The organism is Janthinobacterium sp. Mn2066, assembly GCF_049319705.1.
Taxonomy (GTDB): Bacteria; Pseudomonadota; Gammaproteobacteria; order Burkholderiales; family Burkholderiaceae_D; genus Janthinobacterium.
Window position 1 is genome coordinate 55618 of record NZ_JBMOUF010000016.1, and the last position, 46509, is coordinate 102126.

A 46509-nucleotide genomic window follows, 5' to 3' on the forward strand; every position below is an offset into this window, starting at 1 on the left:
TCACATCGATGCTGTCGATTTCTTCCGGCGAGACCATGAACCAGCGCGGCGAACCGTTGCCATTGTTGTTATTGACCAGCGCCGACAGCATCACGCCATCGGCCATCACCAGGCTGCGCGCGCTGGCATTGATGCCGGTGGTGCGCGTGGCCAGCGGGGCTTGCGTATCGCCGTCAAAGCGCTTGCGCACCAGGATGCTGGGCAGGTATTTCAGCCCATCCTCGACATTCATGACGTTGCTGGTCTGTTCCAGCTGGCGCGCGGTGACGGTAGCTATCGTCGCCGGCGAGCGGACGTCGGTCGGATCCGGCGTGCTGCCGCTGACTTGCACGACCGGTATCGGGTCGTCGGCCCAGGCTTGTTGTACGGACAGGGCCATGCAGCTTGCCAGCAGCAAGTTGGTATGAGAAGAAAATTTCATCGGTATTCCAGGAGCAAATAGAGCAAGGATTGCCGTCTCGGCGAGCAGGCATGGCCACCATCGATATCGACGGCGGCAGCGGCAGCTCAGGCGCGGGCAGGCAAGGTAAAGTGACGTGGCTTGGCTAGCTGAGTCGGCTAGCTTGATTGACTGGTCAGGCGGCGGGTGGCGCGCGCGATTGATGGCGCGACCAGGTAAACAGCGGTTCTGGCGCGAGGTAAAACAGGGCAGGAAATAGCGCCATGCCGGCTTTCATGGGCAAGGGCATGGCAAAGGTCGTGGGCAAGGGCGGCGTGGCCGCGTCGCTGACACAGTAGGGGCAATGCTCGACGTGGTGCAGCACGGAATCGAGCGGCGACTTGACCGCGATCGATCCATCGGCATTCAGGTATTTGACGCCATCGACGGTACAGATCTCGATCTGCGTGATCTGCGGTCCGTGCGGCTGCATGGCATTGAGGGCGTGGGAAATCGACGGCACGAGCGCATTCATCAGTATCGCGAAACACGCGATCCAGATATGCAGGCGCTGCCGTCTTGTCCATTTTCCCATGGGCGGGAGTATAGCAAGAATGCCGGTAGCGGCACGGGAATTTATCCGTGCCGCTACGGTGCAGTATCAGGCAGCCTTGCTCTTGCCAGCAGCTATGCGGTTCCAGCCATAGCCAGCCACGACGATCGCCAGGATGGCCGCCTGCGCCGCCAGGGTTTCCAGGGTCGGCAGGATGCCCAGGATATCGACGCGGATGAAGTCGACGGGGCTCACGCCCACCCAGCCCGCTTCCTGCAGCGCGGCCACGCCTTTGCCCATCAGTATCACGGCCAGCACGGCCACGAAGGCGGAGGTCAGCGAGAAGAATTTTCCGATCGGCATGCGGGCGCTGCTGCGCAGCAAGGCCCAGGCGATCAGGGCAAGCAGCACGATCGCCACCAGGAAACCGCCCAGCAGGGCGCCGCCATTGCCATCGGCTGCCAGCGCCGAGTAGAACAGCACCGTTTCAAATACTTCCCGGTAGACGGCGATGAAGGCCAGGGCGAACAGGCCCCAGGCAGAACGGCGCGACATGGCCGCCGACAATTTGGCGTGCAGGTATTCCTGCCAGCGCCCGGCGCTGCTCTTCTGGTGCATCCACAAGCCCACGCTCAGCAAGACCAGCGCCGCAAACACGGAACCGAGTCCTTCGCTCACTTCCCGGCTGGCGCCGCTGATCGTCACCAGGTAGGTTGCCGCCACCCAGGTCAAACCGCCAGCTGCCAAGGCGCTGATCCAGCCTGCATGCACATAAGGCAGCACGTCGTTGCGCTTGGCCTTGCGCAAGAAGGCGATGATGCCGATCACGATCAGCAGCGCTTCCACGCCTTCGCGCAGCAGGATCGTCAGGGCGCCGACAAAGGTCGTCATCGGGTCCGCCTTGGCATCGCCCAGTTCCGCTTCCACGTGGGTAAACAATTGATGCAGCTTGTCGCCGGCCGCGTCGGCCTCGGCCACCGTGCCCTTGGCCACGGCCGAGCGATACGCCAGCATGGCGTTTTCCACCGCCAGCAGCAGCGATTTATTGCGCGCGCCGACCATCGGTTCGATCGGCTCGAAGCCGTCCAGATAGGCCGACAGGCCCAGGCGCGTGGCGGCAGCGCGGTCGCCCGCATGCATGGCGGCCAGGCTTTCGGCCAGGCGCAGGCGCGACAGGGCCAGGCCGGACGGCTTGTGCGCCTCGGCCTGGCCCGGATTGCTGCGCAGATACGCTGTCAGCGCCTGGGCTTCTTCTTCGCCCAGCTTGGCCGCCGCTGCTTCCTGCGTCAGGGTCGTCACGGCGGCCAGGTCCGTGTACAGGCTCTTGGCGCGGGCGTCATCTTTCCATAATTTTTCGCCATGCGCGCGCGCCGCAGCGTCATGCGACATGCCGCCCACGAAGAAGGCCAGGTCCCAGCGCTCGCTCTCGGACAGATGGCCGAAACTGGCCATCGAAGTACCGCCCACGCCTTGCGAAATCACCTGGTACAGCGCCATCAGGCTACGCGACTGCGCCCGCTCGGGGTCTGTAAAGGCAATCGGTTTTGGTTCCAGGCTGGCCGCCAGCGGGCCGTCGCCGGCACCGGCCGCGCCATGGCAGGAAGCGCACTGGGCCGCATACAGGGCCGCGCCGCGCGCCAGGTTCGGCAGCGCTTTGGGCGCCACGGGTATCGGATACGCGCTAATTAACAAGGCATTTGCGTGGTGCGCCAGGCGCTTGACCTCGGCCGCGTCCGCCTTGGCCATCACGGCAGCGCGCAAGTCGGCGATGGCGGCGGCAACGCCCGCCTTGGCAGCATGGGCGGGCAGGGCAGTGATCTGCGTGCCCGCGTTCTCGGTGAAATCGAGCATCTCCGCGTATTCCGCCTCGCTGACCACTTTGCCATGCTCGACGGCGCCGCTGTAATCGACGGCCACATAATCAATCAGTTGCCACAACTGCCTGGCTTCGGCCCCTTGATCCGCGCCTTGCGCCTGCGCGCCGCCCGCCAGCAAGCTGGCCGATAAGACGGCTGCGGCCACCAGCGGATTGCAGATGAGCCATTTTTTCATCTTCACGAACATGATTCTCATTCTCATTCATTATCAAGCCGACCACTATAGGACAGGCACTGCAGGGTGTCAACGGCGTGCAAGGCCAAGGAGCGTCAACCGCCTCGGACCAGTTTGCTGCAAAACGGTGTGCGTGAACGTAACCGCCGGCCTGCAGCGCCAAGAATCTTGCTAGAATAATCAGCAGATGGCTTGAGATCGATTAATATTCATTGCGACATTAAGTTTTCTCTGGAAGCACTGGAAGTATGCGAGACTTAGAGAACCTATCTTTTGCAAAGACTAAACGTTCTCTTGATGTGGCAAAGATGCCGAGACTAAAGCGCTTGGCTTTGGATTGGCATCCTGGCGCGGTTATGAATAGAAGGTTTTATGGATGAGATAAGAAACTATGCTCTTTTTCCAGATGATGTTAGCGGAGACGCGCTTTGGCGTATGCATACAAGCGGAGATGATCTGACCAAGAAGCGAGAATTCGACTTTTGGGTTGTTCCTAAAGAGCAGCACGCTATTGATTTTGCCGTAAATGGCTTGCGAAAAGGATGGAAAGTTTCGACATCAAAAAATGATGATAAAAATTTTACTTGGCAAGTAGGCATCCATGTGATGATGTTGCCAACTTACAAAGAAGTGACTGATTTCGAAGATGAACTTCAGCTATTGGCGACTCCATCCGGCGGTCATAATGATGGTTGGGGCTGTTTTGAAGCGTAATGCATCAACATCTGCTGAAACTCCCTGAAATTTTCGTGTAATCCAAGGCTATGACAGGCCGCACGTCCGTACTGGTGCTTACGTAATCATTCGGACGAGACGTAAAGAGCGCAAAATGTCGATTCGTCCGGAGCATTACATAGGTAGAGTCTCAAGTTTTAGGAACGAGCGCGGCCCCTGCCGATGAATCGCCACGACAATCGTAGACACTCCTGAGCCATAATTAGAGGCACAAGGAGAAGGTATGAGCGGAAAGCGGCACACAGACGTCCGTTGAAGTAAATCTGCAACTTCCCTTCATACGATTCTCCTGCCAAAATCACCGTGTTGAGCGCGGAGAGCTGCATTTTTAGTTCATAAATTCTTGAAGTAAAAGTGATACATGCCGAAGATTTGCAATAAATCTAGAACTTCCCGTAGGTACTCCAACCATTCCCTTTGTCCTAAAAGAACCTGGGATGCACTGATCGGACATTTCCTCCTTGACATCACGATAACTTGAACTATTTTCTATTGGTCAGATTGTGAAAACGAAAGGCGGTACGGAATGCAAATCCGGTTCGACCTCCCGATGGAAACTCGTCGCCCCACTGGCAAGTCACAGCGCTTCGACGTTTTCGGTCTCAAGATCGGCCGTCCCCTGACCCTGTTTCACCGTAATACTGTTAACGCGTGGATCGGGTTGGAGTGTGATCCGGCCGTTACCTATTATTGCGAACGGCCTCTACTAATCAACGATGCACCATTCAAGCGGCTCATCGACTTTTATGCGATCCGAAATGGAGAGGAGGAAGTACTGTTTGTCCTCACCGAAGCGGAGACGCAAGATATGCCTGTCGATGACGCTTTCGGGCCAGGCTTTGTGAACTGGTGCCGGCAGAGCGAAATAGCGATCAAAACCGTCAGCCCCCAAGCGACTTTTGGCGATCCTTGGGCCACTGAAAATTGGGCTCAGCTTCTACGTGACCTGGCAGCTTTCGGCAGATATGTTCCTGTCCAACTGGTCGATGCGATCCGCCACGAGCTCACCGTACCTCAGACCCTAACGCAACTTGAACTGCTGTTCCCGTCAGTTGACCCGCTATTGTTGAAAGTCGCGTTGTTCAGCTTGCTCCATAAGGGGGTGGCCACGTGTCCAAGCTTGGCCTCACAGCCCTTTTCATCGGCCTTGCCATTTGTGGTGATATGAAGATTGAACTGGAATTCGGTCGTAACCGATTTGATCGAGCTTCGATCCCAGATACTTTTCGCCTTATGGAGGCATGGCCGAGCGTTGACGTCTCCGCGCTCTCCGAAGACCAGCGCCAGGTGTTCGATCGGCGGGTAAAAGCGCTCACTCTCTACCTTACTGTGCCCGAAAAGTCGGTCGCAGCGATCAGCTCGGAAACAGGCATAGACCGTGCAACGCTGCTCCGCATCTTTCGTCGTTGCACGTCCATGCACGAGGACGGCAGAATATATGGATACCGCGGCGCATTGCGCTACGCGCGAATAAAGGAATACGAGCGGTACGCTCCGGTTAGCTTTAACGGCCGGGGCAAGGCAGGCGCGTTCAGGCAGTTGCTGCAGCGTTACCCTAGTATCGAAGCCTCGCTCAAGCGTGCGTTCCTGGAGCGAGGTCGTCAGATTACCACGGAACGTGAGATACGTAAGTCCATGAGGTCAATCCACATGGCGTTCCGGAAGCACTGCCGAGAGGCGGGGGTTAAAGCGAACGAATACCCGTTCACCGAGGCAAGGCTGGGCATTCGATCCTTGTACGCCTACTTTGATTCCCTCGCAAAGGAGTCATTTGAGATGTCAGTTAAACACTCTGGCGGTTCGTCCGCTCGTGCTGTTCCCACCATCATGCCGCATGTGCCGGCAGCGACTCGTGCGTTTGAAGTTGTGGAATTCGATGGCCACAAGATCGATCTCCGCCTGACTGTGAAGCTGCGCGGCAGTACGGGAATCGAGCAGCTTGTGGAAATGCACCGGATTTGGATCCTGGTAATTCTCGACATCGCGACACGGTGCGTCGTCGGCTACCACCTGGCGCTCAGTCGAGAATACTCCAAGCATGATGTTGCTTGCGCACTTCAAGCGGCGCTCACACCTTTTAGGCCGCGGCAATATGGCATCCCAACGCTTGCGATACGCGAGGGCGGCGGATTCCCGTCTGCAGTGATCGAAGAAGCGCAATTTGCTTGCTGGGACTGGTTCAGATGCGATAATGCGAAGTCGCATCTTGCGGCCGACACCATCAGTCGATTAACTCGCACTATTGGCTGCTGGCCTCACTTTGGCCCACCAGGCCAGCCGAATGACCGTCCCCATATCGAACGTTTCTTTCACTTGGTTTCGCGCCATTTCGCGCACAAGTTGCCAGGCAATCTAGGTAGCAATCCCCAAGCTATTGAGCGAGAACTCAGTGACCCGAAAGGCAATACTCGCTTGCTAGTTACGCTCGACGAACTCGAAGACATGATCGAGGTGCTTTTAGCCGACTATAACGGCGAGCCCCATCCCGGCCTAGACGGACACACACCGCTTGAGGCCATGGCTATCTCGGTGGCACGAAACAAAGACCGAATACGTGTGATGCCAAACGTCGCACGTACAAACCTATGCTTGTTACAAGAAGCAAAGCTGGTCACGGTGAAAGGCACGCCTCTCAAAGGCTTACGGCCACATATAAATTTTTGCAATGTTCGCTATACCAATCCAATTTTAGCGAGTAGTCCGGCATTGATCGGGAAAAAGTTGCGAATGTACTTCGATCCTCGCGATATCCGTACAGTGAAAGTGTTTTTCGAGGACGGTACCGAACTTGGCATTCTTACTGCTGCGCGGCCGTGGGGTATCCCACCACACTCGCTTAAAGTGCGACAGGAAATTTTCCGCCTGCTCGCCGAACGCAAACTTGAAATCCGCGAAGGCGACAACCCCGTCGAAGCGTGGGTTCGCCTCCGAATGGGGCAGCGCGATCGTAAGCTGGTTGCCGGCCAACTCGCTAAACAACAAAGACTTGAGGATGCTAATGGAAAGTTGAGTCCTGCCGATGCCGATCAGACGGAACCCTACATATCCTTGCGACCGGCGCCGCTTGGCGAACGTCCGCCCACCGACAACACGAGAAAAGCGGCGAAGGCTGGCGAAGCATTGCCTAAGGACAAAGCGGTGCCTCTCAATCTTACGCTGCGCAAGACGTTCACATTCTAGGAGGCAGTATGGATATGACATATCAGCGGCCTATCAGTATTGATGATCACCCGATTATCGGCAAACGCTACCTCGTACCGACACCGACCATTGACGAAGTCACAAAGCGCGTTGTCAAGCAAATCCGCCTTCGCAGTCCTGGTGCGATCCTGTACGGTTATCCCCGGTTTGGGAAAACCTCAGCAATCAGATACATCATTCGTTATTTGATGGAAATTTTTCCGGATGCAGTTTGTATCAATTTCCGGTGCGAAACACACAAATCAGGTTCGGAAGATGCGTTTCTCTCTGCGCTGCTGGCAGCTGCCGGACATACTGAACCCTTAGCCGGCCGAGTCTCACGTAAGCGCATGCGTTTGATTGAACAAATCTGCGAGCTCGCAGACCGCGCGGGTAAGGACTGGATCGTGTTTTTTGCCGATGAAGCGCAGAAGCTGCAAGTATTGGAATACGAGTGGTTGCGAGATGTGCACGATCAGCTTGAACTCAAAGGTATTCGGATGATCACAATCTTGGTCGGTCAACCGCAGATTCTCGATCAAAAATCAGCGTTGCGCCAATCACTTGACACCCAGATTGTCTTGCGGTTCATGGTCACCGAGATGAGATTCGGCGGTATAAGATCGGCAGAGGAAGTGGCCACATGTCTTCTCGCGTATGATCAGTCTTGCTTCCCAGCCGATAGTGCCTGGCAATTTACCCGCTTCTTTTACCCGCGAGCTTACGCGGCTGGGTTGCGGCTCGCGGATCAGGCCGATGCGGTTTGGTCCGCGTTCGAGCGAGCTCATCTAGGAGCTGGTTTTAGTGGGCCAATCGAAATTCCAATGGCCTACTTTGCGAGGGCCGTTGAGTGTGCTCTCTCGGAGTATCATGAATATGATAGCGACGACTTCAGCTTTTCGTCAGTAATTTGGGATTCGGCAGTGCTGGACTCTACCTATGTGCTTGCTTGCGAAGAGATCAGGCTTGGTCTCCCGCTGCCCAAATGGGTGTAGCGGTGAAGATTCTTCTGGATACATTCGCACGCAAGACCCCGCAGTGGTGTTGGAGGCCAGAATGGTCTACTGGATACGATTCAGCGTTTGGCCTACTCATGAAATTTGCATATCTTAATGCGCTAACAGCAAAGGAGATTGCGAACGTATTCGTGAGCAGGACGTGCAAGCGCCGAACTGTGCTGCTACGAACTGTTAATATCGATCTGCGTGACGACGCTGTTTTCGACTTATCCGCCATTGGTGCTGCGATGAGCACCAGCCCGGTCAAACTCGCCGACGCATTTCTCTTCAGCCAGTTCCCTGGCCATAGTGCGTCTTCCGAAAATTTAAAATGGTGCGAGCAGTGCATGGCTTGGGGTTTGCATCTACCTCTTACTCAAATGAACGCTGTCAGTCAATGTCCAATCCACAACCAGCCTCTCATTTCCCGCTGCAGGCGATGTAATGAAACCATTCCTTATAAACTCTGTGCTGCTGTTTTTGACAACCCTTTCAAATGCCCACGGTGTTCAGAGGAACTGGGACCCAGGATCATGGCGGCGCGCAGCTGGGTTCCGGAAGTGCGCTCGGAACACATCGCCAGAATTAGCTTAATGCACAAGTATGTGACCGAAATAGACCACCTTCAGGCTGTTTCGCAGACCGTGCCGATGGTCACGGGTCAATGCGGTGACCTGGGCCTGCATGGCAAACGCGAACACCAATCGACTGGATACATCACTTTTGTTGGGCAGGTTCTCGACGAGATGGCGAGCAATCACGGCCAGTACTGTCTGCCCCTGACTTCTTTATCAAAGGCCAGTTGTGGGTGTGGTTCTGCTAGCGAGGACCGGCTGCTTGAGCGACTTGGGCGGAATACTCAGAATACAACGCCGGATAGGTTTCAGACTAGCGAAGAGATGCGCGTTGCTCTGCAAGTCTATCAGGCCTTAAAACGGCGAATGAAACACAAACTCGGCGGACATCGTCATTGCGTTGTTGCTGTATGCCGGCATATCTGGTGGGACATGCGAGGTGCCACTACGGCAAGTTTTTGCCCGAGCGCGGCAGCGTACATTCGTTGGCGCATGCTTTGGGAAGGATGCGGCACGCCAAGATATCTCGACGCTACAAAGCGTAAGGAATACTACGGGATACTGGGATGGCTGCAGGCTCGCCCTGCACCATATCCGGACGAATGGCCAATTGCACGAAAGGAATGGATGCTTGCGCATATCTTTGCCAGCGTTTGCTTAGCGAGCTACAGCGCACTCGAAAGCGAAGTAACTGTAGCGGAAGGCACATCAATGGTCTGGGAAGCGCAGTCGTCCGCGGTACAGGCCGTCACCCACTGGGTTCTTACACGTGCCGATTCTAGGGATGGCATCCCAATCATATTCACACCTTTCAATGGTTTACTTCGCGGATCGTCGCCAGCACGTGTCAGTAAAGCGCATCATCAGTGGCATGCCACTCAACTGAGTCAAATTTGTCGCTGAAATCTCATGGCAAGTTAATCGTCGACCAAGAGCCTCAATTGTGTGGTTGCGTTCGTTTGCTCCCACGCTGTTTGACCCGCCTTCCAGCGCTTGGCAAACGCTGGCACGCGGTCGTATGACCCTGCATAGGCCAGCTCTTTCAGGTTCTCATAGATTTGCTTCAAATTGCGCCGCTGCTAACACGGCTTAGTCGTCTCGGCTTTGATCCACCCGGATAGTTGCAGCGAGTATTTGTCTAATCCGCTAACTGATCGCCGCTCTGCATATAATGACTCAGCGGTTTCCGATCGCAGATAGCGCCGGACGGTGTTTCGTGAGATGCCGAGGCGTTTGGCAATTTCTCTCAACGGAACTTGATCCCGAAGGTGTCCGCCACCGATAGCTCCAGAGATGCTTCATCAAGCTTGAGCAAGATGTCGATCTCGCCGCAGTCAGGCGTATATTTCACAGCGTTGTCGAGCAGATTGGTACATGAACATGATGCTCACGATTCTCCACTCCCTTCAGCAGTAAGCTGTCTTGCTAAGTGCCATTGCAAGAAAACCATCTTGAGAATGAACCACCAGGTGTAGAGACCGATGAAAGTATGGCAGCTGCCTGAATTTGCGAGGCCGTGTGCTATATCATTCCTATAATTCGGCCCAACTTGGGCACACATCAGGGCTCTAATCCCGAATGTTGCGTTAGGACCGAACGTGCTCAGCATTTGCGGGTCAGCAACTAGAGTAGATAGACCGACCTCCATCGAAATGCCATCGATGTCAGTCCTCGCAGTTATAACACCGGCGTTTTTCAGGAGACCCCGAACGATGTTTTCGAACTGTGGCAGTAGGATATGCAGAGATGTAACGAAATCGCGCTGATAGCCAGCATACAGGCCTTGTGCTACGGCATCTGAATGGGACAGCGGTACGATTGGGCATTCGCTTGCGATCACCTGGAAGTCGTACAAGGACAGTGAATGCTCCATATAAATCTGGGACAAGGAGGGGCTGAGTGCCGCCTTGGCTGTAAGTTCAGCATAAAGCACAAATGCCTTTATGGCCTTCATTTCCATGACATCGGCATCCTTATCCTCATCACCAGTCAATGGTCCCACCTTCATTATTTGCCGCCCATCGGCCGCTAGATGAGTGCTGCCCATGATGGAGTCCATAACTCCAACCTTTGCGACTTCTTTTGCTTGCGCTAGATAGCGTGTACGTGAAGGCCACGGATCGAGTTCCACAAACTCCACCAAAGCTTCCAAGGCGCTCTTGCCACGAACGCGGCTGACGGCGCTCTCGACCATCTTGGCGAAGTCAATACTCGGTCCTGAGATCCGCACGATCTGCATTTCACTAATCGCAGCCATCCCGGCTGCCTCGAGTTTCCCAAGCACACGGTCGATTGCCGCGCGCACCTGCAGCGCTCTATGATACTTGCCGTCGATCTCCCGGTAGTAGCGTAGTGCATCCGTATAAAAAGACTGACTCTGCAGTCCCGACATCAAACCGTCGGCGGTAGTTTCCGTCACGACCGCCCGTTCGTTCAACATAGCCGCGGCGCCTTCTGCATTATCTGTACGGCTATACCAATAGGCGGCGGCCTGGTACATATGTACCGCCATAGAATAGCGACTTTGGGATTTATGGCCGTCAGCAAGTTGTCGAAGATGGGAAGCGGTGACTGCAGCATGCGTGTCAATCTCTTCAGCCCGCAAGGGGCGCAAATACCAAAGTGGGGTTGCATCCATTGCACCCTCACACGCCTTCTCAAAGGCGGAAAATAGGGCATTTACTATCAGATCAAGGCGAGCACCAATTCCGGTACGGAAGGACAGCGCCAGGGCTAGTGCTCGATGCCAGTGTTGTTTGCCGCCATCAAACCAGCTGTCGGGATCAAGAGACGTGACCATATAGGCGTCGATCGCTGCGATAACATGGTCGATCCGGCGTTTCCGGATCATCAGACCAACTATGTCCGCTAAATGTGCTCGTCGAGCCGCTGGCTTTATCTGATTGTATGCATCCGCGAGCAGTTGAATATGTTCCTGAGGCAGGTGGTACGGTTTTGCCGAAGTATTCCCATTAGACAGTCTGAGTGAGGGCTGAAACGGTTCAGTCTTGTTACCCGCATCGAGGCGCATTGAGTAACAACTCTTCAACAATTGGGCAACCTCAGCCTGGCCGGCCAAACCGGACGCTTTTTTGGTGACCATCAGAGCATCTAAGGCGGCCAAAAGCGCGAACGACTCTTGGCCTTCGGAATCGTTGATAACATCGAAAGCTCCGCTGTCGAGCGCGTCCTGTAGGGTGATAGGGAGGAATTCCTGAGCGACTGGATCGGGCATGTTAGAGAGGGGTAATTGGAATGATCAGACTACAATGTTATCAAAAACTGACGGACCGCAGGCGGATGGCTCGCAGGGGTGGCCTCAGGTACGCTTAAGAGCCCCTGGGGCATGTTTACAATAGTAAGCGTGGTGCAAAGCCGGCGAAAAAATTGGCATAGATGCGCATCAAGGAAGTCTTGGGATATCAGCTTACCTGCATCGCTTGCAAGTGCGAGGTGTCTATAGGGCACTCAACGGCGATACTATATGCACATCGAAATCATCGGAGAAAGCATCAAGCGTGTCCAGGAGGCTATTGACTTTGACTTACTCTGACTGGATAGCCCTAAACTATCGCTGTATTTTCCGAATAAGGCTGCGGTTTGATATGAGTCATCGGCTCGCCTTTTTTTTGCTGAACCATCTTGAAGTGTTTAAAAGATGGACGCACGCGTTTAAGCCTAACTGGATGCTGTACGTTAGAGTCCTTCCCACCGGTTCAGCATCCGTGTCATTTTTTCCTGCAAGCCGTTGCCTGCCAAGTCAACGACTACAGGGCTTGAGGAGCTTTCGCGCGCATTTGTCACGCTGGCCAGCAGATTGCTTTGCGCGGGCTGTGACAAGGGACAGCACACATAGCAGACTGCCGGCACCTCAAACCGCTCGTGCGTAACCTGGTTGCTGGTCACGACATAGAGGCTAGGCTTGTCGTAGTCGCCGGAGCGATAATTCAGCCATTCCCGTTGGCCCATTTTGGTGGTGGCGTTGACGATATATCCTTCGACAGTTAGCTGCGCCTCAAGTTCGGCGCTGAGGGCTATAGCGCAGGGAATATTGGGCACGATGATTAGCAACAGGGATGGCACAGAATTAGGGCGCTTCGACAAGTTACGCGAAATAAAGCCAGCCACTTCGCTAATCAGGTGATAATTCAGATTACCACGCCGCAGAAACGGCACCGGCATAGTAGGAAGTTCGAAGAGCATGCTGCGATTCGGGCCAGGTTTTTTCGGCATGTTGATCTGCGAGCCGAATTTTTTTAATGTCTCCGAAGGATGATCAGCAAACACGATCGATGTGCTGCTGGGAAATTTTTCCATCAGGTGGCTAGACGGTGCGCGCATCTTGTAAAAGACAACGATACATGTCGCCTCGCACACCTTCAGCAGTTCCATTTGTTCAACTGTCGTGATCAGCACGGTTGAATCAGTTTCGGCGTTAAGCAAGTGTTCCAGTTCCTTTGCGGAATGAGGCGCCAGAGCGGTCAACAATTCACCTCGTGAAAACCTCTGCAGAAGCATATCGGCGAGGTCAGCTTGATCGATGACGATGACGCTGTGCGACAGACGTAATGCCTGGTGGCAGCGTTGCAGATATCCCGTCAAGATCGACATTGAGCCCGAGCCAGCGGGTTGCACCAAGACTCCTGCCTTGCGGTTGCCACGATTACGCGCCTTCCGGGTAGCGGATAAAGCTGCCTCGATCAACTCGTGCTGATAGCTATTCAGTTCGGCAGCCGAGGTAACTGGCGTGTGTACCGTTTCTATCAGCTTCTTCGGCACACCTCCCGAGGCATCGATCAGCTCGCGCCGCGTGCTGGCCGGAATGTACCTATGTGGCGACGCAGCACCAATTAATTCCGCAGACTCGGATTCGGACAGTGGCCCCAATGTCAAGTGCTGGCGCAGCCATGGCGGTACCGGCAACCGCGACAATATTAGTACGGGCCAGCCTTCCAATTCGTGCAGGAAAGCTTGGAGAGCAGCTGCTTGCTCGGCTGTGTTGATGTTATCGATGACCAGCAAACTGCGGCGCTTTTTCAACTCCATGCGCAGGCGCTGGTAGAACACATCTGGCGCATAGTATTTTCCCGTTGCGCGCATCATTTCGAAGCGTAAATCGCCTTCCGTGCCTGCATCGAGCCATTCGACCGGTAGGTCCGGCCGATGGCTGAAATATTCATACGCGATCGCCGTCTTGCCGATTCCTTCCCGACCGCTAATCCAGAATGGCACGCCCGCTTGCACTGCGGAGTCGAGCGCGTCCATTTCCGCGTGCCGTCCGATGAACGGCACCTGCCGTGCTGGTGAGGGCCGTGGGCCGCTGAGCGAATATGGATGCCCCTGTTCATCCCAATACGCGGCTCCCAGGGATTCCCAGCGCCCTTTCTTGAACGACCAGTAGCGCTGCCAGCACCTGCTCGGCAACGCCTGCGACGGCGTGACCATGAAGTCCAGCAGCAGCATATTGCCGCGGTCGTTTGAGCGGCTGGCGGTGCCAGTAACGCGGCTGACCAGCATGGACGAGCCGGCCGCCATGGACCAGCCGCTCTCGTCATCAGTGCGATAGTGACTATGCAGCACTAGGTGCACGCCGCTCTTCTGCAGTAATCGTTCGACACTTTCCGCCCGTGGCATTGCAGACAGCGGTATGTGACTGAGCAAAATGCTGATGCACGCGCTGCTGTCGCGACGCCTTTCATCCAGCAACCCCTGCAGTTGCTCGATAGCAGCGCCTTGGCTGGCAGGGTTCAGCATGGTCCATGAACTGCCCCATTCCAGCACGCGCACGGGAACAAAACCGTGGTTGGCGAAGACAGTACAGTCCGCGTAGGGCGCGTTGGCCTCGTCATAGTTGCGGCCCAAGTAGCTGCTGGCCCAGCGGCGATAGTTGCTAGTTTTCGCAAATATATCCTTAGAATCGGCTGTGTACAGCGGGGTAAACTGCTGCACCGCCATGTCATGGTTACCAGGAATCGCGTATACGCTGCTGTTCGTCAAGCCCAGCACCGATAGGGTGCGATCCAGAAAGACCGAAAGCTGCTCGAAGTGTTCGGGCTCACCATTCCATGTAAGGTCGCCCGAAATACATACCATGTCAACGCCACCATGAGCGTTAAGCGTGCGCAGGTTCTCGTCCCATGCGACGCCGAATTCTTTGCGTTCGTGCCAAGCTTGGCGCTGGTGCTCCCCTGCATGCAAGTCAGATAGATGCAGGATGCGTAGGTTGCCAGTCACCAGCGGTGCGGTCACAGGTACGAGCGCGGGTTCAACGTAGGCCTCAGCCGTCATCGAAGCCGTGAGCTGAACCGCCGCCCCGGCCTGTTCGATCCGGTTCAGCGCGTGCAGTGACACCTGCGCAAACGGCAGGCTCCATTCGCAGAGCATCGGGTGGCCGTTTGGTGCGGGAAAGCTGGCCTTTACCGTGGCGGCGCCGCCCCCCTGCGCGGCGATCAGATTACCGACCGTGCGCAGCTGGTCCTCGATCCGCTGGCCCTCGCTCAGCCGCAGCGCGCCTGCCAGCTCTTGCCGAAGGCCCGGCCGGAAGCGGTACTGGCGCTCGTCACGCGGCGCGTCCGCTGGGCCACTCAGCTCCAGCAGGCCGCCGACGAAGAATTCCGCCAGCACGTCGGTGCCGGTGGACGGGAGCATGGCACGTTGTACCAGGCGCATTACCGGCACCGTCAGCGGATCGATGGCGGACAGGAACACGGCCAAGTCGTAGGCCTGTGCCGACACCATGTGCTGGAAGCTAGCGATGTGCAGCGCGGGATCGATAGCCCCCGGCGCCTCAGCGGTCGCAGTAGCCGCGATTATCTCAGGGTTGGGAACAGGGAGCGGGGCCGGCAGGAGCCAGCCGGGCACACGGGCATCACCTTGCGCGTGCATGGCGCGCGCCCACTGCGCCGTATCGGTCAGATCCAGGCTCAGCGCAGGCAGGCGCAGCGCGTTCACCGCGCCCACGTCGTCCAACCACCACGGCACGTCGGCCGCCATGGCGGCATTGGGTTGGCCGGGCCAGCCGGCCTGCAGCTCGATGCCAGGCGCGCCCAGCGCCGTGTAGCGCCAGGCGTGCCGGGGCAGCAGTTGCAGGACGCTCACCGGGGTTGTAGCCGCCAAACGGGTCAATAGGCTGTGCAGCCGGCCGTCGCGCCAGAGGACGCTGGTGCCGTCGGTGGCGAAAACGATCAGCTGGCGCGCACCGCCCTGACGCAATACCGCCAGAGGATGGCGCGTGCCAGAGCCGATGGATACCAGGTGCTGCGTCGAGCCCATTACCAGCCGATAGGCCGCCACACTGCGCATGCCGCTATGGTTATGCAAGTTTTGCGCCAGCTGCGCAATCGCCTCGTGCCACAGGTCGACGGACGGCGAGTCTTCCACCAGCAGGATGACGTCAAACCACCGCTCCCGCGCGCTCCGGCGGACCGGCATCCAGATTCCCGTCTCCACAGCCTGCGTGGCGGTGGCTTCCTCGTCCAGAGAGCCCGCGTCCGGGGTGACCAGCCGGCGCATGAATGGATACAGGGCGCGGCGGTAGCCGGTAGGCGCGGGTAGCGGTGCCACGCCAGCAACGCGCAGCGTATTGCCACGCACAGTGCCGGTGGTGACAGCCGCGTGCAGGGCTGCCTGTGCCCCTTCCAGCGCCGACGCAGCGGGCGTGGCCGACGCCGCCATGGCGGGCACCTCAGCCCGATCGGACGTATCCTGCCGGGGAGCGGGGGCGCTTGCTGGCGCGGGGCTCTCCAGCACGGCCCTGGTGTCATCGCCGGCCTCGCCATTATGCGCGCGGCGCGAGTCCATGCGGCTGGCCAGAAGCACAATATCCTGCAGCTCGCGCGAGGTAAATACGATGCCAGCCTGGTGCAGGGCATCGAGCAGGGTAGCGATCATGCTCAGGGCTTTCTGCCCAAGCTGACTGTAAGCTGGTCGGCCAAGGCTAGCCTATCCTCATCGCTCATGGCGTAGGCTCCCATGACCAGTTGCACCGTGTTTAGCAACTGGTCCGTGGCCAATATCTCGCCGTCCTGCGCGCGCTGGATGAAATGTTCGATCATGCCAGCCGCGTTGTTCGCCATCGCGTCGCCCAAGTGGGCCTCGACGATGGCGCGCAACCGCTCCGGATTCTCGCAAGGGTCAGGCATGCGCAGCTGCAGGCAACGGCGCAAAAAAGGGGCGGGGAAGTCGCGCTCGCCATTGCTGGTCATAACCACCAGTGGATATTCAAAGCATTCCACGTCGCCGCCGGTGATCGCGGCCGGCTCGCCATCGCGGGTCAGCACGTTGTAGGTCTTTTTGCCCAGCCGACCGAGTTCCGGGATGTGAAAGCGCCCTTCCTCCAACACATTGAGCAGGTCGTTGGGAAGGTCGATGTCCGCTTTGTCGATCTCGTCGATGAGCAGGACACGCGGACGGTCAGCCGGCAGCATGGCTGTGCCCAGCGGCCCCAGCCGGATAAAGTGGCCTATGTCCAGCGGCTGGCCGTCACGCATTTCGGCTTCGCGGTGCTGGGCGCGGCCAATAGCGTCGTAGCTGTACAGCGCATCGTGCAAGGTGCTGCGCGATGTTACCGACCAGCGCAGTGGCTCTCCTAGGTCAAGTTCGTAGGCGATGGCATCGACCAAGGTGGATTTGCCGGTGCCCGGCGCGCCCGTGATCAATAGTGGACGGCGCAGGTGCATGGCGGCGTTGACGATACGAACGATTTCCTCGCTGCTTTTGTAATGGCTTCCGTGGTGACTGGCCGCCTCCGACAGTGGCGGCACGACGACTTTAGCGGCGGCGGCGGAACGGCGAGGGCGCCAAATCGGAGGTTCAGGCGGCTGCCATCCGGTGTGGACTTGGCCGTCGCCGCGGTAAATGCGCCAATCCAGTTCGTTTTCGGTGCTCATATCTGATGTCCTGAGAAAGGAGGTTGAAGTTGTACGGGCGACGGTAAGTGCGACGGCAGGTCCCACACGAGCCGGGCACCGGACAGAATGCTGTCCGTGGTGGACGCGGCCCACAGGTTCCTCAGCACTAGCGGGGTGTCCGCCGCTGGAGCGGCGCCAAGTGAGAGCCCGAGTTCGTCTCGTTCGGCGCGCTTCGTGACATCGTCGACAGTGTTGGAAGTGGCCTGCCTGATCAACAGCAGGCACGGTATGCCTTGCCGCAGACAGCTCGACACGAGTTCATCTAGCGGCCTGGCGTTCGCCGGGTGGCCATCGATGCCGATGCAAGTCAGTCTTGAATGCCCACGGATCAGTTCTAGTCGGGCCACCTCCTCAGGCTTGCGGTGGTTGTGGTCCAGCCAGTACATTAGCGTGCCACCGCCCTGGGCCATGCGCTCTTTGATCTTCTTTACGGCCAGTCCCCAAGGGGACGAGGGAAGTCCCGCACTTGTACTCCAAGCACGTTGGCTCCAGTGGAGCAGCAGCGGGTAACGTTCGTGCAGGGATTGGTCGCTGTAAGCGCCATCCAGCACCACGCCGATGCTGACGTCTTCCAGGCCCGCTGCCAGTAAATTACTGGGCAAGATGAGACCTATCCAAAGCTCGCACTCCGTACCCGTGCGGAGATGTGCTTCACTGAGCACGGTTCCCAGCGCGTCCGCGAAACTCTCGTGCAGGCGGGCAGGTGCCAGAGTCAGAACGGCAGGCTGGGTGCGGAAGTGAGGCTGCGCGGCGCTAAGCCACCAGCACAATTTTTGGGCTTTCTCGTCCAGTTCGATGAACAAGGTAGTCCGCTCGGTGTCACGCTGGCCCTCGTCCTGCAGCTTTAGCTGAAGCTGAACCAACTGTTCCGGCTTGCAGGCGCTTGCAGCCCAGTCCTCCAGCACGGTCGCCCCGGTTTCCTTGGCCAAGCGGATCGCGAACTCCGCCAACGGCGGCGGTCGGTGTGTATCTGCCACGGGCACGTCGTGCAGATGTCGTAGCCAATCCTCCGCTCCGCCTTGCTGCACGGCACGGGTAGGATTGGGCAGGCTGCGCAGATACAGCCGTTCGTACCGCGCCAGCGTGACATCGGGAATATGGGTGCGCACCAGGGCAAGCAAGTCAGCGACCGGATCGTCGGCGGGGGCGGCCCAGCCGTATTCCTGTCGGTCGTTCGCGGTGTCGATCAGCCACCTGCGGGGGCGCTGCTCGCCGAGCGCTGGGTCCTTCAGCGCGCACTCGAAGGCGGCGGCGAATTCCTCTGGTCCGGGCCGTCCGGGGCCGTTCGCCAGCGCATTGAGCAGATGGTGGGAGAACACCCCTCGCCGGGCGGCGCTGTCATTCTTGGCGTACAAGCCATCGGAAGCCGCAAGGAGGATGCACTGCGAGATTGCCTGGTGCGCCAGCGAACCAATGGTGAAATTGGTGTCGTTGAGCGTCAGCTTGGTCTTGATGGCGTCCCTGGGCGTGGCGCAGGTATCGACGATGCACACCTGCCGCCGCAAATGACTGAGCTCTGACCGTTTCAGCACCGACAGCAATTGCTGTAGGTTGACGTAATACGTTTGGTCCTCGGTAGCGTCCGCCAGCACCAAGTATCGCTCTACGCCCTGATGGTCGATCAGACCGTGGCCGCCCCAGTAGACCAACAGTGCCTCGCCGCTTGCCTTGGGTAGTTCGATGTCCACGAAACGCTTGATCACCTCCTGGGTGGCGTGACGGCGCCGCTCAGGTTTCAGCTCGCACTGGTCGGCCCACTGCAGCATCTCGGGTGCTTGCCAGCCAGCCGGCGAAAGGAACATGGTGATCTGGTCCGGCTCCACTCCTTGCGTCATCAGCCAGGCGGCCATGCGCCTGGCGTCCGCCTCGGGGCCATCCAGACGCCAGGCTGGAGCGTAGGCATATTGATCTATACCCACCAATACGACCCGCAGTTGCTTGGGATCTGGATTAAACAAGTGCGACCTTACTACTTACCAAGTGCCAAAACGGTTCGTTGCGCAGGTAGGCGCTGTGCGCGGCAGGGAAGGGCATACCGCTTTTCACCTCATGGTCGCTGACCCGGCTGTCGAACAGCTTGCCAGCCAGGTAGCTGAGCGGGTCGTTGAGGTCATAGAAATTGCTCCACGGTGGAAATTGGTCCGGCAAGGATACGGGCAACTCCGCGCTCCGCCGCAGCTTTGACAGGGCGTCCATCTCGTACAGGAAGGGCGACTGTGATCCAAAGGTGATTAGCTTGGCCACATTGGCGGGCTGGTGCTGAATCAGGGTTTCAAACGACGCAATGCCACCTAGGCTGTGCGCAAACAAGATCACTTGGTCGTCAGGAAACTCGGCGATCTTGTTGAGCAGAAAATCTCGCAACGCATCGCCGCGCGACTGGTAGCACAGAATGTCACCCGCGGCAGCATAGCCTTGGTCGGTCAGCCGTCCCCGTCGGGCGCGGCTGTACCACGTCGCCCCCCAGGATAGCAGGGAAGTGAGTCCGGCGCCGACCGGGCCGCGCACGTTGCTTCCCAGTGCTTGCCCCAGCTGAGTCGCCAGTGCGTTACTGCCATGCGCGTCGTACACGGGCAAGCCCTGTTCTAGCGCCAAATATTGAAGGGTGGCGACCACCGCACGCGCCAGCGCGGCGGCGTGGCTGGGCGTTGCCGCAGCGCCGCACTGTTCGGCCGCGGCGTACGCTGGTGATCCGCTGATGAGGGACAGGATGGACGCGGCCGTATGGTCCGGCGCCAAGTCGGCGACGGCGCGCACCAAATCTGGATGGTGTTGAAGCCCGGCGAATTGCGCGCATAGCTGCACGCCTGGGTGTGGCAGGTTGGGCGGGTAAGCCGCCATCACGCCCCCGCTCGTGGCTAGCATGCCCAGTTCCGCGGTGGGCTCACGGCACAGCAAGTTCCAAAGGGCTAGGTCGTCGTCCTCAGCGGTGTTTCCAATGCTGCGGGTGTTACCGTAGCCCGGCACAGAACGGCATTCGTCGGGCAGGGTGGCGCCGACACTGCCACCCCAGAAGCATCCTTCCAGCCTCACGTTACAATGATACGTCACCAATTGGCGCTTGATTAACTCCATGGAGGAGTCATAACCAGCCTTACGTACACCCGTACCGTGTACAAATAACAAAATTTTGCTCATAGAAAGATAATGTAAGAATTCCAGCTTTGTGGCAAGACTTATTGTGCCATTATCACACCCGAAAAATTCTCACCAAAAGTCACCTTAACTAATCGGTAAGAATTTGAAAATATCACTTTTGAGCCTGGCGCGCGCTCGGCCTGGCATACGCACCCGTTGGGACAGACACTTGTAGTAACTGCCGGCTGCTGCTGGACCCAGTGCGAAGGCGGTCCGATCGTTGAGATCCGGGCTGGCGATGTGATCATTTGCCCACCCGGTCACAAACATTGGCATGGCGCGACGCCAACGACGGCAATGACTCACATAGCGATCGCCGGAGCGCTCGATGGCGTAGCTGTCGTGTGGCTGGCAAAGGTGACAGATGCAAAGTATATGGTGGGTTTGCCAAGCAAAGAATCTGAACATCATTGCGCCTAGGCAATCGTTCATGGAAATTGCGGACTGATTAGCAATCAGTGGCTCACGCAAGAATAGGCGTGTTCAAGAACTGCTGACCGCTTTAACTCAGGAAATGGTAACCGTCAGAACCAAAAATATCGGTTTTCAACAAACGCTTTATACGAGAGTTAGACGACGGAGACCGAATCGATTGCTAATAAGCCGGGCACTATTCGGTTCGTTGATCGTATTAAGTCCAAGGCATCTTGTTCTGTATACACCATAGTGGTACTCAAATCACTGTGGCCAAGCAAGGAGGCAACGTGTCGAATGTCCTGACCAGCAAGCAAAGCTGCCTTGGCAAAGGTATGTCTCAGCCAATGTGGTGATACCTGACGCAATATTGTTGACCGTTCAATGTCGCCAACGGACTCTAGAAAAGCTGCTGCCTCACCAAGGCGTTTCTTAACGATGTGGTATAGGCCATGTCGCGTTGTTACCGGTAGCCAAGCCTGAAAGTAGCGTCGAGACTGCACGTCTTTGATTGCACTTCCACCGGATAGAACAGCGGTCCTATTCGTTCGCGTGGACAGTACTAATTCAACGCTCTCGGCTGCATCAGGGTGCGACGCCATCCCAAAGGCTTCGCGATAAATTTCCAGCGCCTCAAGCACCGAGCGGGGCACTGGTATCTTCCGTTCTTTTTGTCCCTTTGCGGTTTCCTCACGAACCACTATGACCCAGTAGGTTTTTCCATCCTGCGGATCGGATAGGCGATAGAAGGCAGACATCGTTGCCTTGACCAGCTCGCTGGTACGAAGACCAAGCTCCCGCAGTGCAATAAAGATGAATCGGTCTCGGGCATACGCTTGGCGCCGGCTAAAGGTGGGCTTTTCCTCAGCTTCCATTGCCTCGAGCACGATATCATACAAGTCGGGCGCTATGGCCCGATTGGTATTCACTTTCCGGACCGAGCCGGCACCGTGCAATCCCATTGGATTGATGTGGATGTAGCCCATTTCTCTCCACGCTCGAAACATTGCATGAATACATCGTTGGATGTCGGAACGGCTGCTCTTAGAAGGTCTTGTTCGAAAAGGGGTATGCCCATCCTCGTCAAACCTCGCATATCGCAAGGTATCGGCATCCTGCGCGCACAGTGCGCTGTCAGGCAAATCGGTGAGAAAGGCGAAAAATATCTCGACGTCCTGGACCGTCCAACGGGAAGGTGGTACGAAATGCACGTTTTCACAAAACCAACGTAGTTTTGCCAGGTGATAGCCATAGGTCGCAATGGTCTCCGGCGAATTTCGCCGGCTGCGACTGGCAATGGCCCGAAGCCATACTTGCGCGGCCTCCCAGTCGTCAGCCACTGGCCCCAGTCCGTGAGAAACGGACAGGGCGGATGACAATATTATCGAATCCAATACACGAATTTCGTTCACAGTAATTTATCATTGGCGAGCGCAGCTGGAATGGATGCACCTTGACGATAGGCTTGCTGTCGGTAAGTTTCCAGAAGCAGCAAATCCTTTTGCCTTTGTGCCTCGATCGCCGAACATCGCTCTTTCCACGAGCGAGCCTCGCCTCTTGCTTCATCAATCGATTGAAGTGCGAAAGTGCGTATGTCGGACACCTCACTAGTCAGTTTCGCCACGGTCATCAAATGCTGACTCAATACTTTAGCGGAGCCTTCAGTTTCCTCAGTCTGCGCCTGTATAGATTGGTGCGCGACCTCAAGCTCGGCGGTTAACCGCGCGCAGTTGAGGCGCAACTCACGAACTTGTACCTCAGCCTCCCGTAATCTCGATGCATAGAAATTGACTTGCGCCAGGTCTCCCTGCCCGGTACTGCGCGCAACCCTCAACAACGTCGATTCGATCACATCTGCGACAACTGCTCGCAATAAACTGGAATCCTCGAGCGGCCGCAGCGCGGCATTTCCCTCGTCAAGAATGGCTACGGTGGTTGGCATCGAAGCGATTTCATTGGCCAGGGCCTGCTTCTCTGTAGCAAGCGTACTGGTCGACGGTCGCCGATCCTGCGCGTAGGCGCTGAGTAAACGATGATAAATGGAAGGACTATACAACTTTCCCGTAATTTCTTGCACTGCACGCAGAAAGGCACGCACGAAAGGGCGGTGATTGCGTGGGGCGAGAGGGATGAGCGCGAGGAGCTCGGCCGTTCGCAATGTCAGAGCACGGGCTTGGGCGTCGGTAAGGGAGAAGGCGGGCCTGGACATGGCGGCATTTTAAGAAATCTATGAGTACGATAACAGTTATAAATATGACTGTCAAACATGAATACTTACCTTAGCACGCATTAAGGTAAATACAATAAACAAAGGTTCAAGCAATTGTGAGATCAATTTTTTGATGCCATTCCAGTCATAATTTAACAAAAGTAGGCATATAAAGAAAAAGTGCTTGAAAATACAACTAATACTACCTATAGTTAAGTTTTATCCATATGTTCTATATGTAGTTGTATTTAACTTGCGTTCGGGAAAGCCATGGCAAGCAAAAGTACTAGTAGCAAGATTTCATCAACAGCAGGTCAAACGCTTGGCAACTCTGGAGCTTTGGCATAGCAGCGAAGCTTGGCCGGGAGTGCCATAGCACAATCAGGTATACAAAAGGTAACTGGCAAAAGCATGGAAGCAAAGGCATCTGCCACTCTCATGAGTTGGGTAAGTTTACTGGCGTCAGTACACAGATACTGCGTCAATAATGCAGCGAGTTTTTCGGCCAAAGCAATTATGTGAGGAGTGGCAATGTCTAACGCTAGCGATGAATTTTCGAGACATCGAACCAGGATGAAAAAAATATGGGGTGAGGTGATTGCGGCGCAGATCGCTATCATGTGCAGTTTAGTTGGTATTTATCTCACCATACGCTATGGTTCGCACTTAAAAACAGGGTTTTCTCAAAGCGCGAACCAAGCTATTTTAATTTTCACGACGTGTATGGCCATCGTTGCCAAGATGCTTGCTCTGGTGACCTGCCGCATTCAAATGCTCAACAGCGTGCTGGCTTTGAAACTGGACACCTCCAAAGCCTTGAGGGAGAATGATGTAGTATAAATGTGGCAACTTTTAAGTGGTATCACATCTAACGGAGTTGATTGCTAAAAAAGCCAAATATCAAAAGCTACTGCGTTTTTTGTCATAGATTAGACGATTTATTGCGGCTTGAGGGCGGAGGATAGGTGTGGCAACCCACTGTATTTTAATCGTAGGATTTCGTGACCCATTTGTGAAAAGTTCGGACAGAACAAATGTATTGACCTTGCTTCGACCAGTGCCATAAATATGTAAACGAATGCCTGTGGGTAACGCAATCGCCACTTCGCAGGCGCCTCATGCAGCACGGTGTACATCATTCCACCCAATGACTAAGCGGTTCCAGCTGTCCGTGCTGCTGTAGGCATGCATGCGCAATCGCCAGTCCCACGTTAGACGGAACAAATGTCTTCAACTTAGATTTATCCCATATGTCGAATAAGTCGGCAAGATAAGGACGCGCAGTTATGCAGCGCTCCTTGATTGCTGAAACAGACATAGCTGTGCCATGAAAAACATGGTCGAGCATTTCAGATTCTGAATCGGAAATTTTGGTCTGCTTGCAAATCTCGACGAACATGCTGCTGGTGGCTCCCATAACTTTAAGTAGCCTGGGGTTATTGTCGCAGGGGACCAGTAGGCCTCGCGCAACGGCACTCAGGCCTTTGATACGAACGTCCGTATCAGAAACGCCAAGTTGAAAGATGCCTGGATACTGCTGTTGTAGCACACTGCCTAATTTACTTGGGTCTTCCGGAGCGCCACAGCCAGCTTGAATGAGATGCATAATGGAGCCAGGCGAAGTGGGTAAGTCATTAAGAAATGGTTTGAGGTAGATATCCATCACCTTCAAAAAACTGTCAAAGGTGGCTATACCAGAGAAGAAAATGCGCCGGAAAACGACGGCGACGATGAGGACATTAATTTGTCCTGAAGTGATTCGCGGTACAACTTCGATCGCGTCGTTCAAGACCAATTGAGTCAAACTAAGAGAGGGCTGCTGGCTACGTACGACCAAGAGGTCGACCAAAACATTTTGCAAATTCTCACTGCCACTTCGTGCCGCTGCTTTTTGGGCTAAAAATAGTACATAACGAAAATCAGGATCCTGTGCTTGGTGGCGGATATCCAAGTTCAGTGCCTCGACTCGTTCCAGATACTGATTAAGAATGCGTTCCGCGCGTGCTTCCGCTAAGACGCCGGCGTGATCGAGCATACGTACAAAGTCCTCTTTGAAGACCATAGTGGCAATCGTATGCACTTCACTAAAGCTAAGGCCAACATTAACAGTGACGTCGCGGGCAGCTTGCACACCGACGGCACCCTCGCCGAGATTTTGATCTAACTGCTTGGAGAGCATTTGGGTTTAGCCCTTATGGTCGATGTTGCCAACGTGCGCATCGCGTCCAGCTTGAATACCGATACCGCCTTGTTCCACGTTTTGCGCCTGTTGTCCCCGCGTTTTTTGCATCGGAATAAAGGTGGCAGCGAGAGCCGCAAAAGCTGCCAAGACTGCGCACATGCTGTCCCATCCGGGTTTCGCGTATACCCAACCCGCGGCTCCCAACAAAGCTAGGCCGGCGATCAATCGATAAAAAAGCATTAGAAATCCCATTTGAATTGAATCTTAGGATATATCCCACAGTTACACTTAGCTGTCAATCGGGCATTTATTCGATGAGATACGCTGCTCGTGTTTAACAGGGATCGTCATCTAATGCTTCCACTTGAGTGCGGTAGGCCAGCACGACTATTTTTTTGGATCTGTGTTGCTGCTCGGACATGGCGCAGCCAGGCTTCGGGGGCAACACTGCTGAGTTTGGCCGTGCCGATCAGCGAGTAGATCGCCGCAGCCCACTCGCCGCCGCTGTCGGCGCCGGCAAACAGGTAGTTGCACCGACTAATGGCGATGCCACGCAGGACGTGTTAGGCCGCCGAGTTGTCAAGCGCGACACGCAGTTAGCGTTCCATGTCGTACAGCAAGGGGCCAGGGCGGTTCTGCATTAGCTGACTTGGCGCATGTGACAAGCAAGCTCCTCGGCAGTGAAACGCTTGCGCCATCTGAAAAGCTGATTAGTGTTGATCTTCAATTCGCGGCCAGTCAGCGGCATCGAAGTGTCCGCGACCAACGTGCTCGCTATTGACCTCGTCTCTTTGCTGGCGATAGGGGCCGCGTTTCGCCTTGGTTGTGACTAGTTGAGTTTCTGCCCATAGATAAAATTGTAGACAGAATCGATTTTCATCCCAAATACAATCATAGAGTCGCGCGGTGCTCAAAGAACGATGATAGCGGGCCCATGCTTACGCAGATTCTTCAAGGAGTCAGGCATTTGCTTGGTCGAACGAACCTCGATAGTTGCGGTGATTACACTGATCCACATTGCGTCGGTAATGCACGATAACGTCGGTCTCCTGGAAGACACCTTTTTTGCCAATTCGGCTTGATCGACCCTCTGCAGTGTATCCACGGTAGGCGCCACAACCGGGATGTAGAAGGGGAACGATGGTCCCACAGGTGCCAAGTGTATTAGCCTCACGGGGACGGAGTTCGCCATATTTTTGTAATTAAAACAAAATTTTCCGTTTTGGTAACAGAACTTGTAAAATGGCACGAAACAGGTATCCACGCGCGCTTCTTGCGCGTTCGAAGATGAGCTCACCAGCCTACTTAAAACTTCTTACAAACACGGGTAAGGTTATCTATACCGATGAAGGCCAATCTATTCCCATCTGGGAACTCACGGTCCCGCCCAGTGATGACGCCTGCTTGAAAGATTGGGCGACGCGGTTTCGCCAAAACTACTGCCTTGATTCCGACATAGACGTTCTACGGGATGGTACTGGGCTTACCCGCTCTCAATATCTCTTGGACTTTGCATTTCCCGATGCGAAGGTAGCACCCGGACCGTCTATACGTGCAGGCGACTTTGCGGAACTGTTAATTTCCGACTACGTTGAGCACGTACTTGGGTATTGGGTGCCTCGCGGCAAGTACAGCGAAAAAGAAAGCCGGAACGAATCAGCAAAAGGTGTGGATATTCTTGGGTTCAAGGTTGTCAGCTTGGGGAAGGCAGATCCTAATGATGAGCTGTTAACTTATGAAGTAAAAGCTCAGCTATCGGAAACCGCATCTAACGAAAAACTTCAAGAGGCAATTGACCATTCACACAAAGATTATTTACGTGCAGCCATCTCATTGAACGCAACCAAGCGTCGATTTATCAAAGGTAAGGACGATGAGAAAATTGATTTGATTGCACGGTTTCAAAATAAGGATGACAGGCCCTTCATATATAAATCGGGGGCAGCAGCAATGCTTTCAACTATGGCGTTTGACGAGAAAAAATTGAAATCTTCAACTGTAGTAAATCATGTTAACCAGAAAAACCTACAGCTAATTGTTATCAAGGGTTCTGGCCTAATGACCTTGGCTCATGCTATTTACAAGCGAGCTGCTGATGAAGCCTGAGTTCCGAAGCCAAAATGTTCTAAAGATTACTCGGTCAAAGGGGAAGATGTATGAGTTGGGGATTGATGAATCTCATCATATTGCTATCCCGGGAGGAGTCGAACCGGCTTCACTATTTTTACTGACGATTGGCATTCTTGGCGATTATGCGGCCGAGATAGCTAATGCTCCTGATGCCGAGATCTTTCCGGGCGAAGAACTTCAGTTTGCAGCTAAATTCTTCGACGCATATCTCGCGTCTAGGTTTGATGATGCCCCTGTACAGGATGTTCTTTTATTGGCATCCGCTGCTTACTATCTTGCTGAGCGTCCAGGCAGCAGTTTTGTTCTTGCAAAGAGGCTGGTGAGTGCGCCGGACGATGATATAGTTGAAAATTTTCTGCGGTGGTTGCTGAAGGCAAAGTGGACTGAACCGCTAACTGGTTCCGGCGCATTTTCTGAAAAAATTTACTCCCTTTCTGTCGAGATTTCGAATCATTTTATTTTAGGGTTCCCGGGCGCTGATGCTTTGCACGAATCGTTTTCAACTTTACGGAAGATAGTGTACCAATGGGGAACAGCAAGGAATTTGCTTTTTACTGATTTGGTGGTGGCGGTGGCTGCACTGCGTGTGGAGGCCTCCTCCTGGGAATTGCTCCCTCGTTTCACTGGATTACCCGCCACACTGTGGGCCACTGCGTTGCAGCACCCCCACTTCCCAAAAGAACTTTGGCCATCTCAAGTTTTGTTAGGCATGAACGGCATCTATAACGGTGTCTCAGGATTGGTGCAAATGCCTACCAGCGCGGGAAAAACACGTTCGCTGGAAATTATCTTGAGAAGCGCCTTCCTATCCGGGCGTGCGAAGCTTGCGGTTGTCGTCGTACCTTTCAGGGCTCTATGCCACGAGGTCGGCGGAACACTACGCGAATCGTTTCTATCCGATGATGTAAAAGTCGACGAGCTTAGCGACGCTCTGCAAATGGACTTTATGGCGGAGATAGCTGAAATTTTCGGGGGTGAGGCACCTTCTACAAAATACATCCTGGTTCTTACTCCTGAAAAATTGCTGTATATATTGAGGCAACAGCCCGCTTTGTCCCAGCAAATTGGCCTAGTAGCCTACGACGAAGGCCACCAGTTTGATTCCGGGTCTCGAGGTATCGTGTATGAATTATTGCTGACCGAGTTGAAGGCCATACTTCCGCAAAATGTACAAACCATTCTCATCTCCGCCGTAATTAAAAATGCCGCGCCTGTGGCGAATTGGCTGATTGGCGAGGGTGCCGTTGTAGTTGACGGAACTACACTTTTCCCCACCGCCCGGTCTATCGCGTTCGCGTCTTGGTTGGAGACTGCTGGCCAACTTCGATTCTTCGATGAACGGCCTGTGCGACGGGATAAATTCGACTATTTTGTACCGAGGGTAATCGAACAGCAGGACTTGTTTAGAAAACCGAGAGAAAAGCAACGAAAGTTCCCCGAGAAAGGTAAAGATGCTGCGAAGGATGTTTCGCTGTACTTGGGAATTTCGCTAGTACCTCAAGGAGCTGTGGCTGTCTTTTGCGGGAAAAAAGATACTGCCGAGGGTATGGCTAAGCGAATAGTTGAGGTCTATGCAAGGCAGTATCAGAAGGCCGCCCCAAATAATTTTTCTGACCAAGGTGAAATAAAAGCCATGACCACTTTGATTGGAAAACATTTTGGAGAAGAATCTTATTTATTTAAAGCCGCAGAGTTTGGCTGCTTTGTTCACCATGGCAATACGCCGCATGGTGTTCGGTTAGCAGTTGAATATGGCATGCAGAAAAGCTTGCTGAAATTCGTGATATGTACCTCTACGCTTGCGCAAGGAGTCAATCTTCCGATTAGATACTTAATTGTTTCAAGTATTTACCAAGCGGGTGAACGAATCAAGACTAGAGATTTTCTTAATCTCATCGGACGTGCTGGTCGCGCAGGTATGCATACAGAAGGCTTGGTAATCTTTGCGGACTCATCCGTGATAGACGACACAATAACCAAGTCGTGGCAGTTTGACATGTCAGCTAACCTATTAGCACCTGATAAATCGGAGGACACATCAAGCTCGTTGCTAAGTATTGTTGCGCCCATTCTTGATGAAACTCAAAAATTTACCCTTCCGTTACCATTTTCTGATTTGACTCAATTGCTTGTTGCGACCGATGAGCAAATAAGTCAGTGGGCGCATGTCAAGGCACGCTCGGTTCGAGGATTTACACCCGAGTGGTTAATTAAGCAACTCAAGAAGAAACGTCGGCTCCAGAAATCGCTCGAAAGTTATTTGATGGCGAATCGCGGCTTTGATACTCCGGACGAGTTTCAAAGCCGTGCAGCGGCCCTGGCCGATGCGACTTTAGCTTTTTATATAGCAACGGCTGAACAAAAGGTACAGCTACAGATATTGTTCCGAACCATTGCAATTTACGTGGATAGCGTTGCCCCGCGCCAAGACAAGCAACACGTCTATGCAAAAACATTATTGGGTGTTGCTGACGCCCGTAAAGTTGAAGAATGGGTAGAGCTGAATCGGGAATCGTTGCTTAGCCTCCAAACCAATGGTGAATGGTTGAATAGCATTTGGCCTCTATTTCAGATATTGCTGGACAGTATGTTTTTCCATTCCGTTCTTCCATCAAATATTTCTTATTTGTTGGCTCAGTTGTGGATTAATGCAGCACCCTACTCAGCAATTTTGGGTAGCGCTAAAATGGCGGGTGGAACTCGTCCTTGGGGAGAAGGCGCCAGAAAATTGACCGAGCTTGATATTATGGATTTTTTAGAAAAGCAGTTGTGCTTTGAGTGCTCCTTGATTGTCTCTGCTGTTTCTCAGTTTCTTTTTGGAAATAATTTAATAAGTGAAGAAGCCGCAGTTTTACAGTTTTTCCAGAAGTCGTTGAAGTATGGTCTTGCTGACCGCTTATCGATTTCTATATTTGACGAGGGACTGGCGGATAGAGCAGTGGCAATTGACGTTGCAGAAGCTTTACGGAGCTCTGGCTATAGCGAACAATACTCATCAAATGCTTTTAAAACGCATCGACCGGTCATCGCTGCATCAATTACGCAGTACCCCGCCTACTTCAAAAGTATTTTTGATAATATTAGATAGGAACTTGGACTTGCTATAGCCTAGATTGGTGCGTAATGATAAATTAGCGCGTCATTGTTAAGTTGCATTGAAAATTAATCCAATTTTCCCGTGAATTTGCAATGGAATCCGACCCGCATTAGTAGCACAATTCCACCTGACTTATCGGCAGAATCCATGAGTGCCTGAAAGATCTGGACTATGCAGGGTTAAACGAATGCGTGGTAGCGTTTACCAAGTAATGGAAGGTTGGTCAAACAGAGTAGGGGTAGTTCTGCGAGCAGACGAGCACCTAGTGCAAGTGAGGGGGGAGGGGATAGTGATAAAATGGAAAAGTCGCGGAACAAATCACTATCAAGCTTACCAGCGAGGCTGACGACTCATTGGCAAGGCCATAAGTACTTCCGATGATAATCGTTGGTTTTATCCAGCAACCCTAAGTTGCATCATCTGTGGTGCCATTATCGGATAACCTTAAGATGTCACCAAGATAGTTTTATAGCCAGAGTTCGCTACGTACACTCCCTAATTGCCGGGCTAATTGAGCGACGCATACCCAAATGCGTTCCGGTGAGACGGCTTCCAGGTGTGCCGTTTCCTCGACCGCCATGACCACTACCTGCAGGGGCGTTTCGTCTAGAAAATGCTGTAGGTAGGATATATGGTTTGTCGGCGCCTGTCCGGTAGCCAAGGCCTGTTGTAGCTGCTCGGTAGTAAGCTCACCTCTGTAGCTGACGCTCGCATTTTTTGCCGCCATCCACAAACCGCACTTTTTCTCCCTGGACTTGATCGATGGTGGTGCAAAATTTAGCCCGAGTACCCCCAGTAGATTCACCACGCGGCCGAAACTCAAGTCACGAATGGTTCCTGCCTCCAGTTGCTGCACTGTCTGGCGCGACAGACCGGCCAACCTTCCCAATCGTTGCTGCGTCAACCCAACGGCCAGGCGACGGATGCGGACTGCTTTTCCGACTTCGTAGATATTCATGACCTGCCACTCTATGAATGTATAAAATATTTTACATCCGTTTGCGACCCTCTACGTTTTTAATGTGCTGCTTGAGCATCGTAAGCGTCCTGCCAGAGGGGATCGGACGTGTAGGCGAACCCAGACAGCAGGGGGGCTAGGCGCTATTGGATGCAAATTTATAGTGTAAATCCAGAAAGAGTTGTTTGGGGCGTGCCCGATACCAATTCATCAATCAAACCGATACAGTTAAATTCGGTTGAACTATCGCTGGTCTCCTTGGAGGCAGGATTTCGCTTGGCCGTTGGCCATACACACGAAATCTTACGGTCAATGGGCCTGCTCGATGCAGCGACTGCCACCACACACAATTTGGAGAGTGCATGAGTGCTTTTAACGCTCAAGAGCAAGCTGCGGTTGCCGATGCGGTTGGGTGCATCCATTATTGGTGACGCAACGCTATACCGCGCAGACTGTATCGCGCTGATGTGCACGCTGCCGGACATCCACGGCGTCGTAACCGATCGACCCCGCGGCATTTCCTTCATAGGTAAGCTTAACGGTTCTGAAGATGTAGTAGGACGCCAAAGTGCGGAGAAACGAACGGCTGGGCTTAGAATTTGTCTGCGGTTGGTGCGGGTAAGGTAAGTTGTGTCTAGAGTTTTAGGTAAGCGCGCTGATTCTTTGAGTATCAAATTCACTTCAGAAGCCGTAGCACATTTACTTCAACGGACGGTTGATGATGATTTTTACGGTGGTCTGCTCCACATCTAATTTTACATAATATAAATTATGCGAAGTGTTTGACTGGTCAGAAAATATTTCAGTTTCACCCCTCAGGGCCGGTTCATGATAACCGGCCCTTTCATTTCTAAGTCACATATGCGATTTCCAAACCTACGATACGGCAACCCTACAGAGTTTGCCCACTATGCCATGGGCATCCCCCTTAAAGACCTGGCCCGCATCCTGCGCCGCGACGAGCGCACCGTCAGCGACTGGCTACGTGCTAAAAAGCGCGTCCCCTGGTGGGTGCCCGAGTACATGCGCCTGCGCCAGATGGAACAAGCCGATATCCGGCGCCAGATGAACATGACGGCCATGGATACAAAGATGGGCCTGGTGCGCGGCGAAGTCATCGAACTGGCCGCGCGCCGGCCGAAAAAAGAGCCGCAAGTTACAGACTTGCGGCTCGATGACTTTGACCCGATAACGGCGGCCAATTGATTGTTACGCCTGGCGGATGATGGCTTGATTGATGGCGTCGACAACTTCACGTACAAACGGCTTGATCCGGCTTTTTAAGGCACGATGTTCACCGGATGCACTTGCAAGCGTCACTGTGTAGTGCGTCCGCTGTAGCGAGAGCCAGATTATTCCTGGTAAAAGCACCATGGCCCAGTGCCAGATTGACATATGACCAAAGTTTCCATCTACGCCCCTTGTCAGCACGAAAAATAAAGCCACCATCAAAGCTATCGGCAAAAGTCTGTTTGGTTTCTTGACGCCCAGCTTGACCGAAGTAATCCCACTTATTGCGTGCGTTTCGTCATCCACTATGAAACGGGCATTTGTGACCGTTACCTTGCCATTTGTGTAGTAAGTTGTTTCCGTTGCGCCGTTCATTGTTTCTCCATAGAAATGAGATTCAATGTTATCAAAGAAATAGCTTGCTGTGGCTAGTCTTTAAACACGCCCTTCCAGCGCCGCCACTCTGGCTTCCAGCTTTACCACCCAACGCACGGCGGCCAGGCCTTGCACCAGCACGCCAGATGACAGCAGCACCGGCACAACCGTATTCCAGTCTACGCCTGTCATTTAGCATCAACCGGCGTAGGCAGACCCTTATCACGGATGACGCCCGCCAACGCCCCAGCCACCGCCGATGCGCCATCAACGCAGATATGATATTGCGGCGGCAAAAACGCCTTTGCCACTTGAAACAGCACGCCCAGGCCCGCCCAGGTGGATGCCTCTTTCAGTCGATTCATGGATGCTCCCTATCAATAAAGTATGTTGCCCTGACCATCCTTGACGGTCAGGCTGTTTTGAGAAACGAATGATTGCAGCTTTGGAAAGCGACTCAGGATGAATGCCGCGATCAGCACGCCACCCAGTACGATCAGCGCTTCACGCGCCACTTGCGGCCCCGTAGGGATAATGTCTCTCAGGCTCATAATTGGCGGTCAAAAGCGCCGGTTGTCGGCTTCAATGTGTAATCGGATGCGCTAGGGGTTGTCAGCCAGTCCCAAAAATTTCCTGGAGCTTCTTTTACTGCCTGCACTGGTTCAAGTGCAGCCAGGAATGCGAGTTCTGTGCATGCGCCCATGGCTTTCAATTTGCCATTGGCGTCTATATATGCCCGACACTGGACCGGGTCTCTAATCAGTTCGCTGATAGTCGGAATGCCGATTACCGTGCTGACACCATCAATAACGCCAGTAGCCACACCGCCAGCCAGATCAACCGCCGCATGGCCGAGGTCTTCCCCCACACCCGCAGCCGCACCCTTTTTTTTTACGAGGATCACCACGAACACGGCAGCGGCGGCCACCGCAAGCAGTTTTACTTTGTCAGCGAAATCCATTAGAAGTACCTTACCGATCCGGGATCACCCACACCGCCGTTGAGTAGCTTGTCAATTCCCAGCTGGCCCAGCGCTGAATTGCTGTCATATGGCGCAAAGCTTTGATAATTGGGGATGCCGTCCGTCCAGACAATCGTGCCGGTTTGCGATGGCACTACCGGCGCCTTACCGCTTGGTTTGCTGCCACCCTTGGAAAATACCTTGTACATGGCATATACCAGCCCGAGCGCGGCCACGCCCAGGGCGAGGTTTTGGATATCGGCCGTCTTCATGCCACCACCCCGCCCGCTTGGCGGTATGCCGTTTCCAGCCGCGCCAGCGAGTTTTCGCGCTGGCCGTAGCCTGCGCCTGGCAAGCTGGCCCATTCTTTCTTGCACTTCTCGACGGCCACCGCAAAGCGGCCAGCACGCACGTCATCGAGCGCGCCGCGCTGGCGTATCAGTTCGATGGCCGCCGCATCCTGCGACAGCGGCGAGAAGTCAGGCAGGCCCAGCTTGCCGCGCACACCGTCCCACGTCTTGCGCAGGATTTGATACGCGCCGGCGGCGCTGGAATTGATGCCGAGATTGGGGAGCCACACCAGCGTGCGCGGATGGTCGGCAAAGCTGTTGAACAGCGAGCCGCCCACCAGCGTGCGGTAGCCATCCGGCCCTGCCGTACCTTCGCTCACGCGCAGCATGCCGAGGAAGGCGTACACGTTCGGGTCTGATGCTGCATTGGCTTTATTCATGTCGGTCCATTCCTGTAAAAGTGCGTTTATTTGATCCAGCCAGCTTGGTTCCTCGTAAGGGGCGTCATCCTCCTCCCCGCCCTCGCCTGCCGTTTTGGCGGCGTAGAGCAGCAGGGCAGCGCCGCCAGCCATCAAGGAAACGATCAGCAGGGGCTTGTTCATCACACCACGTTGGTAGCCGCGCTCACCGCCCACTTGTGCGTGACGCCATCACCGCAGTAGATGGCAATTTTGGTGCCGTTGGCATTGATGCAGACCTGACCGAACACACCCGGTGTGTTGTTGGCGACCGGGTATGAAGTGAGAATGCCAACCGGCGTTTCCGGCACGCTGTCGCAATCGACACGTAGCAATTCCCACTTGCCGATCAGCGCCGAGCCGTAGGCGGTTGCCGCCATCAACGGCTTATTGAGAGTGATATCAAAAAGCACGAATTTTCTCGCCAGATAGGCATGGTAGTTGCTGACATCGCCGATAGTCGCCAGCTCAAACGTGATCGGCTGGCGCGTCGTTACGCCGCCCGCCACGACGGCAGGAATGCTGTAGCGAACCGCATTTTTCCCGGTCTGCGAAAACGAGGCGGAAAATGTCTGTACCAGGTCTTTTGTGGCGTTGGTCGACAAATCGACCGACATACTTACGTCGGTTGCCAGCTGCCCCGAATAATTTACATACGGCATTTGACCGGCCACCAGCGGCCGGGCGATTTCCACCACCTGATCATAGAATGTACTGCCGCCCGCAGTGATTACGGCGTTGACCGTGTTGGCGATTTCACGATTCTTTGCCGCGTTCGGATGCGTGCCGTCGTCAGTCTGCGCGCCCGGAATCGAGTGCTGTGGGTCTGTAAAAACATGATCCGTCAGCACCGTATATTGCAGTCCTAGCGACAGGATATAGGCGTTGAAAGCCTGGCGTACATCCTCGCTTCCGCGCGCGTCAAGGCGGCGCGTAGTAGTCATCGGCACAACCACCGCACCATCACCGATTGCGCGCTCGACGTACAGGGCGAACGGATCGCGCAACGGCGCCAGTGGGCGCATCCCGTAGTCATTCAGCCCGGTCTGAATAAACAGGAATGCTGTCCGTCCCGCCGCCACAGCGGCCAGCACGGCCGGGCGCACATTGGCGTTATAGGCGGCCAGCGTGTCAGCCATATTGCGACCCGGCACAGCTGTATGCACAAACTGACCGCCTGCAAACGCCGACATAGTTTTGCAGACCTCTACCCAGCCCGTGCCGCCCGCTGCTGGCGCATTGGTGGATTCGCCGTCAAAAATGAACGTGCGATTTTCTGGGCCGGCTGGCGGCACGATGACAGGCGGATTTTGCTGCAAATGCAACAGCACCTGCTGATAGATTCCAGCGGCCAGGCCGTCCACGTTACCGAAAATAGTGCTCATCGTTTCAATCCTTGAATTTGTAAAAAAGCGGTGTTGTCACTGGCGATTGCGTAGATATGGGCTGCTGCCGCATCGTCCTCAAAATATGTATCACCTGGCTGCAAAATGATCGGGCTACCCATGTTCACGCTTGGTCCACCAATGCAAATCAGGGCCAAGGTACTCATGTTGCGGAAGCGGATTTTCTTCAAATCCGGGTCGTTGCTGACACTGGTGGCGACCAGTCCCACGGCTACCGGCGCCATATCCACGATGGTGCGGCAGTCGTTCTCTACCTGTACCGTGCCGATGTTGATATCGTTATCGAAAGCAACTGAGACAGGATTGCCCGGCCCATTGTTGACGACGACGCCTCCCGGAATGGTGACGGCGGCGCCGTCCACGGTGCCCAACTGCACATCGTTTTCTGACAGGAAAATGCCGATACGGGCATCCACGGCGCTGGTCAGGATCACGCCGTCATACGCTTGCACCAGCCGGAAACCTGCCTTTCGGCGCGGCATGGTGGTGGTCTTGGTCGATCCGGCCAGCAGAATTTCAATGTCCACGCCGTCCGAGTCGCCCACCGTATCGACCAGGATCAAACGCCCGGCGATATCGAGCCGGTGCGGCCGTCCAGCCAGGAGGGGAATACTTTGGTAACTCATGCTCTACCCAATGCTTTAAGGGCCACCACGCCGACAATGGCCATACCTACGGCCACCATCACCTTTTGTTCGCCCGCCTTGGACGTCTTGTAGGCGTCGGCCAGCGTTTCGTTACTGTCGCCGTAGGCGGCCTGTACCGACTTCATTGCATCCGTTGCCACCGCCTGCACCTGGGCGGCACTGGCGGCGGCCGTGTTGGCGGCGCCCTTGGCGATGGCTTCGGCAAAATCGAAGGAACGCCCTACGCTGCCAAAGTCGGTGGTACTGATATTGACGTTGCCGCCCACGCTGGAACGGCTAGTGACCAGATTGACGGAGCCAGTACCGCCTGTAATGCGGTTGTCCTGGCTTTCATTGATCTGGGTTTGACTGCTGTCGCTATCGCTATTGCTTTCGCTCATAGTTTCTTTCTCATCACGTAGGAATCGAGCGTCCAGCCTTGCATGGCCAATTTCTTGACCAAGCCCCGGCGCCTGGTGTTGATCGTCAAGCGGTCTGCGCCCTGGCACTGCTGCGCGATGTAGGGCAGCATGCCGGCCACCAGATCAGTGCCCGGCAAGCCACCAGCGGCGGCGACGATAAACACTTCGCTGCCATGCGCCCGGTGCACGGTCTTCAAGGCGTAGCGCGCCACGACCTGGCCCGCCAGCACCACCTCGAACAGCTCCGCGCCTATCAGCGCCGATTCCATGCCACCCAGGCCGCCCGTGGTGTCGCGGCGCGCATCGAATGCCTTGGCATACGCCGCGCGCGCCGCGTCATCGAGCAGGCCGGTGCGGACTATTGCTTGTTGATCCACCACACCGCCGCCACTGCCAGGCCGATATACAGCCAGTTCACGCTACCGCTGGAAATGTTGCCGGTGCCGTAGCTGACGTTCCAGTCACCACCGGATAAACCGCGTGTGCTGCCGCCGAACGCGCCGTCGCCGCCCTTTGCTGCTGATGTCGCCGATGAACCCATGTTCAGATTCAGCGGTGGCAGGCCGGTCATTGCTGGTGCCATGGCCATGGTTACTTCCGCATCACAAGGAACAGGCCAGCAGCCATCAGGCCCAGCAGCATCAACTTGCGATTGGCCTGGGCCTGCTGCGCTTGATAGCCCAGCATCGTGTTGACGCTGTTGCCCTGGCGATCTGCCAGCTGCAACTGCGTGTCCTGCTGAATCTTCGCGCTGTCTTTCTGGATGGCCCAGTTCAGCCCCTTGTCCAGGAGGTTGAAGATTCCGTTTTGCGTAGCCGTGTCGATGAACTGGCCCGAGCCGTTGCCGGTCGGCGTGTACGATTCCATCGGCTGCGATGCCCACGACACATCTGGCAGTGGCGCCGGACTGTCGGAACCGGCCATGATCGCGTCCAGATTGAAATTGCTGATACTGTCCAGGAGGCTATTTGCCATGATGGCCCCCGATTACGACAGTTTTTTCAGGTCGTCAACGTAGTCGATATACGCCTTGACACTGTCGGGTGCATCGGCCGTCAGGCGCAGCAAGCATTCCTGAATACCTGCCGTGTTCAGCATGTTCATCAGGTTGCCGTCGGCGCAGAAGTCGAGCACAAGGACGTTGGTTTGCGGTACCAGCTTGTTACGCTTTTGCAGGTACTGCATGGAGGCGTTGTCAGCGCGGATGCGTGGCGTGCCATTGGTGCGCAGTTCGGCCTTGGTGACGTGGCCGGTATGGTGCAGCCATACGCGCTTGATCAGGCCACCATTGACGGCCACCGGCAACATCAAGTCGTTTTCGCCCACCATCGTCAGCGGCACGTTGAAATCCTTGCGGCGCAGTACGAACGGGTTTGCGGTCGGGTCACGGTATTCCGCGTCGGCCTTCATGGTGATATTGTCCGGCGCCGTGTCCTTGATCTCGATTTCGAAGGTCAGGGAATTCATCAGGTTACGCGGCACGCTTGCCAAGTACTGCGCCGCCGCGCCACCCTTGGTGTTCGGTTCGGTAAAGTCCAGCGTGATGATGTCCGGATCAACGAACACGCCCTGGTAGGCATCGCGCAGGCCAATCAGCTGGCCGTCATCGACAAAGAATTGCACGCCGTTGACCTTGCCTTCGATGCGGCCGATATGGCTTTTCAGCAGGCCGCCGCCCAATTTCAGGTGGATTTTGTCGAAAGTCGCCTTGTAGGAGATTTTCAGGACAGCAGCAACGCCCTTGCGGACGTTTTGCAGGTCGATCATTTGATCGTAATTGGAACTCATGTTTTCGCCTTAAGTCTGGTTTTGCGCCTTGTGAGCGCTTGCCTGAATTGCCTTTCCCTGGCCTTGTGAGCCGGGTTCAGCCGCCTTGTATTCGATTACGCGCCTGGCAGGTATGGGCCAACGACCGGAATCTTGTAATTTTTCTGGATCAGGGTGGCGACAGCGAAAGCGGCCAGCGCAATCAGCGCCGTGTGCATTACTTGCTTGTTCATGTTCGGATTCTCCGTTGAGGTGACTGCTACAGAAGCCCCGATACTGCCGCCCTACTGCCCTGCCCGCAATGCTCTGTACCGTACCGTTACCGTACGGTACGGTTACAGCTTTTTATTCACCCCCTGACGCACAGAAAGGTCGGGATTTTTGTGGAAATAGTGGAAATTGGGCAGTTTGCGCAACAGCGTCATTGGCTTTACCTGGACGGGCTTGCCGTTCGGCCCCGTCTCATACTCAGCTTGCAGGCCCAGCGAATCGGCCATCACCTTGGCGTCGGCATCGTAGTTGACCCGGTAACAGCGAATTTCCGTGCAGTTTCCCAGGAAGTCCTTGTCGATGTTGGCCGGGCGCTGGCTGGTGCCGATGATGGTCAAGCCTTGGTGCCGGCCAGCCGTAGACAGGTTTTTCCAGGCGGGCGGCGCCCAGCTAGCCATGGTGACGCGGGACAGTTCCTCGACCAGCACATGCGCGCCTTCGATTTCCCACACGCACCGGCAGAACAGATCAAACTGCTTTTTTACGTCCGCATCCTTGCCAGTCGGCACGTAGACGATGGCTTTCGTGCCCGCCTTGATCTGCGCCACCAGTTCGGAGATTTTCCCCGTTACGACCGTGCCGCCACAGAATGCCGCGTAGTTGTCCGTTTTTTCCAGTGGCGACCAGATCAGCAGCCGCTTGTAGCGCTTGAGTAGTTCGCCCTTGATGTAGGAAGACTTGCCGGTGCCGGACGCGCCAATCACAGCGATGATCTGCGCCTTGTTCTTGGTGCCCTGGTTAGGTTGGTTCACTGAAATTTCCCGGTGGCAGGTTCATCGGATTGACCGGCTCTGACGCGTCCTGCGCCCCCGCCACGCCGTCAACGGTGCGCGCCTTGTCCTTGGCCTCGGCAATCGCCTTGTGCGCCTTGAAGGCCCGCACAGTCGGCACGATCAGCGGTAGCGAGGCGGCCACCAGCATGAATTCCGGCGTCCATTTGCCAATCGACTCGGCAGCATCCCAGTTGTATTTCTTTGCCACTGCGTCCATGCCCTGCCCCCACGCCGCGCACGCTTCTGGCGTATAGGCGTCTTTCAGTTCCGGCATGGCCATGGCCAGCAGGCCACCGAGCGCGTGCGGAATCTGCGCCCAAATGGCCGCTTGATCGATTTCCGGTTCAGGGGGATTGAGGATGGCGTCTTGTTTCGCCTCAGCTTCGGCCTCGCTGCCCGCCGCTTCGATGGCGATCATGTCCAGCGCGTCCAGCTGGCCGCCTGGTGGCGCTTCGTGCGCGCCTGGTTCGTTCAGATCAGGCATTGGATGCCCCCAACAGTGGTTGCCAAAAGCTGGGCTTTGCAGCGGGAGGGGCCGTCGCCACGTCGGGCTTTGCCAGCACAGGGGCCGCCTTTGCCGCGACTGGTGGACGCGGTGCGGGCGCTACCGGCGTCGGCGCTTGTGGCGCTGCCGGTTCCTGTACCGTTACGGTAGGGACGGTAACGGGGCGCATGCGCGCCTTTAGCTGGTCGGACTGGTGGTTACTGCGCGTGATGCCCTGCCACGAACATGCAAACTTGCAGTGAATGTAGGCGCGCTCGTTCTTGTCTGGCTTCACTTCCGCGCCGGTATGGCCGCAGATGGGGCAATCCACATGCCCGATGGTAGGTTTGATCGACATTTCATCCTCTTGCACGCCGCCCGGTAAGGCGGCGCGCTCAGGTGCCACGGCCCGGCCTCATGAGCCAGGTGCAGCGGGTTAAAAAAGTTACTCGGCGGCCGGTGTCGTCGCGTGGTCCAGCGCCGATTCCAGCGCTTCTACACGGCCCGCCAGTTCGGTCAGCACTTTTTCCAGTGCCACGGGGCCAGTTGCCGCGAACGCTTCGCGGATTTTTACTACCAGGGTCTTTTCGTTCATTTTGTAACTTTCATCAGGTCTTGCCATTGCAGATGGATTGCCAGTTTGCGAAAAAACGTCTTCGCCGGGCCTGGCAAGAAAAACCCGTACTGCCGGTACAACGCGACGGCCTCGCGCTCAAGCGTCTGGCCTTGTTCTGTCTGCGACATCAATGCCCCTCTGGATATTTACGCTGCAAGTGCAGCAGATGGGCGCTTGGCGCGCCCGCTGGGCGTTTCTTGTGGTGCTGATACAGCGCCACCTGGTCTACCTTGGCGCACGGTGCGCCAGTGTCAGGGTCAAAACTCCGTCCAGCATCGAAGGACGGAGCAAAATTTTTATTTTTAGCCTGGTACGGTGCCGGTGCTTTGGCTGGGCGCGTACACTTATTTACACCAGTCCGAGGAACGGCAAAGGCCACCCCGGTGCCGGCGCGGTCTATCGTCCACTGGTATCGGGTCGATTCGTAGACCGCATGCGGCTGCGCCGCCAAGTACACGCCCACGGGCCTGTGCGCGTCCACCAGCTCATACCGCCCTTTCATGGACTCTTCCCGCTTGGCCAGCTTGATCGTGGCATGGCGCCCGCATTGCGGCCCGCCCATGGCCCAAATGAAGCGGGCGTAATCTGCCTGCTGCGCCACGGCCGGATTGTCGGACTCGATCTTTTGCGCCGCCTGGCAGGCCTCGCGGATCGCTTCCGGCGCGTGCTGCACCGATTCGGCCGACAGCCGGCGCACCTCGCGCCACACGCCCACCGGCACGCCGCCAATCTGCTGAAACTGGCGAATACCCCACACCTGTGACCAGTACGTGACGCGCTGGGATGCGGTGAATTCCATGTTGCCGAACAAGTCAGGCGCGATGATGTACGTTTGGCCGTTTTCGAACACCTTGTGATCGCCCACGCCGGCGCCGTCAATGTTCTTGCTGACGTACTTGGCGATGTAGCCGGCCGCCGTGCCCTTCCCCGCCTCGATATTGACCAGCTTGACGCGGTTTTTCGCCGCGCCCGCCTCGTCGCTGTCTTCGGCCAGGGCGTATGCATGAATGACGGCCTCCATTGCGGCCTGCTGGGCCGGCGCCACGAACAGCAGCATGTGCCAGTGCGGGCACCCGTCCGTGTGCGGCTCAGCGATGCGGAAGCCGTAGGGCTGGATACCGATACGGTGCAGCGCGGAACGGATGGCGGCCCACACCTTGACCAGATAGGCCTGCGCCTGGCGCGGCGTGGCGCCGTTGTATTTCTCGTTCGTGCCGCCCACCGAGTGGTATTTGCTGGGGCATGTGATCGTCCAGAACATGCCGACGTGGCGCAGCTTGTCGGCCACCTCTTCGAAGCCGCGTATGCGCAGCATCAATTCGCCGCGGCGAATCGTTTTGTTACCCGTGCCCAGCGCGGCCAGTTCGGCCAGGCTGTAGACGTCGCCGTTTTCATTGGTGGCCGTGCAGGATTCCAGCAATTTCTGGTTTGCGTGGTTTTGCGCCGCCTGCGCCATGGCCGTCTCGCGGCTTACGTAGGGATCGGCGCGCACGTGGGTCAGGCCCAGCTGGATCGAGGTATGTTCGAAGCGGCGCAGCAGTTCCTTGCGCAGCCGGCCGCGCCACCAGCCCTTGTCCACGGCGCGGGCGATGAAGCCGCCCAGCGTGCCGGCCACCGGCACGGCCACGCCACGCCGCGCGCACACTTCGGCAATACCGGCTTCGATGCCGTCGGCAGTCTGCACGCGTTCGCACACCATGTAGCACTCGCGCGCGGCCTGCACGGCGGCGACGGCGATTGCGGCCGGCCCTGTCATGACGCCGTATTGATCGGCCAGCGGCAGGCGCTCGTCGTCCGCCAGCACCTGATCGACCACGCGCTGACGCCGTTCGCTCAGCCCGCCGAACAGGCGATGCACAGCGTTTGCCATGCGCGACGGGATACCCATGCTCAGCATCAATGCGCCTTGCCCGTGGCGCCAGGCATGCGCCCGCCGTTCATGCACTTTTGCGCTACGTCCAGATTAGCGCGCAGCTTGTCGATTTCGATCCAGATGCGGCCGCGCTCAAGCGCATCGAACGTGTGGAGCGCCTGGCCGGCGCGCTCTTTCGGCATGCGCGCCGACATAACGGCCACCATGCGGGCGGCCAGCGGCAGTCGCATCCAGTACGCGGCGCGCACGGCCTCGACGTCGGCCGGCGTGGCGATCATGGCCAGTACAGCGGCAGAGCGCTCCATGCGCACCTCGCGCGGCGTGGCGTTGATCTGCGCGCACACGGCATCCATATCGGCAAGAAACGCCTTCGTTTCAAGTTCCTGCTTTGTCAGCTGGGGGCCAGCGACGGCGGCCACGGCCACCAGTTCATGGGCAAGGTGTCTCATAGCGCCTCAGTCCGTGCAACCGCAGTCGGTCAGCGCGTCATCGAACGGGAAAAGCTCCCCGTGATTCATCGCCATGTCATACATCGCCTGATAACTTGGCCGATCCTTGCGAAACCATCCTCCAGCACCCGATCCGGACGCCTGGGCGTTCTTTTCCTGCTGTATCCACCACAGCGCGCGACTTGGCTTCTCACGGATCAGGGATAACACTTGCTTGCCGCCCTTAAGGAAGCACAGATCACAGTTTCCGTGCATCGTCTTGCCGCTCATGTTCGGCAGGCCCAAGTCAAAATCCTGCGCCGCCCAAAATGCGGTAACGTCAGCCACGCTCAGGCCGGCCACGGCCAGCGGCGCCTCTTTCACCTCATGCTTGCCGTAATCCTGATTCGACAGCCGCGCCACGCGCACGGGCTCGTCGGCGCGCATGCCTATAAACGTTGTCCACTCGACCAGGCCTATCGATTTCAAATAGCGCTGCATCGGGCGCACCTTGAGTTCCGCCGTGCAAAAGCGCGCTACAGGGTTCGGCAGGAATTTCTTTTCATGGTGCAGATCCTCGAACGGCTCACCGTTGCGGCTGGCCGTCACAAAGTCCACGACGGCAAATTCTTTGCCGCGCGCTTCGTTGCGTGGGCGGTTTTCGATCCATACGATAGGAACTCCCCAGCGCTCCCCGCAGTCGCGCACGAATTCCAGCGTAGCCTCTTCTTCCTTGCCGGTGTTTGCGAAGCAGACCACGACGTCACCCGGCAGCTTGCCGCCGTGCGCCTGGATGGTGAGATACAGCATCATGCCGCTGGTGCGGCCGCCGCTGAACGAGATAACGCCCGGCCCGTCAAACAGGAATGGGCTTTTCATGCTGAGAATTCCGCCAGGGCGATGCGCAAGGAGGCCAGGCGTTCCAATGACACCCCGGCCACGCCCGCCTCTGTGATTCTCTCCAAATTCGCGATTTCCAGGCGGACGGCCAATTCGATTTGAACGAATGACCCCGTGGAAATGGTGATTGTTTTGTAATAAATTGTGTCCGACATGGTGGCCTCCCCAGGCTGTTTTACGTCCCCGGCAAAGGAGTCAAGCGGCCCGCGAAAGCGGCATTGCCTGGGGAGCGTGATGGAATACCGCTCGACAGGCCACAATGTATGTGAGTCGATGCCTCACTGTCAAGCGATGAATGACGGTTGCGTGATAGCTGACACTTCACTATCCTTAGAACAAATGTCCATCAGACCTCTGACGCGACTAGCCCTGGGAGAGCTAAATGTTAAAAAAATGTGTTGCGGCGCTTGCGCTGCTTTTTCCGCTTGTCTCGCATGCTGCCTATAAGGTGGACATGAATTGCTCCGCATCAGTTAGGGATTTCTTTGGCCCCCTGGTTCAGCAAAGCATTATCTTGTCCAAGCCCATTCAAATAATTCCTGATAGCTCTGTTAATTTCTTTTCACTTGCACCCGGCCAACAAATGACCGTTTATGGCATTCCCGTAGTTGCGGTTTTTGGCTTTGCAGATGAGCCTCTTTTATTCATAAGGAAAACCAATAATATGGGCTACATCTATGGTGTCCTCGTCCGAGAGAAGGTTGCAGACGTGCGCGCTCAACTCGATACTTTTGGAGCGACCAAGGCAAGGGCCGCTCTTACGAAAGATGGCCTTACCGCTATCGCATGCGAAGGAGAGTAAAAATGAAAACATCTGAATATCTCGATGCAGTCAAGAAAGCCCTGGCTCTGCCGTCAGACTATGCGGTATCTAAAGTGCTTGGAATCACCCGTGAGTCAGTTAGCGCGTTGCGCAATGGCAAGAATGGTATGGGTATCGAAACTTGCATGAAGATCGCAGAAATACTGCAAGTCGATGAGCACATTGTGTACGCTGACACTCAAATCGAACGTGCCAAGACGCCTGAAATGGTCAACTTTTGGCGCTCTATTTCTGAAAAGTTTTCAATGTCTTTTAATTCACTGTTATTGGGCGCTGGCCCGCGTCGAATCTCACTCTTGACGCGCTGATAACAGTTGCAGGCCAGTTAAGCACTTTATAAATTATGCGAAGCGATGGTAGTTAACTAGCTGTTGCGTATTTTTCTCAAGTACCAAATCGCATACCCGATTAATGGTATGTTTAAGTGTTGCGGCGAACTTAGGATGCTGATGCTAATTTAACTTGCCGATTCGCACATCCCTTCGAGCCTTTCCGGTCCCGTTCTGGTTGACCGGCATGGTCTGCCGCGCTATTGGGCTGTCGTATGGTCAGCCGCAGTCACTGGCGCCTTGGCCGATTCGACACACGTCAAGAAGCTGCGCTATATCGAGAACCTGTACCAACACGCCGATGAACTATGTGGGCATGGTTCACTGGACGATGCGCTCGGCACATTGAATGACTGCCTCCTGGCTGACATGCTTGAATCATGGTTCATTTCCATCCGCAATCAAGCCGTAACGACTGAAGCTGATGAGACACGCTGGCAAGTAGGATTTGGTTTCGTGACCTCGATTGTGTCTTGGATAGCAAAAAGCGACACTCACAAGACATTGCGCCTGATCGAAAGCCGACTTCATCAACTGTCAGTCCTATACGGCCAATTTCGCGTGAAGAAGCGAAACACGCCAGAAATGCTCCGTTCGCTGCCGGCGTCTACCGTTGAGGTGTTGTATCAGATCCTAGACCCCGAATCCGGTAATCCCCCCGCCAAATGATCGCGTTTAAAAGTAGAATTTTCCAAATTCAGATTTTTGAAAGTTCTGCATGAAGACGTCCCGTTTTACCGATAGCCAGATCATCGCCATCCTCAAGCAAGCCGAGGGCGGCTCACCAGTCCCTGAGCTATGCCGCGAGCACGGCATCAGCAATGCCACGTTCTACAAATGGCGCTCCAAGTTCGGCGGCATGGACGCCTCGCTGATGGCCCGCATGAAAGAGCTGGAGGACGAAAACCGGCGCCTGAAGAAGATGTATGCCGAGGAGCGCTTGAAAGCCGAGATCGTCGCGGAGGCCCT

The 46509-nt window shown here is 55.7% G+C and carries 49 protein-coding genes (1 of these 49 only partly in view); 14 read left to right on the forward strand and 35 right to left on the reverse strand.

Annotated features, from left to right (window positions below; genetic code table 11):
* From ACL9RI_RS25260 to ACL9RI_RS25270, 3 genes are all read right to left on the reverse strand, one after another.
* Window positions 1–421 carry the beginning of a TonB-dependent receptor gene (locus ACL9RI_RS25260; RefSeq protein ID WP_422729226.1) on the reverse strand. It extends 1904 nt beyond the left edge of the window, so 421 of the gene's 2325 nt are visible here — the first part of the coding sequence; it begins with the start codon at window positions 419–421; its stop codon lies beyond the left edge, outside the window.
* A gap of 154 nt (window positions 422–575) precedes the next feature.
* On the reverse strand, window positions 576–974 hold the full coding sequence (locus ACL9RI_RS25265) for a DUF2946 domain-containing protein (RefSeq protein WP_422729227.1): 399 nt from the start codon (window positions 972–974) through the stop codon (window positions 576–578).
* Between the two features lie 66 nt (window positions 975–1040).
* Window positions 1041–2984: an FTR1 family protein gene (locus ACL9RI_RS25270; RefSeq protein WP_422729228.1), complete on the reverse strand. Its 1944-nt coding sequence runs from the start codon at window positions 2982–2984 to the stop codon at window positions 1041–1043.
* 372 nt (window positions 2985–3356) lie between these two features.
* Between ACL9RI_RS25270 and ACL9RI_RS25275 the strand changes: the two genes are divergently transcribed.
* The 5 genes from ACL9RI_RS25275 (at window position 3357) to ACL9RI_RS25295 (ending at window position 9375) form a co-directional block, all read left to right on the forward strand.
* Entirely contained in the window at window positions 3357–3698 is a 342-nt protein-coding gene (locus tag ACL9RI_RS25275; protein WP_422729229.1) for a ribonuclease E inhibitor RraB, read from the forward strand.
* A 547-nt stretch (window positions 3699–4245) separates the two neighbouring features.
* A complete protein-coding gene (locus tag ACL9RI_RS25280; protein WP_422729230.1) occupies window positions 4246–4887 on the forward strand; it encodes a hypothetical protein in 642 nt (213 codons plus the stop codon).
* Window positions 4830–6899, forward strand: coding sequence for a Mu transposase C-terminal domain-containing protein (locus tag ACL9RI_RS25285; protein ID WP_422729231.1), 2070 nt, complete (start codon window positions 4830–4832; stop codon window positions 6897–6899). The genes ACL9RI_RS25280 and ACL9RI_RS25285 overlap by 58 nt, the downstream gene beginning before the upstream one ends.
* A gap of 8 nt (window positions 6900–6907) precedes the next feature.
* Window positions 6908–7894: an ATP-binding protein gene (locus ACL9RI_RS25290; protein WP_422729232.1), complete on the forward strand. Its 987-nt coding sequence runs from the start codon at window positions 6908–6910 to the stop codon at window positions 7892–7894.
* 98 nt (window positions 7895–7992) lie between these two features.
* The gene (locus ACL9RI_RS25295) at window positions 7993–9375 is read left to right on the forward strand and encodes a hypothetical protein (RefSeq protein ID WP_422729233.1); all 1383 of its coding nucleotides are present in this window, start codon (window positions 7993–7995) and stop codon (window positions 9373–9375) included.
* Between the two features lie 176 nt (window positions 9376–9551).
* Here the strand turns inward: ACL9RI_RS25295 and ACL9RI_RS25300 are convergent, their stop codons facing one another.
* From ACL9RI_RS25300 to ACL9RI_RS25325, 6 genes are all read right to left on the reverse strand, one after another.
* On the reverse strand, window positions 9552–9767 hold the full coding sequence (locus ACL9RI_RS25300) for a helix-turn-helix domain-containing protein (protein WP_422729273.1): 216 nt from the start codon (window positions 9765–9767) through the stop codon (window positions 9552–9554).
* Between the two features lie 92 nt (window positions 9768–9859).
* Window positions 9860–11707, reverse strand: a complete 1848-nt coding sequence (locus tag ACL9RI_RS25305) for a DUF4209 domain-containing protein (protein WP_422729234.1) — start codon at window positions 11705–11707, stop codon at window positions 9860–9862.
* 461 nt (window positions 11708–12168) lie between these two features.
* Entirely contained in the window at window positions 12169–16362 is a 4194-nt protein-coding gene (locus ACL9RI_RS25310) for an SAV_2336 N-terminal domain-related protein (RefSeq protein WP_422729235.1), read from the reverse strand.
* 2 nt (window positions 16363–16364) lie between these two features.
* Window positions 16365–17360: an AAA family ATPase gene (locus ACL9RI_RS25315; protein WP_422729236.1), complete on the reverse strand. Its 996-nt coding sequence runs from the start codon at window positions 17358–17360 to the stop codon at window positions 16365–16367.
* Complete coding sequence (locus ACL9RI_RS25320) at window positions 17357–19339, reverse strand: caspase family protein (protein WP_422729237.1); 1983 nt, start codon at window positions 19337–19339, stop codon at window positions 17357–17359. Before ACL9RI_RS25320 ends, ACL9RI_RS25315 begins: the two co-directional genes overlap by 4 nt.
* Window positions 19332–20519 carry a hypothetical protein gene (locus ACL9RI_RS25325; protein WP_422729238.1) on the reverse strand — a complete coding sequence of 396 codons (1188 nt, stop codon included), beginning with the start codon at window positions 20517–20519 and terminating at the stop codon, window positions 19332–19334. The genes ACL9RI_RS25320 and ACL9RI_RS25325 overlap by 8 nt, the downstream gene beginning before the upstream one ends.
* Before the next feature lie 111 nt (window positions 20520–20630).
* Here ACL9RI_RS25325 and ACL9RI_RS25330 point away from each other — a divergent pair, with 111 nt between their 5' ends.
* Window positions 20631–20939, forward strand: a complete 309-nt coding sequence (locus ACL9RI_RS25330) for a cupin domain-containing protein (protein WP_422729274.1) — start codon at window positions 20631–20633, stop codon at window positions 20937–20939.
* Between the two features lie 149 nt (window positions 20940–21088).
* Here the strand turns inward: ACL9RI_RS25330 and ACL9RI_RS25335 are convergent, their stop codons facing one another.
* Both ACL9RI_RS25335 and ACL9RI_RS25340 read right to left on the reverse strand, forming a co-directional pair.
* Complete coding sequence (locus ACL9RI_RS25335; protein WP_422729239.1) at window positions 21089–22345, reverse strand: tyrosine-type recombinase/integrase; 1257 nt, start codon at window positions 22343–22345, stop codon at window positions 21089–21091.
* The gene (locus tag ACL9RI_RS25340) at window positions 22342–23142 is read right to left on the reverse strand and encodes a hypothetical protein (protein WP_422729240.1); all 801 of its coding nucleotides are present in this window, start codon (window positions 23140–23142) and stop codon (window positions 22342–22344) included. Before ACL9RI_RS25340 ends, ACL9RI_RS25335 begins: the two co-directional genes overlap by 4 nt.
* Window positions 23143–23673: 531 nt before the next feature.
* On the opposite strand from ACL9RI_RS25340, the gene ACL9RI_RS25345 reads away from it, so the two are divergent.
* A complete protein-coding gene (locus ACL9RI_RS25345) occupies window positions 23674–23982 on the forward strand; it encodes a hypothetical protein (RefSeq protein WP_422729241.1) in 309 nt (102 codons plus the stop codon).
* Window positions 23983–24277: 295 nt separating this feature from the next.
* Here the strand turns inward: ACL9RI_RS25345 and ACL9RI_RS25350 are convergent, their stop codons facing one another.
* On the reverse strand, window positions 24278–25321 hold the full coding sequence (locus ACL9RI_RS25350) for an LPO_1073/Vpar_1526 family protein (protein WP_422729242.1): 1044 nt from the start codon (window positions 25319–25321) through the stop codon (window positions 24278–24280).
* Between the two features lie 1290 nt (window positions 25322–26611).
* On the opposite strand from ACL9RI_RS25350, the gene ACL9RI_RS25355 reads away from it, so the two are divergent.
* On the forward strand, window positions 26612–27430 hold the full coding sequence (locus tag ACL9RI_RS25355; protein WP_422729243.1) for a Hachiman antiphage defense system protein HamA: 819 nt from the start codon (window positions 26612–26614) through the stop codon (window positions 27428–27430).
* Window positions 27396–30542, forward strand: coding sequence for a DEAD/DEAH box helicase (locus ACL9RI_RS25360; RefSeq protein WP_422729244.1), 3147 nt, complete (start codon window positions 27396–27398; stop codon window positions 30540–30542). The genes ACL9RI_RS25355 and ACL9RI_RS25360 overlap by 35 nt, the downstream gene beginning before the upstream one ends.
* Before the next feature lie 475 nt (window positions 30543–31017).
* On the opposite strand, the gene ACL9RI_RS25365 is transcribed toward ACL9RI_RS25360, so the two are convergent.
* A complete protein-coding gene (locus tag ACL9RI_RS25365; protein WP_422729245.1) occupies window positions 31018–31509 on the reverse strand; it encodes a helix-turn-helix domain-containing protein in 492 nt (163 codons plus the stop codon).
* Window positions 31510–32424: 915 nt separating this feature from the next.
* Here ACL9RI_RS25365 and ACL9RI_RS25370 point away from each other — a divergent pair.
* Entirely contained in the window at window positions 32425–32715 is a 291-nt protein-coding gene (locus tag ACL9RI_RS25370) for a hypothetical protein (protein ID WP_422729246.1), read from the forward strand.
* Window positions 32716–32718: 3 nt separating this feature from the next.
* On the opposite strand, the gene ACL9RI_RS25375 is transcribed toward ACL9RI_RS25370, so the two are convergent.
* The 22 genes from ACL9RI_RS25375 to ACL9RI_RS25480 form a co-directional block, all read right to left on the reverse strand.
* Window positions 32719–33114: a DUF6232 family protein gene (locus ACL9RI_RS25375; RefSeq protein WP_422729247.1), complete on the reverse strand. Its 396-nt coding sequence runs from the start codon at window positions 33112–33114 to the stop codon at window positions 32719–32721.
* 60 nt (window positions 33115–33174) lie between these two features.
* The gene (locus ACL9RI_RS25380) at window positions 33175–33306 is read right to left on the reverse strand and encodes a hypothetical protein (protein WP_422729248.1); all 132 of its coding nucleotides are present in this window, start codon (window positions 33304–33306) and stop codon (window positions 33175–33177) included.
* Entirely contained in the window at window positions 33303–33479 is a 177-nt protein-coding gene (locus ACL9RI_RS25385) for a hypothetical protein (RefSeq protein WP_422729249.1), read from the reverse strand. The genes ACL9RI_RS25380 and ACL9RI_RS25385 overlap by 4 nt, the downstream gene beginning before the upstream one ends.
* A gap of 12 nt (window positions 33480–33491) precedes the next feature.
* Window positions 33492–33665, reverse strand: a complete 174-nt coding sequence (locus ACL9RI_RS25390) for a hypothetical protein (protein WP_422729250.1) — start codon at window positions 33663–33665, stop codon at window positions 33492–33494.
* Complete coding sequence (locus ACL9RI_RS25395; protein WP_422729251.1) at window positions 33662–34075, reverse strand: hypothetical protein; 414 nt, start codon at window positions 34073–34075, stop codon at window positions 33662–33664. The genes ACL9RI_RS25390 and ACL9RI_RS25395 overlap by 4 nt, the downstream gene beginning before the upstream one ends.
* Window positions 34075–34347 (reverse strand): hypothetical protein, encoded by a 273-nt coding sequence (locus ACL9RI_RS25400; RefSeq protein ID WP_422729252.1) that lies wholly within the window; start codon window positions 34345–34347, stop codon window positions 34075–34077. The genes ACL9RI_RS25395 and ACL9RI_RS25400 overlap by 1 nt, the downstream gene beginning before the upstream one ends.
* Window positions 34344–34967 carry a glycoside hydrolase family 104 protein gene (locus ACL9RI_RS25405; protein ID WP_422729253.1) on the reverse strand — a complete coding sequence of 208 codons (624 nt, stop codon included), beginning with the start codon at window positions 34965–34967 and terminating at the stop codon, window positions 34344–34346. Before ACL9RI_RS25405 ends, ACL9RI_RS25400 begins: the two co-directional genes overlap by 4 nt.
* Complete coding sequence (locus ACL9RI_RS25410; protein ID WP_422729254.1) at window positions 34967–36208, reverse strand: SGNH/GDSL hydrolase family protein; 1242 nt, start codon at window positions 36206–36208, stop codon at window positions 34967–34969. Before ACL9RI_RS25410 ends, ACL9RI_RS25405 begins: the two co-directional genes overlap by 1 nt.
* A complete protein-coding gene (locus ACL9RI_RS25415) occupies window positions 36205–36855 on the reverse strand; it encodes a hypothetical protein (protein ID WP_422729255.1) in 651 nt (216 codons plus the stop codon). Before ACL9RI_RS25415 ends, ACL9RI_RS25410 begins: the two co-directional genes overlap by 4 nt.
* The gene (locus ACL9RI_RS25420) at window positions 36852–37256 is read right to left on the reverse strand and encodes a hypothetical protein (RefSeq protein ID WP_422729256.1); all 405 of its coding nucleotides are present in this window, start codon (window positions 37254–37256) and stop codon (window positions 36852–36854) included. Before ACL9RI_RS25420 ends, ACL9RI_RS25415 begins: the two co-directional genes overlap by 4 nt.
* Window positions 37253–37654, reverse strand: coding sequence for a hypothetical protein (locus tag ACL9RI_RS25425; RefSeq protein ID WP_422729257.1), 402 nt, complete (start codon window positions 37652–37654; stop codon window positions 37253–37255). Before ACL9RI_RS25425 ends, ACL9RI_RS25420 begins: the two co-directional genes overlap by 4 nt.
* On the reverse strand, window positions 37636–37866 hold the full coding sequence (locus ACL9RI_RS25430) for a hypothetical protein (RefSeq protein WP_422729258.1): 231 nt from the start codon (window positions 37864–37866) through the stop codon (window positions 37636–37638). Before ACL9RI_RS25430 ends, ACL9RI_RS25425 begins: the two co-directional genes overlap by 19 nt.
* Window positions 37867–37868: 2 nt before the next feature.
* Entirely contained in the window at window positions 37869–38252 is a 384-nt protein-coding gene (locus ACL9RI_RS25435; RefSeq protein ID WP_422729259.1) for a hypothetical protein, read from the reverse strand.
* A 12-nt stretch (window positions 38253–38264) separates the two neighbouring features.
* Window positions 38265–39065 carry a major capsid protein P2 gene (locus tag ACL9RI_RS25440; protein ID WP_422729260.1) on the reverse strand — a complete coding sequence of 267 codons (801 nt, stop codon included), beginning with the start codon at window positions 39063–39065 and terminating at the stop codon, window positions 38265–38267.
* A 314-nt stretch (window positions 39066–39379) separates the two neighbouring features.
* Window positions 39380–40066, reverse strand: a complete 687-nt coding sequence (locus tag ACL9RI_RS25445) for a hypothetical protein (protein WP_422729261.1) — start codon at window positions 40064–40066, stop codon at window positions 39380–39382.
* Window positions 40053–40571 (reverse strand): hypothetical protein, encoded by a 519-nt coding sequence (locus tag ACL9RI_RS25450; protein WP_422729262.1) that lies wholly within the window; start codon window positions 40569–40571, stop codon window positions 40053–40055. The genes ACL9RI_RS25445 and ACL9RI_RS25450 overlap by 14 nt, the downstream gene beginning before the upstream one ends.
* Window positions 40572–41016: 445 nt before the next feature.
* Entirely contained in the window at window positions 41017–41166 is a 150-nt protein-coding gene (locus tag ACL9RI_RS25455) for a hypothetical protein (protein ID WP_422729263.1), read from the reverse strand.
* Window positions 41163–41315, reverse strand: coding sequence for a hypothetical protein (locus ACL9RI_RS25460; RefSeq protein WP_422729264.1), 153 nt, complete (start codon window positions 41313–41315; stop codon window positions 41163–41165). The genes ACL9RI_RS25455 and ACL9RI_RS25460 overlap by 4 nt, the downstream gene beginning before the upstream one ends.
* Entirely contained in the window at window positions 41315–43084 is a 1770-nt protein-coding gene (locus tag ACL9RI_RS25465; RefSeq protein WP_422729265.1) for a replication endonuclease, read from the reverse strand. Before ACL9RI_RS25465 ends, ACL9RI_RS25460 begins: the two co-directional genes overlap by 1 nt.
* Window positions 43084–43509, reverse strand: coding sequence for a hypothetical protein (locus ACL9RI_RS25470; protein ID WP_422729266.1), 426 nt, complete (start codon window positions 43507–43509; stop codon window positions 43084–43086). The genes ACL9RI_RS25465 and ACL9RI_RS25470 overlap by 1 nt, the downstream gene beginning before the upstream one ends.
* A 6-nt stretch (window positions 43510–43515) precedes the next feature.
* Complete coding sequence (locus ACL9RI_RS25475) at window positions 43516–44367, reverse strand: phosphoadenosine phosphosulfate reductase family protein (protein WP_422729267.1); 852 nt, start codon at window positions 44365–44367, stop codon at window positions 43516–43518.
* Window positions 44364–44543: a hypothetical protein gene (locus tag ACL9RI_RS25480; RefSeq protein WP_422729268.1), complete on the reverse strand. Its 180-nt coding sequence runs from the start codon at window positions 44541–44543 to the stop codon at window positions 44364–44366. Before ACL9RI_RS25480 ends, ACL9RI_RS25475 begins: the two co-directional genes overlap by 4 nt.
* 227 nt (window positions 44544–44770) lie before the next feature.
* On the opposite strand from ACL9RI_RS25480, the gene ACL9RI_RS25485 reads away from it, so the two are divergent.
* The 4 genes from ACL9RI_RS25485 to ACL9RI_RS25500 all read left to right on the forward strand — a co-directional run.
* A complete protein-coding gene (locus ACL9RI_RS25485) occupies window positions 44771–45190 on the forward strand; it encodes a hypothetical protein (RefSeq protein WP_422729269.1) in 420 nt (139 codons plus the stop codon).
* A 2-nt stretch (window positions 45191–45192) separates the two neighbouring features.
* Window positions 45193–45519: a helix-turn-helix domain-containing protein gene (locus ACL9RI_RS25490; protein WP_422729270.1), complete on the forward strand. Its 327-nt coding sequence runs from the start codon at window positions 45193–45195 to the stop codon at window positions 45517–45519.
* Window positions 45520–45780: 261 nt separating this feature from the next.
* Complete coding sequence (locus tag ACL9RI_RS25495; RefSeq protein ID WP_422729271.1) at window positions 45781–46209, forward strand: hypothetical protein; 429 nt, start codon at window positions 45781–45783, stop codon at window positions 46207–46209.
* A 49-nt stretch (window positions 46210–46258) separates the two neighbouring features.
* A partial coding sequence (locus ACL9RI_RS25500; RefSeq protein WP_422729272.1) for a transposase occupies window positions 46259–46509 on the forward strand: 251 nt, incomplete at its 3' end.

Excerpts from the sequence above, each read along its gene's own strand:
- ACL9RI_RS25375 (WP_422729247.1), bottom strand. The coding sequence starts at position 33,114 with ATGAACGGCGCAACGGAAACAACTTACTACACAAATGGCAAGGTAACG.
- ACL9RI_RS25405 (WP_422729253.1), bottom strand. The coding sequence starts at position 34,967 with ATGAACAAGCCCCTGCTGATCGTTTCCTTGATGGCTGGCGGCGCTGCC.
- ACL9RI_RS25280 (WP_422729230.1), top strand. The coding sequence starts at position 4,246 with ATGCAAATCCGGTTCGACCTCCCGATGGAAACTCGTCGCCCCACTGGC.
- ACL9RI_RS25400 (WP_422729252.1), bottom strand. The coding sequence starts at position 34,347 with ATGAAGACGGCCGATATCCAAAACCTCGCCCTGGGCGTGGCCGCGCTC.
- ACL9RI_RS25295 (WP_422729233.1), top strand. The coding sequence starts at position 7,993 with ATGAAATTTGCATATCTTAATGCGCTAACAGCAAAGGAGATTGCGAAC.
- ACL9RI_RS25265 (WP_422729227.1), bottom strand. The coding sequence starts at position 974 with ATGGGAAAATGGACAAGACGGCAGCGCCTGCATATCTGGATCGCGTGT.
- ACL9RI_RS25420 (WP_422729256.1), bottom strand. The coding sequence starts at position 37,256 with ATGAGCGAAAGCAATAGCGATAGCGACAGCAGTCAAACCCAGATCAAT.
- ACL9RI_RS25340 (WP_422729240.1), bottom strand. The coding sequence starts at position 23,142 with ATGTCCAGGCCCGCCTTCTCCCTTACCGACGCCCAAGCCCGTGCTCTG.
- ACL9RI_RS25440 (WP_422729260.1), bottom strand. The coding sequence starts at position 39,065 with ATGAGTTCCAATTACGATCAAATGATCGACCTGCAAAACGTCCGCAAG.
- ACL9RI_RS25450 (WP_422729262.1), bottom strand. The coding sequence starts at position 40,571 with ATGCCTGATCTGAACGAACCAGGCGCGCACGAAGCGCCACCAGGCGGC.
- ACL9RI_RS25415 (WP_422729255.1), bottom strand. The coding sequence starts at position 36,855 with ATGAGTTACCAAAGTATTCCCCTCCTGGCTGGACGGCCGCACCGGCTC.
- ACL9RI_RS25490 (WP_422729270.1), top strand. The coding sequence starts at position 45,193 with ATGAAAACATCTGAATATCTCGATGCAGTCAAGAAAGCCCTGGCTCTG.
- ACL9RI_RS25435 (WP_422729259.1), bottom strand. The coding sequence starts at position 38,252 with ATGGCAAATAGCCTCCTGGACAGTATCAGCAATTTCAATCTGGACGCG.
- ACL9RI_RS25370 (WP_422729246.1), top strand. The coding sequence starts at position 32,425 with ATGGGCATCCCCCTTAAAGACCTGGCCCGCATCCTGCGCCGCGACGAG.
- ACL9RI_RS25465 (WP_422729265.1), bottom strand. The coding sequence starts at position 43,084 with ATGCTGAGCATGGGTATCCCGTCGCGCATGGCAAACGCTGTGCATCGC.
- ACL9RI_RS25325 (WP_422729238.1), bottom strand. The coding sequence starts at position 20,519 with ATGAGCAAAATTTTGTTATTTGTACACGGTACGGGTGTACGTAAGGCT.
- ACL9RI_RS25310 (WP_422729235.1), bottom strand. The coding sequence starts at position 16,362 with ATGATCGCTACCCTGCTCGATGCCCTGCACCAGGCTGGCATCGTATTT.
- ACL9RI_RS25385 (WP_422729249.1), bottom strand. The coding sequence starts at position 33,479 with ATGAATCGACTGAAAGAGGCATCCACCTGGGCGGGCCTGGGCGTGCTG.
- ACL9RI_RS25485 (WP_422729269.1), top strand. The coding sequence starts at position 44,771 with ATGTTAAAAAAATGTGTTGCGGCGCTTGCGCTGCTTTTTCCGCTTGTC.
- ACL9RI_RS25410 (WP_422729254.1), bottom strand. The coding sequence starts at position 36,208 with ATGAGCACTATTTTCGGTAACGTGGACGGCCTGGCCGCTGGAATCTAT.
- ACL9RI_RS25470 (WP_422729266.1), bottom strand. The coding sequence starts at position 43,509 with ATGAGACACCTTGCCCATGAACTGGTGGCCGTGGCCGCCGTCGCTGGC.
- ACL9RI_RS25270 (WP_422729228.1), bottom strand. The coding sequence starts at position 2,984 with ATGAAAAAATGGCTCATCTGCAATCCGCTGGTGGCCGCAGCCGTCTTA.
- ACL9RI_RS25430 (WP_422729258.1), bottom strand. The coding sequence starts at position 37,866 with ATGGCCATGGCACCAGCAATGACCGGCCTGCCACCGCTGAATCTGAAC.
- ACL9RI_RS25305 (WP_422729234.1), bottom strand. The coding sequence starts at position 11,707 with ATGCCCGATCCAGTCGCTCAGGAATTCCTCCCTATCACCCTACAGGAC.
- ACL9RI_RS25475 (WP_422729267.1), bottom strand. The coding sequence starts at position 44,367 with ATGAAAAGCCCATTCCTGTTTGACGGGCCGGGCGTTATCTCGTTCAGC.
- ACL9RI_RS25390 (WP_422729250.1), bottom strand. The coding sequence starts at position 33,665 with ATGAGCCTGAGAGACATTATCCCTACGGGGCCGCAAGTGGCGCGTGAA.
- ACL9RI_RS25290 (WP_422729232.1), top strand. The coding sequence starts at position 6,908 with ATGGATATGACATATCAGCGGCCTATCAGTATTGATGATCACCCGATT.
- ACL9RI_RS25480 (WP_422729268.1), bottom strand. The coding sequence starts at position 44,543 with ATGTCGGACACAATTTATTACAAAACAATCACCATTTCCACGGGGTCA.
- ACL9RI_RS25380 (WP_422729248.1), bottom strand. The coding sequence starts at position 33,306 with ATGACAGGCGTAGACTGGAATACGGTTGTGCCGGTGCTGCTGTCATCT.
- ACL9RI_RS25455 (WP_422729263.1), bottom strand. The coding sequence starts at position 41,166 with ATGAACGAAAAGACCCTGGTAGTAAAAATCCGCGAAGCGTTCGCGGCA.
- ACL9RI_RS25460 (WP_422729264.1), bottom strand. The coding sequence starts at position 41,315 with ATGTCGCAGACAGAACAAGGCCAGACGCTTGAGCGCGAGGCCGTCGCG.
- ACL9RI_RS25360 (WP_422729244.1), top strand. The coding sequence starts at position 27,396 with ATGCTATTTACAAGCGAGCTGCTGATGAAGCCTGAGTTCCGAAGCCAA.
- ACL9RI_RS25365 (WP_422729245.1), bottom strand. The coding sequence starts at position 31,509 with ATGAATATCTACGAAGTCGGAAAAGCAGTCCGCATCCGTCGCCTGGCC.
- ACL9RI_RS25345 (WP_422729241.1), top strand. The coding sequence starts at position 23,674 with ATGTCTAACGCTAGCGATGAATTTTCGAGACATCGAACCAGGATGAAA.
- ACL9RI_RS25395 (WP_422729251.1), bottom strand. The coding sequence starts at position 34,075 with ATGGATTTCGCTGACAAAGTAAAACTGCTTGCGGTGGCCGCCGCTGCC.
- ACL9RI_RS25355 (WP_422729243.1), top strand. The coding sequence starts at position 26,612 with ATGAGCTCACCAGCCTACTTAAAACTTCTTACAAACACGGGTAAGGTT.
- ACL9RI_RS25315 (WP_422729236.1), bottom strand. The coding sequence starts at position 17,360 with ATGAGCACCGAAAACGAACTGGATTGGCGCATTTACCGCGGCGACGGC.
- ACL9RI_RS25350 (WP_422729242.1), bottom strand. The coding sequence starts at position 25,321 with ATGCTCTCCAAGCAGTTAGATCAAAATCTCGGCGAGGGTGCCGTCGGT.
- ACL9RI_RS25275 (WP_422729229.1), top strand. The coding sequence starts at position 3,357 with ATGGATGAGATAAGAAACTATGCTCTTTTTCCAGATGATGTTAGCGGA.